General features: G+C 33.9%; 39 protein-coding genes (1 of these 39 running past the window's edge). 24 read left to right on the top strand and 15 right to left on the bottom strand.

The genetic code is table 11. From position 1 onward, the window contains the following. The coding region (locus BMX53_RS11075) for an ISAon1 family transposase N-terminal region protein (protein WP_074746348.1) at positions 1 to 262 on the bottom strand (262 nt) is incomplete at its 3' end. A 218-nt stretch (positions 263 to 480) separates the two neighbouring features. On the opposite strand from BMX53_RS11075, the gene ftsY reads away from it, so the two are divergent. The 8 genes from ftsY to BMX53_RS11035 all read left to right on the top strand — a co-directional run bounded on the left by ftsY (position 481) and on the right by BMX53_RS11035 (position 7,502). After that, the gene (ftsY, locus tag BMX53_RS11070) at positions 481 to 1,434 is read left to right on the top strand and encodes a signal recognition particle-docking protein FtsY (RefSeq protein WP_074746338.1); all 954 of its coding nucleotides are present in this window, start codon (positions 481 to 483) and stop codon (positions 1,432 to 1,434) included. Positions 1,435 to 1,445: 11 nt separating this feature from the next. After that, the gene (locus tag BMX53_RS11065; protein ID WP_074746336.1) at positions 1,446 to 1,874 is read left to right on the top strand and encodes a lipocalin family protein; all 429 of its coding nucleotides are present in this window, start codon (positions 1,446 to 1,448) and stop codon (positions 1,872 to 1,874) included. 9 nt (positions 1,875 to 1,883) lie between these two features. Continuing rightward, positions 1,884 to 2,195 carry a DciA family protein gene (locus BMX53_RS11060; protein ID WP_074746334.1) on the top strand — a complete coding sequence of 104 codons (312 nt, stop codon included), beginning with the start codon at positions 1,884 to 1,886 and terminating at the stop codon, positions 2,193 to 2,195. 136 nt (positions 2,196 to 2,331) lie between these two features. After that, a complete protein-coding gene (locus BMX53_RS11055) occupies positions 2,332 to 2,766 on the top strand; it encodes an RrF2 family transcriptional regulator (protein ID WP_074746332.1) in 435 nt (144 codons plus the stop codon). A 70-nt stretch (positions 2,767 to 2,836) separates the two neighbouring features. Then, positions 2,837 to 5,083 (top strand): nitric-oxide reductase large subunit, encoded by a 2,247-nt coding sequence (locus BMX53_RS11050; protein ID WP_074746330.1) that lies wholly within the window; start codon positions 2,837 to 2,839, stop codon positions 5,081 to 5,083. Continuing rightward, positions 5,073 to 5,786: an iron-sulfur cluster repair di-iron protein gene (ric, locus tag BMX53_RS11045; protein ID WP_038986271.1), complete on the top strand. Its 714-nt coding sequence runs from the start codon at positions 5,073 to 5,075 to the stop codon at positions 5,784 to 5,786. The genes BMX53_RS11050 and ric overlap by 11 nt, the downstream gene beginning before the upstream one ends. A 63-nt stretch (positions 5,787 to 5,849) precedes the next feature. After that, entirely contained in the window at positions 5,850 to 7,043 is a 1,194-nt protein-coding gene (locus BMX53_RS11040; RefSeq protein ID WP_074746328.1) for a hypothetical protein, read from the top strand. 6 nt (positions 7,044 to 7,049) lie between these two features. Next, on the top strand, positions 7,050 to 7,502 hold the full coding sequence (locus BMX53_RS11035) for a CopD family protein (protein WP_074746326.1): 453 nt from the start codon (positions 7,050 to 7,052) through the stop codon (positions 7,500 to 7,502). A 242-nt stretch (positions 7,503 to 7,744) separates the two neighbouring features. On the opposite strand, the gene BMX53_RS11030 is transcribed toward BMX53_RS11035, so the two are convergent. Beyond that, the gene (locus BMX53_RS11030; RefSeq protein WP_074746324.1) at positions 7,745 to 8,122 is read right to left on the bottom strand and encodes a winged helix-turn-helix transcriptional regulator; all 378 of its coding nucleotides are present in this window, start codon (positions 8,120 to 8,122) and stop codon (positions 7,745 to 7,747) included. Between the two features lie 142 nt (positions 8,123 to 8,264). Between BMX53_RS11030 and BMX53_RS11025 the strand changes: the two genes are divergently transcribed. Continuing rightward, positions 8,265 to 9,410, top strand: a complete 1,146-nt coding sequence (locus BMX53_RS11025) for an MFS transporter (RefSeq protein WP_074746322.1) — start codon at positions 8,265 to 8,267, stop codon at positions 9,408 to 9,410. 90 nt (positions 9,411 to 9,500) lie between these two features. On the opposite strand, the gene BMX53_RS11020 is transcribed toward BMX53_RS11025, so the two are convergent. The 7 genes from BMX53_RS11020 to recF form a co-directional block, all read right to left on the bottom strand. Then, entirely contained in the window at positions 9,501 to 10,124 is a 624-nt protein-coding gene (locus BMX53_RS11020; RefSeq protein ID WP_074746320.1) for an SCO family protein, read from the bottom strand. Between the two features lie 14 nt (positions 10,125 to 10,138). After that, entirely contained in the window at positions 10,139 to 10,918 is a 780-nt protein-coding gene (locus BMX53_RS11015; protein WP_074746318.1) for a formylglycine-generating enzyme family protein, read from the bottom strand. A gap of 1 nt (position 10,919) precedes the next feature. Continuing rightward, a complete protein-coding gene (gene nirK, locus BMX53_RS11010; protein ID WP_083394413.1) occupies positions 10,920 to 12,386 on the bottom strand; it encodes a copper-containing nitrite reductase in 1,467 nt (488 codons plus the stop codon). Between the two features lie 336 nt (positions 12,387 to 12,722). Beyond that, on the bottom strand, positions 12,723 to 13,298 hold the full coding sequence (locus BMX53_RS11005) for an RNA polymerase sigma factor (RefSeq protein ID WP_038986258.1): 576 nt from the start codon (positions 13,296 to 13,298) through the stop codon (positions 12,723 to 12,725). Further along, positions 13,295 to 14,401: a glycosyltransferase gene (locus BMX53_RS11000; protein ID WP_074746314.1), complete on the bottom strand. Its 1,107-nt coding sequence runs from the start codon at positions 14,399 to 14,401 to the stop codon at positions 13,295 to 13,297. Before BMX53_RS11000 ends, BMX53_RS11005 begins: the two co-directional genes overlap by 4 nt. A 220-nt stretch (positions 14,402 to 14,621) precedes the next feature. Continuing rightward, the gene (gene murB, locus BMX53_RS10995) at positions 14,622 to 15,635 is read right to left on the bottom strand and encodes a UDP-N-acetylmuramate dehydrogenase (protein WP_074746312.1); all 1,014 of its coding nucleotides are present in this window, start codon (positions 15,633 to 15,635) and stop codon (positions 14,622 to 14,624) included. A gap of 20 nt (positions 15,636 to 15,655) precedes the next feature. Further along, the gene (gene recF / locus BMX53_RS10990) at positions 15,656 to 16,750 is read right to left on the bottom strand and encodes a DNA replication/repair protein RecF (protein WP_074746310.1); all 1,095 of its coding nucleotides are present in this window, start codon (positions 16,748 to 16,750) and stop codon (positions 15,656 to 15,658) included. Between the two features lie 134 nt (positions 16,751 to 16,884). On the opposite strand from recF, the gene BMX53_RS10985 reads away from it, so the two are divergent. The 6 genes from BMX53_RS10985 (at position 16,885) to BMX53_RS10960 (ending at position 24,016) form a co-directional block, all read left to right on the top strand. After that, positions 16,885 to 17,670: a tetratricopeptide repeat protein gene (locus tag BMX53_RS10985; protein ID WP_038986252.1), complete on the top strand. Its 786-nt coding sequence runs from the start codon at positions 16,885 to 16,887 to the stop codon at positions 17,668 to 17,670. A 2-nt stretch (positions 17,671 to 17,672) separates the two neighbouring features. Further along, entirely contained in the window at positions 17,673 to 18,164 is a 492-nt protein-coding gene (gene ribH / locus BMX53_RS10980; RefSeq protein WP_074746308.1) for a 6,7-dimethyl-8-ribityllumazine synthase, read from the top strand. An 817-nt stretch (positions 18,165 to 18,981) separates the two neighbouring features. Further along, the gene (gene mutL / locus BMX53_RS10975) at positions 18,982 to 21,369 is read left to right on the top strand and encodes a DNA mismatch repair endonuclease MutL (protein ID WP_074746306.1); all 2,388 of its coding nucleotides are present in this window, start codon (positions 18,982 to 18,984) and stop codon (positions 21,367 to 21,369) included. Next, positions 21,369 to 22,118: a rhomboid family intramembrane serine protease gene (locus tag BMX53_RS10970; RefSeq protein ID WP_074746304.1), complete on the top strand. Its 750-nt coding sequence runs from the start codon at positions 21,369 to 21,371 to the stop codon at positions 22,116 to 22,118. Before mutL ends, BMX53_RS10970 begins: the two co-directional genes overlap by 1 nt. Next, complete coding sequence (locus BMX53_RS10965) at positions 22,118 to 22,969, top strand: rhomboid family intramembrane serine protease (protein ID WP_074746302.1); 852 nt, start codon at positions 22,118 to 22,120, stop codon at positions 22,967 to 22,969. Before BMX53_RS10970 ends, BMX53_RS10965 begins: the two co-directional genes overlap by 1 nt. 6 nt (positions 22,970 to 22,975) lie before the next feature. Further along, complete coding sequence (locus tag BMX53_RS10960) at positions 22,976 to 24,016, top strand: endonuclease/exonuclease/phosphatase family protein (RefSeq protein ID WP_074746300.1); 1,041 nt, start codon at positions 22,976 to 22,978, stop codon at positions 24,014 to 24,016. Positions 24,017 to 24,082: 66 nt separating this feature from the next. On the opposite strand, the gene BMX53_RS10955 is transcribed toward BMX53_RS10960, so the two are convergent. Together BMX53_RS10955 and gldJ are read right to left on the bottom strand one after the other, a co-directional pair. Continuing rightward, complete coding sequence (locus BMX53_RS10955) at positions 24,083 to 25,384, bottom strand: UDP-N-acetylmuramoyl-tripeptide--D-alanyl-D-alanine ligase (RefSeq protein WP_074746298.1); 1,302 nt, start codon at positions 25,382 to 25,384, stop codon at positions 24,083 to 24,085. Between the two features lie 67 nt (positions 25,385 to 25,451). Further along, the gene (gene gldJ / locus BMX53_RS10950; RefSeq protein ID WP_038986239.1) at positions 25,452 to 26,972 is read right to left on the bottom strand and encodes a gliding motility lipoprotein GldJ; all 1,521 of its coding nucleotides are present in this window, start codon (positions 26,970 to 26,972) and stop codon (positions 25,452 to 25,454) included. 717 nt (positions 26,973 to 27,689) lie between these two features. On the opposite strand from gldJ, the gene porV reads away from it, so the two are divergent. From porV to BMX53_RS10930, 4 genes are all read left to right on the top strand, one after another. Continuing rightward, the gene (gene porV, locus BMX53_RS10945) at positions 27,690 to 28,829 is read left to right on the top strand and encodes a type IX secretion system outer membrane channel protein PorV (protein ID WP_074746296.1); all 1,140 of its coding nucleotides are present in this window, start codon (positions 27,690 to 27,692) and stop codon (positions 28,827 to 28,829) included. An 80-nt stretch (positions 28,830 to 28,909) separates the two neighbouring features. After that, complete coding sequence (locus BMX53_RS10940; RefSeq protein WP_038986235.1) at positions 28,910 to 29,392, top strand: cytidine deaminase; 483 nt, start codon at positions 28,910 to 28,912, stop codon at positions 29,390 to 29,392. Between the two features lie 238 nt (positions 29,393 to 29,630). Further along, entirely contained in the window at positions 29,631 to 31,022 is a 1,392-nt protein-coding gene (locus BMX53_RS10935; RefSeq protein ID WP_074746294.1) for a hemolysin family protein, read from the top strand. A 167-nt stretch (positions 31,023 to 31,189) separates the two neighbouring features. Beyond that, positions 31,190 to 31,609, top strand: a complete 420-nt coding sequence (locus BMX53_RS10930) for a GNAT family N-acetyltransferase (RefSeq protein WP_038986232.1) — start codon at positions 31,190 to 31,192, stop codon at positions 31,607 to 31,609. Positions 31,610 to 31,675: 66 nt separating this feature from the next. Here the strand turns inward: BMX53_RS10930 and BMX53_RS10925 are convergent, their stop codons facing one another. Continuing rightward, positions 31,676 to 32,821 (bottom strand): multidrug effflux MFS transporter, encoded by a 1,146-nt coding sequence (locus BMX53_RS10925; RefSeq protein ID WP_074746292.1) that lies wholly within the window; start codon positions 32,819 to 32,821, stop codon positions 31,676 to 31,678. Positions 32,822 to 32,905: 84 nt separating this feature from the next. On the opposite strand from BMX53_RS10925, the gene BMX53_RS10920 reads away from it, so the two are divergent. Both BMX53_RS10920 and BMX53_RS10915 read left to right on the top strand, forming a co-directional pair. After that, positions 32,906 to 33,688 (top strand): AraC family transcriptional regulator, encoded by a 783-nt coding sequence (locus BMX53_RS10920; protein ID WP_074746290.1) that lies wholly within the window; start codon positions 32,906 to 32,908, stop codon positions 33,686 to 33,688. Positions 33,689 to 33,849: 161 nt separating this feature from the next. Next, a complete protein-coding gene (locus BMX53_RS10915) occupies positions 33,850 to 34,485 on the top strand; it encodes a uracil-DNA glycosylase family protein (RefSeq protein ID WP_074746346.1) in 636 nt (211 codons plus the stop codon). On the opposite strand, the gene BMX53_RS10910 is transcribed toward BMX53_RS10915, so the two are convergent. Continuing rightward, a complete protein-coding gene (locus BMX53_RS10910) occupies positions 34,435 to 35,616 on the bottom strand; it encodes an MFS transporter (RefSeq protein WP_074746288.1) in 1,182 nt (393 codons plus the stop codon). The genes BMX53_RS10915 and BMX53_RS10910 overlap by 51 nt on opposite strands. A gap of 140 nt (positions 35,617 to 35,756) precedes the next feature. Further along, positions 35,757 to 37,259, bottom strand: a complete 1,503-nt coding sequence (gene putP, locus BMX53_RS10905; RefSeq protein ID WP_074746286.1) for a sodium/proline symporter PutP — start codon at positions 37,257 to 37,259, stop codon at positions 35,757 to 35,759. Positions 37,260 to 37,684: 425 nt separating this feature from the next. Between putP and BMX53_RS10900 the strand changes: the two genes are divergently transcribed. After that, positions 37,685 to 38,074: a hypothetical protein gene (locus BMX53_RS10900; RefSeq protein ID WP_038986227.1), complete on the top strand. Its 390-nt coding sequence runs from the start codon at positions 37,685 to 37,687 to the stop codon at positions 38,072 to 38,074. Positions 38,075 to 38,433: 359 nt separating this feature from the next. Here BMX53_RS10900 and BMX53_RS10895 read toward each other — a convergent pair whose 3' ends face one another. Then, complete coding sequence (locus tag BMX53_RS10895) at positions 38,434 to 39,165, bottom strand: CDP-alcohol phosphatidyltransferase family protein (RefSeq protein WP_038986225.1); 732 nt, start codon at positions 39,163 to 39,165, stop codon at positions 38,434 to 38,436. Positions 39,166 to 39,723: 558 nt separating this feature from the next. Here BMX53_RS10895 and BMX53_RS10890 point away from each other — a divergent pair. Both BMX53_RS10890 and BMX53_RS10885 read left to right on the top strand, forming a co-directional pair. Continuing rightward, positions 39,724 to 40,845 carry an Lnb N-terminal periplasmic domain-containing protein gene (locus BMX53_RS10890; protein WP_074746284.1) on the top strand — a complete coding sequence of 374 codons (1,122 nt, stop codon included), beginning with the start codon at positions 39,724 to 39,726 and terminating at the stop codon, positions 40,843 to 40,845. Positions 40,846 to 40,879: 34 nt separating this feature from the next. Next, positions 40,880 to 41,257: the 5' portion of a tyrosine-protein phosphatase gene (locus BMX53_RS10885; RefSeq protein ID WP_074746282.1), read on the top strand. Its footprint extends 360 nt past the window's final position; only the first 378 of its 738 coding nucleotides appear in the window; it begins with the start codon at positions 40,880 to 40,882; its stop codon lies beyond the right edge, outside the window.

Below are 41,257 nucleotides of genomic sequence, written 5' to 3'. Positions count from 1 at the left end.
CTCCTGTTTGTTTATCTGTCCAACGACGACGTTGTACATGTAGTTTAACTGATTTACCTCGTAATGGAAAGTCTTCAATGGTAATCATACTATGAAAGCCTTTGGAAATTAGTTGTCTTTCAGGACATTGATTCCCATAATTATTCTTTTCTTCAAAGTAGATATGTAGTTTGGTTTCTAATTCTTCTATTTTAGTAATATTGAAGTGTTCTACTAAGTAAGCAGGTAAGATTAGTTTTAGTATTTCTGTGCTATCCATCATAAGACAAAGATATTATTTTACTATTTCCTCCCCAACTTTTAACTTTGATCCGTATTAACCCTTATGTATTAGTACCTAATGAGGTACTTTTTTGTTTTATGAGGTTTTTTTAAGTATTGAATTGTAAGATAGAAGATTGTTTATTTACTTATCACTCAATTTGAGGTAAATAGGTTCGCTTTTTATTCTTTATATTTGCACTAGTTAATAAAAGTAATATGAGTTTTTTTAAGAAGTTATTTTCTTCAGAAAAGAAGGAAACTTTAGATAAAGGTTTAGAAAAATCTAAATCATCTTTTTTCTCAAAGCTTACTAAAGCAGTAGCTGGTAAGTCAAAAGTAGATGATGATGTACTTGATAATCTTGAAGAAGTATTAGTGTCATCTGATGTTGGAGTAAATACTACATTAAAGATTATAGAACGTATAGAAGAGCGTGTTTCTAGAGATAAGTATGTGGGAACAGATGAACTTAATCAAATCTTGAGAGATGAGATTGCTAGTCTATTGTCAGAGACTAAATCTGGTGAAGCTACTGAATTTGAAGTACCAAAAGATAAAAAACCATATGTGATTATGGTTGTGGGGGTTAATGGCGCAGGTAAGACTACTACTATTGGTAAATTAGCTTATCAGTTTAAGAAAGTTGGCCTAAATGTAGTTTTAGGAGCGGCAGATACTTTTAGAGCAGCTGCTATTGATCAGTTACAGGTATGGGCAGATAGAGTAGGAGTGCCTATTATTAAACAACAGATGGGAAGTGACCCTGCTTCTGTGGCTTTTGATACATTACAATCTGCGGTGACTCAAAATGCAGATGTTGTTATTATTGATACTGCAGGACGTTTACATAATAAAGTTAACTTAATGAATGAGTTGACTAAAGTTAAACGTGTAATGCAAAAAGTGGTTGCTGATGCTCCACATGATGTTATGCTTGTATTAGATGGTTCTACAGGACAGAATGCTTTCGAACAGGCAAAACAGTTCACTGCGGCTACTGAGGTTAACTGTTTAGCAGTAACTAAATTGGATGGAACAGCTAAAGGTGGAGTAGTGATTGGTATTTCTGATCAATTCCAGATCCCAGTTAAGTATATTGGTGTTGGTGAAGGTATAGAAGATTTACAAGTGTTTAATAAATATGAGTTTGTTGATTCATTCTTTAAATAAAATTATTAGATATGAACAAAATATATAAAGTACTATTTGTTAGTGTTCTATTCTTACTAGTTAGTTGTGGTAAAGAGTTTACTGCAGAGGAGATCAAAACGATTAATGGATACTGGGAAATTGAAAAAGCTCAAATGCCAGATGGTGAGGAGAAAGAATATTCAATTAGTGAATCTATTGATTACTTTGAAATCAACGATAAAGGAGAAGGTTTCCGTCAAAAGGTACTTCCTCAAATTAATGGAGAGTATTTAACTAATGAAGTACAAGAGAAAGTTACAGTAGCAAATGAAGGAGGGAAGACTTGGTTAAAATATAAAACTGAATATTCAGAGTGGAAAGAGGAGGTTGTTGATCTAGATGAAGATGAATTAGTAGTTAAGAATGAAAATGATATTATCTATCATTATAAAAGACCTGTTCCTTTTACCCTTAAATAATATTACGTGTTGAAAAAATATGATGTAAATAAACGTATCCGAGAAGAGAGTAGTATACAAGATCTCTTGAAGATATTTATCAAAGAGAATAATTTAGACAAAGGGATTGACAATCTTGATGTACGTGCTGCATGGAAGAATCTGTTAGGACCTGGAATAGCAAATTATACTCTTGATATACTTCTTAAAAGAGATGTACTGTATGTAGCTTTATCTTCTCCTATTGTTCGTGAAGAATTAACTTACGGTAAGAGTAAGATAATCAGGATGATTAATGAGGAGTTAGGTAAGGAGATAATCACTGATATAGTGTTTAGATAGGTTATTTATCATTGAGTAGATATAGGAGTGATGTTAGTAAAAACACTAACATCACTTTTTTTATAAAACAATAAAGGATAAAAAAGTCTTTTATGTAAATAAATGTTTTATATTTGTATCAGATTAAATCCAAGATATGTTTTCTAAAGCCTGTGAATACGCAATTCGTTCAGTAGTTTTCATTTCAGTATCATCACTGAAAGGGGAGCGTGTGGGTTTTAAAGAAATAGCAAAAGAAATAGATGCACCTGAAGCTTTTACAGCTAAGATTCTTCAAAAGCTTTCTAAGAGTGGAATTATAGAGTCAGTAAAAGGTGTAGGTGGAGGGTTTGAGATCCCTATTTCACATTTAGATAAGGTAAAGCTATGTGAAGTAGTGAATGTGATAGATGGAGATTCTATATATAAAGGATGTGGATTAGGATTAGCAGAATGCTCAGAGACACACCCGTGTCCTGTACATTTTAAGTTTAAAGCAATCCGAGAAGGATTGAGAAAAATGTTAGAAACTACTACTATAGGAGAGTTAGCCAATGGTACCAAGTCTGGTGATACTTTCTTAAAGGTGTAATTATACGTGGGAAGTTACTTCCCTTTTTTTATAAAACAATAAAGGATAAAAAAGTCTTCTATTTAAAAGTATGAAAAATAGACAAAGAAAGTTATGGATAGCATTCACGATAGTAATGCTGTTCTCGTTTGGGGTACTCGGATATTTTGGTATTGAGATTTATCAAGAAGCGCCACCGGTACCTACAGAAGTTAGGACAACTAATGGTAATGTAGCGTTATCTGCAAGTGATATAAAAGATGGTCAAAATGTTTGGCAGAGTATAGGTGGTCAGGAAGTAGGTTCCATATGGGGACATGGAGCCTACGTAGCTCCTGACTGGACAGCTGATTACTTACATAGAGAGGCATTGTATTTATTAGATTACTATGCTAATGAGAAATATGGTAAGAATTATGCTGATACTACTGTAGAAGAACAAGCATATTTAAAAGCTCATTTACAAAGTAATATAAGACCAAATACTTATGATAAAGCAAGTGGAGTTTTGACAATTACAGAAGAAAGAAACCAAGCGCGCTTATATCTACAGGAGTATTATAGCAAACTATTTACTGATGATGCAGAGTTTGCACAATTGCGTAAAGACTATGCAATACCTAATAATTCGATAACTGACCCTACTAGACTAAAGCAAATGAATGCTTTCTTCTTTTGGGCAACTTGGGCAACAGTTACTAATAGACCTGATAGCGATGTCAGCTATACACATAACTGGCCAGCAGAGGATCTAGTGGGTAACGTAGCTACTACACCTTTATTAGCATGGTCAGGAGTCAGTGTTATCTTATTAATTTTTGCAGTAGGTGTATTGGTTTATTATCACGTTGCTTCTAAACAAGATGAAGAAGATATGGTACCTGTAGAAGATCCAGTATCTAATGGAACCGTAACTAAGAGTATGACTATTCTGAAGAAATACTTCTGGGTAGTATGTTTATTGATGTTGTTACAGGTAGGATTAGGAATTCTTACGGCTCACTATGGTGTAGAAGGGCAAGGTCTATATGGTATTCCATTAGATCAAATTCTACCATACTCAGTAACTCGTACTTGGCATACACAACTAGCTATTTTCTGGATTGCAACAGCTTGGTTAGGTACAGGACTTTATATTTCTCCAGCAGTAGGAGGAAAGGATCCTAAGTTCCAGGTATTCGGAGTGAACTTCTTATTCGTAGCCTTGTTGATTATTGTACTAGGATCTATGATTGGACAGTGGTTTGGTATTATGCAAAAGCTAAATCTAGTACAGAACTTCTGGTTTGGACATCAAGGATATGAATATGTTGATTTAGGACGTTTTTGGCAAATCTTTTTATTCGTTGGACTATTTGTATGGTTAGCACTAATGATTAGACCGTTAATACCGGTATTAAAAGAAAAAGGTAGTCACCGCAATCTTATTATCTTATTCTTAATCTCATGTGGTGCTATCGCTTTATTCTATGGAGCAGGACTAATGTGGGGAAGACAAACTAACTTAGCAATAGCAGAATATTGGAGATGGTGGGTAGTGCATTTATGGGTAGAAGGTTTCTTTGAAGTATTTGCTACTGTTGTATTAGCTTTCTTATTTGTGAGAATGGGATTAATCAAAACAAAGACAGCTACTAATGGAGCATTGTTCTCTACAATAGTATTTATGTCAGGAGGAATTATAGGGACATTCCACCACTTATATTTCTCAGGAACACCAACTGCTGTAATGGCATTAGGAGCTACGTTTAGTGCATTAGAAGTAGTGCCATTAACCTTAATAGGATATGAAGCGTATGAGAATTATAAGATATCTACTCACAAAGGATGGTTACAAGATTATAAATGGCCTATCTACTTTATGATAGCCGTTGCTTTCTGGAACTTCTTGGGAGCTGGTGTGTTTGGATTTATTATTAATCCACCAATAGCCCTATACTATGTACAAGGGTTAAATACAACTCCTCTACACGGACATACAGCTTTATTTGGAGTATATGGAATGTTGGGGATAGGATTAATGCTATTTGTACTAAGAAGTATTTATAGACATGTACAGTGGAATGATAAATTATTAAAGATAGGATTCTGGGGATTAAACTTAGGTTTATTACTAATGGCTTTATTGAGCTTATTACCGATAGGTATATGGCAAGCTATCGAAAGTATCCAACATGGAATGTGGTATGCTAGATCTAGTGAACTAATGCAATTACCTGCGATGGTCACTTTAAAGTGGCTTCGTACTATAGGAGACGTAATCTTCACAGTAGGTATAGTTGCCATCGTCTTATTCGTATTCAAATTAACATTTAAAAAAAGCAATCATGAAAAATAGAACAGTAGGCTCATTTGTAGCAGAGGATTTTAGAACAGCAGCGATATTTAATAGATATGGAATAGATTTCTGTTGTAAAGGAGGACGTACCATAGATGAAGTATGTGAGAAAAAATCAGTAAATCAAGAAGAGTTAATAAGCGAATTAGAACGTTTATTGGCTCATCAAGCAGAAAATAATATTGACTTTAGACATTGGCCACTTGATTTACTAGCTGATTATGTAGAGAAGACACATCACAGATATGTAGAAGAAAAAATACCAGTGCTATTACAGTTCTTAAACAAATTAAGTAGAGTACATGGAGAGAGACATCCAGAGTTACATGAGATTAATGAACTTTTTATTGGGTGTGCAGGTGAGTTGAGCCAACATTTAAAAAAAGAAGAATTAGTGCTATTCCCATTTATTCGTCAGATGGTTGCTGCAACTATAAGTGGCCAACCATTAGAAACACCACATTTCGGTACAGTACAAAACCCTGTAGCCATGATGATGCATGAGCACGATGGAGAAGGAGAACGCTTCCGTAAGATAGCTGAGTTATCAAATAATTATACTCCTCCAGCAGATGGTTGTAATACTTATAAAGTGACTTATGCTATGCTAAAAGAATTCGAAGAGGATTTGCACAAACATATCCACTTAGAAAATAATATATTGTTTCCTAGCGCAATAGTACTTGAACAAAAATTCGAGTAATCTTTTTCAAATTTCATAGAAGTGCCTTACCTTTAGTATAAGGCACTTCTTGTATCAATATATATGAAACCAATCTACTATATCATACCACTTATCAATTTCTTTGTAGCAGCTCTATTCGGACTGTTGCTTAGAAGTATGTTTGTGTATCCTTTAGAAGGAGTGACGTTTCTATATATCTTACACACTCACTCACATATAGCTTTATTGGGGTGGTTGTATTTATTGGTTTATGTATTATTTGTACAGAAGTTCGCAGTAGACTCAATTAAAGAAACGAAGTTTTATACACGACTTTTCTGGGTAACACAGTTGTCTGTAATGGGAATGGCATTGACATTTCCATTTATGGGATATGCTGCACCATCCATTGCATTTTCTACATTGCATATTATTTGTTCTTATGTATTTGTAATTCATTTGTGGAAACACAATAATGTAATTGGAACACAACAAGGTATTTTGCTGAAGACATCTTTGTTCTTTATGGCATTCTCTACTTTAGGAGTATGGTGTTTAGGGCCTGCAGTTGGTATGATGGGAAAAGCAAGTGCTTTTTATCAGATCTGCATACAGTTCTTTTTGCACTTTCAGTTTGATGGATGGTTCTTAACAGCTTTCTTGGCATTATTGTTTGCTACTGTATTTAAAGGATATTCATTAGCTAAGTTTACCCCATTTTACTACGCATGGATTATCTCTGTATTATTGACTTATGCACTGCCATTAAGTTGGTATATAGAGTTTCCAATACTTCACTATTTAAATGCATTAGGAGTTTTATTACAATTTTATGCTGTAGGATATCTAATTAAGCCTATTTATAGCGCATTTAAGCAAGAAAGTAACCGTATAGGTAAAAGTGTATATCTTTTAGCAATACTTGCTTTATTCTGCTTTATAATGCGAATAGGAACACAGCTATTAACAATGTCAGAAACTATAACTATTCAGCTCCAAACTTTGCGCTCATGGATTATTGGGTTTATTCATTTGAATATGCTAGGCGTCCTGACGGCTTTTGGTCTGTGGTTAATGATCAGAGAACAGAAGTTAATTGTAAACACCTGGACTAAGTCAGGTATAGGTATCTTAATCTTAGGTTTTGTATTGACAGAAGGAATATTACTTCTACAAGGGCTTCAAGGTTTTATGTCAGTGAATTGGATATCAAATACACCAATGTTATTATTTTGGACATCTGTATTATTACCTATGAGTATTTTATGTTTTTTATTATCGTATTTAAAAAAATAAGAGATTATGAACGAATTACATTTATTACTAATCCTTCATCTATTAGGAGCTACTATATGGGTAGGAGGTCATATCTTACTTAGCGTAGTTATTTTACCACAAGTGTGGAAAGAGAAATCAGTAGATAAATTGTTTAACTTCGAGAGTAGATATGAGTGGTTTGGTATGCCAGCACTTTTGGTGATGTTATTAACAGGTGCTCGTATGGCTTATTTGTACAATGTTAAGATAGATACTTGGTTTGCCTTTGAGACTCCTATTGAACGAGTGATTTCTTTTAAACTAAGTTGTTTAATTGCTATTGCATTATTTGCATTAAGCGCACAGTTTTATGTATTACCTCGTCTCAAAAATAACATTGAGAAACTACCTCTAATGACTTTTCATATTCTATCAGTAACAGTGATTAGTATTGTGATGTTGATACTAGGGAGTTTTGTTAGATATGGAGGAGTTTAGGTAATTAGGAATGAACAATGAGTAATTAAGAATGTTTGTCTTTCAGTATTATATGTTATTCTACTTTTTTATTCTGACAGCAAGAAGGATTATATTATAAGCAGACACAGAATATCGGTTATTTGTTTTGTGTGACACGGATAATAATCCGTCTCTACTTTGATATAAAGTGTGTAGTCTATAGGCAAATTGTAATTTGCCTATACATGGACATACAAAGGGCATTCCTCACTGTTTATTGACTATTCTTCATTTTCTTCGCTAACTAAAGCGCGGTGCTTCTCAGCCCATTGTTCTAGAGCAGGCCATATGGGTAATAGCTCTTTTGTGATATCCGTCAGGGAGTATTCCACTCGAGGAGGTACTTCAGGGAATATCTTTCTTACCACTAGACTATCTGCTTCTAATTCTTTTAGTTGCAGGGTTAGCATTCTATCTGTAATCCCTTGTATATGATCTCTTAGTTCATTAAAACGCAATGTTTCATATGTACTTAATGTATATATGATCTTCATCTTCCATCGACCACTAATCTTACACACTGTGTAGATAGCATCACAGTTAGTTGTTATATATTCTCTATTGATACTGTTGGTAGAGTTTTCTTTTCTTTTGGTCATTACTTACATAATTATTAGTTACTCACAACAGTCGTTTGACTGGTATGGAGGAAGTATGCTATATACTTTTGTTGAAATTAATAAAACGAGCAAGGTGACTTGTCATCTGCTTTAATAAAACAAAAGTATAAAATTTTACATTATGAAGAATTATGCATACGTGGGAGCATTAGGGTTATTGAGCATCATTACCACCGAATTTGGTGTGATAGGAGTATTGCCACAGATTGCGTCTCATTACCAAATATCAATTGATAAAGCCAGTTGGTTACTGAGTGGCTTTGCTTTAGTGATCGCTTTGTTAGGACCTTTTATGACGCTGTTTACAGCTAAGATGGATAAAAAGAAAGTGATGTTATTAGCGATCTTCTTGTTTATTGCCTCTAGTACGATATCTGTGTTTTTACCTCCTTTTTGGTTATTACTTACTTTGAGATTACTGTCTGCGGTATTACAACCTGTCTATATAGCTAATGCTTTATCGATAGCCGTTAGTTTTGCTGATAAAGAAAAGGAAAGCCAAATGATGAGTATTGTCTTTAGTGGAATCACAATAGCTTCTTTTACCACTATTCCATTAGCTACATATCTGACTAACCTTTATGGATTAGAAGCTATATTTATTATTCAAGGCGTTGTTAGTACACTGGCTTTTATAGCTATCTATTTTGTTTTACCTAATGTCGAAGGAGGCGGAAAAGCCTTTGATATAAAAGAATTACATATTTTTAAAGAAGCATCTTTCATTAGAAGTGCTTTAGTGAATCTCTTTGTGATTGCCATGTGGTTTAGTGTATATAGCTATTTTGCAGATTATCTTAATAAAGAGAAAAATATGTCTGGCCTTATGGTTGGTAATATGATTCTATTATTTGGTGTTGTAGGATTGTTAGCGATGTATGTAGGAGGGAAGTTGCTTAGTAGAGGTGTTGTTTTTAGTAATATGGTGTATGTCACAGGTGCTATTGTCTTAGCTATAGCTCTTTATTTTAACGGAAGTGATGTGGTGATTACTACAGGAATAGTGATGATATGGAGTATGCTATATACACCAGTGTATCTAAATGCTGTAGCTTTTTTACAACGCACTACTTCTGTCTCTTTTGCTTTAGGAAGCAGTCTATCTACCTCATTTGGTAATTTAGGAATTGCTTTTGGAACATTAGTAGGAGGCAAGGTAATAGCAGGATATGGAATGCATTATCTGCCAATAGGTATGTTTTGTATTGCGGTGGTGACTCTTGTGTTAATGTTTATTGTCAAACAGAAGAATAAGATACAGGCTTAATTCCAAAGTTATAAACCAACCTTGGATATAAAAAAAATACTGCTCTATGTCAAATTTGACAAAAGAGCAGTATCTACTTTCAATAACTAACTACTTTATAAGGGATAACTGTCGTTCTATTTCTGTGACAGTAGGAGCGTAGTCTATACCTAGCCCTTCCTGTTGATAATCTAATTCACCTTTTGTGTTAAATACACTGATGATATTAGAATGAGAGAAATCTATAGGAGAAATCTTTTTATAGTTCACTGCTAGAGTAGCTGCAAATTCGCGAGTATTCTCTTCTGTAGAACGCAAGAATACCCATTGCTCACCATCCATTTTATTTTCTTTAGCGAACTCTTTTAGACGTTCAGGAGTGTCTACAGTTGGATCTATACTAACTAAGACATATTTAACCTTGTCTAGATTTTTACCTTTTACTCTTTCCTCTATATTACGCATATCGGCTACTAATCGAGGACAAGCTGCTTTACACGAAGTATAAATCATGACCATTACTAATACATTACCTTGCAGATCTTTTAGTTCTATGTCTTTTCCATCTTGTGTAGTCCATGTAGAAGGAAGGTTGTATATAGATAGGTCTGACACCTCTTGTGAAGCTGTAGTTTGTTCAGTTGTTTGAGGTTGTTCCTCTGTTGTTTTAGTTTCTTTACATCCTATAAATAGTAATGAAGCAAAAACGGATAAGGTTATAAGTGTTTTTTTCATAATTGTCGTTGTTTTTATAAGTCTTGTGCACATCTAAAACCTAAGTTTTTCGTTGTGAAGTTAGCTCTAAGACTACCTCTAAAACCATAACGCATAAAAGCTGCATAGTCCATTAGATCAGAAGCATTAATAGAAGCACTACCACAGAATAGGTTTTCATCATTCCCTTTGTCTTTACGGCTTTCACCAGATAAGAAGATAGAGTTATAGTCAGACACCCATTCCCATATTAGTCCATGCATATCATATACACCCCAGTAATTTTTAAATGTACTACCTACAGGGTTGACATAGGTTTTAGGTGTTTCGTACCACGCTAATATATACTTGTTATAAGCTTCTTTTTCTCTTGCATCCATATTCTTAGCGTCAGCCATGGCTACATATTCCCACTCATCCATAGTCGGAAGTCTTTTGCCTTGTACTTCACAGTATTTTTTGGCAGCAAACCAAGATACATTAGTCACAGGAGCATTAGGTTTTAAATCACCATAATCTAAATCGCTCTTCCAATGTGATAAGTAACTCTTATTAGCAAACAATCCTTTTATTTGAGAGCGTTGATAAGTAGGGTTTTTCTTTAAGAACTCAACATATTGCTCATTAGTTGTTGCATATTGATCAATCTTAAAGGAAGCTACTTTTGAGATGCCCTCTTCTGTACTACCATAAAGTGGAACAAAAGTTCCACCTTTGATAGTGACCATCGGTGTTGCTTTCTGAGCATAAGACACTGTGAGTGTAAATACGCTCAGAAGACACGCGATGATATTTGATTTATCAAGAAAAAACATTTTATCTATTTTTTTGAACCATTTGAGGAGTTACCACAGTTTTATTGTTACCCCAACTGTTGTACACATAAGTTAGTACATCCGCTATCTCTTGGTCACTTAAGTTCTGACTAGTCATAATAGAGTTGTATTTTACATTGTTTACAGTAATCTCTCCTTGTAGCCCGTTAATAACTGTTTTGATTGCTCTGTTTACATCTTTATTTAAGTAGTCAGATTTCGCTAGAGGAGGGAATATCTTATCGATACCTTGTCCTTCAGACTGGTGACAAGCAAAACAAGTTCTTGTGAATACACTTTTACCATCAGCTATTTGTTGAGCTACAGTTTTGTTTTCTATCACTTCTTTTTTAGCTGATTCTTTAGGCATATTTTGGATAGTACCTCCTTCAGGTAAGTACACACCTTCTTTTATTTTACCAGCGAATACTTTAGTATTCTCATTTCCTTCTACTTTTAGCATACCTAGAGCCCCTTTGTTAAACGCTCTGAAGATTGAGTGGTCTACGATTACGAATGTACCAGGAGTATTTACTTTAAACTCTAGGATGGCAGCTCCACCAGCAGGGATTAGCGTAGTCTGAACATTCTCGTTGATTAGATCGCCACCTTCTACGTGTACTCTGTCGAATATCTCACCGATAACGTGGAATGAACTCACTAAGTTAGGACCACCATTACCTACGAATAGACGGATAGTTTCTCCTACTTTAGCAGTAATAGCATTCTCGTTTACTAGCCCATTTACATGTCCATTAAATACTACGTAATCAGGTTGTTCTTTTAAAGCTTTATTCATATCAAAAGGTTGTACACCTTTCTCTCCGTAAGCTCCTTTAGTATAGAAATCCCCTTGCATGATGTAGTATTCTTTATCTACTGGAGGTAATCCACCTTCTGGTTCTACTAGTATTAATCCGTACATACCATTAGCGATGTGCATACCTACAGGAGCTGTAGCACAGTGGTACACATATAGACCAGGTTGTAATGTTTTAAATGAGAACGTTACCTCGTGTCCTGGTGCTACTAGTGATGAAGCTGCCCCTCCTCCAGGACCTGTCACAGCGTGCATATCTATATTGTGTGGCAGTTTATTGTCTGGGTGATTCTTAAGAGTAAATTCTACTTCGTCACCTACACGAGTACGGATAAAGCTACCAGGTACTGTACCACCGAATGTCCAATACATATATTTTACACCATCTACCATTTCACCTTCTTGCTCTAAGATTTCTAAGTTTACTTTTAACTTAGCAGCAACTCTGTTTCCTACTGGTTTAGGTACTAGAGGAGGAGAAGTAAGTTCCGCTTCTAAATTACCTGTTGCCACTATTTGTTCTGCCATGTCAGCATTCATCTTCGTTGTCTTATTGTCTTTCTGAGAACAACTACCGATAGTTAATAAACTCAAAGCCAACGCTAAGACTCCAAGTTTGTTTTTTAAAGAGTGTGTTTTTGTATTCATAAGTATGTGCTATGTTAGTTCATTTTTGTATATCAAATATAAAAGACAATTTTGTCTTCTATATTGATATTTATCAGTTTTATTTAATAATTCGAACTTTTTTTAGTGATACTTATAAAATTGTAATATTGTTGATTAATACAAGGATATTGTGGTTAATCTTTTGGTTTTTAGAGTATAAGTTATTTAATTATTTGATTTTAGTAATTGACATTAACAAATAAAAAACAGTAAATAAAGTAAAAAGTACTGATATTAAGTTTTTTAGACTTTAAGAAGACGTCAGATGAGTATAAAATAGTATTGCTATCCGTATCAAATAGGATAGAGGTTAGATTAGATAGAGAAGTTCTGATCAATCTGTTTTAGGATGATTTCTGCCAATAGCTTTTTAGCACGCATAATCTTCACCTTTACATTGTTCAGAGGTTCGTTTAGCGCTTCTGCTATTTCGTTATAAGACATCTCTTGAAAGAATCGCATGTCTATTACCTCCTGATAGTGAGGTTTCAGTAGATTGATATAGCTTTTAAAGATTACTAGATTTTGCTCTTGTATAAGTTCGTCCTCCTTATTCATAGAGTCATCTATAATATTGTGGTATTGTTGGTTTTCTTCATCGTTTATATCTAAGAAAGACATGTTTTTTCGTCTTCTTATCATATCGATATGTACATTTTTAGCAATGCTAATCAACCATGTATTAAAAGCAAAAGTAGAGTCATATTTGCCTATACTAGTAAAAGCTTTAGAAAAAGTTTCAATAGTGATATCCTCAGCGTCTATTTCATTCGCTGTTCTTTTAAGCATAAAGTTATAGACTTCAGCCCAATAGTGATTCAGTAAGAAAGTAAATGCTATTTGGTCGCCTTTCTGAGCAGCGAGGATATTTTCTTGAACTAAAGTTTTCAAATCTTTTTACGTGTGATAAAGTGTATAGATGAGTAATATGTAGTTATAAAAATATGAATAATTTCTAAGAAAGGCAGTGTCCATATTAAATCTTTATCATCAAATACTTTGAATAGTTTATAATTGTAGATATAGATAATTAGGTAGCGGAAAGCAAATAACCCTAATACGATCTCCCAATTAAATAAGAATGACATCAATACAGTAAAAAGTGCAAAGAATAATAGGTGACATAAGTTAAAGAATCTCAACTTCAACTGAGAAAAGAAAGAAGAAGATCTAAACAAAAGATCATAAGTCTTTACATTGTTAAGCCAAGTAGAAGTCTTACTCTCTACCTGTAAATTAACGAAACTATCCTGATCATAAGCCACAGCGACATTATTGCTAGTACCTATCTGATTGATGAACGAGTATTCATCTCCATAAGGAACTCTCATCTGCTCGATAAAACCATTTACTTTAAAGAATAACTCTTTGTTATACCCTTGATTATAAGCATTACCGTGAAATGGTTTACCAAAATTAGCCCACGAGAATAAATCAATAGATTTATACGTGTTTTGAAATCTTATTAATTGATTGATAAACGATCTTTTCTTTTTATTGATACTAGTGTGCCCTAGTACAATCTTTTTAGAAGTAGAGAAGTTTCTAGTAAATGACAATAACCAGTTCTCTGATCTAGGAGTTACCACAGGCTCTATAAATACGAATCGCTCATACTTAGCCACTTTCATCCCTAGTGTTAATGAGTATTTCTTGTTTCCCCAGAAGGTCTCTATGTTTGCTACTTTTACTAATCTAGTATTAGCATGTTTAGCACAGAATGCTTCTAGTATTTCTAGATCATCATCATCAGATTCATTATGGATAAGTACTATCTCGTACTCAGGATAATCTTGATTGATTAGTTGAGTTAAGAAGTTATCTAGTTTATCTTGTTGCTCTTTTATATATACGATTACAGATACAGGTTCGAAGTCTACATACTTTTTAGTAGGTAGGCTAGTAGTCATAGCGATAGGGCCATATATGATAATGTACTGTAATATCTCAATTACTATAACAGCAATAAAAATGTAAAATAAAAGTGTTAGCATAGTGATAATCTATTCCTGTAAGGTCTGCAAATGTACGATTAATCTGTTAAAGCTCTGTAAGAGCGTATTTAAAATTCATTGAATAATTTGATTAGCCTTATTTTTCTTGGTATACGGCTTGTATTGTTTATATATAAGAGGTTATATTCTTAAAATAGAATGCCTTTTTCTATTAAATTTAGTAATCCTCCTAACTAAAATAAACAGGTTATTAACCTGTTTAAAATATATTAACCTCTGCCTGTATAGACACTCCGAATAAGTTATAAACTTCTCTTTGTATTGTCTCAGATAACTTTTTGATTTGACCTCCTTCAGCCTTGCCATAGTTTACTAATACTAAAGCTTGCTTCTCATGTACACCAGCATCTCCTAATCGGTATCCTTTAAAACCGCTAGTCTCTATCAGCCATCCTGCAGGTATCTTTACCTCTTCATCACTTACTGTATAGAAAGGCATCTTAGGATAAGCATTCTGTAATCTTAAGAATGTTGCTTTATCTACTATAGGATTTTTAAAGAAGCTACCACTATTACCTATCTCTTTAGGATTAGGTAATTTACTCTCTCTAATCTCTATTACAGCATCACTGATATCTTTAATACTCGGTTCAGTGATATTCTTTTCTTCTAATTGACCTTTTATCGCACCATAATCTACTTTTAAGACATGGTTCTGCTTCGTTAGTTTAAAAGTGGTAGATATAATAATGTATTTATCCTTCAGTTCATTTTTGAATACACTCTCTCTATACCCGAATTGACATTGAGCATTCGTAAACTCTACTATCTCTAGCGTTTTCATATCTAATGCCTTACAGCTGTGCATCACATCCTTAATCTCTACACCATATGCACCTATATTCTGTATAGGTGTAGTCCCTACATTACCCGGTATTAGAGATAGATTCTCTACACCACCATAGTTGTGCTCTATACACCATAAGACGAACTCGTGCCAGTTCTCACCAGCCTGAGCTTCTACTAATACATAATCATTAGTCTCTTCTAGGACAGAGATGCCCTGTAGATCTAACTTGACTACGATCTTATTGATATCCTTAGTCAGCAGCATATTACTACCCCCACCTAAGATAAATAGCTTATCACTTTTATTCGCTTTTACTATTTCTTTTAAGTCGTTTAGCTGTTTTATTTCGATAAAATATTTAGCATTTACATCTAGACCAAACGTGTTATATGGTTTTAGAGATACGTTCTCGTGGATATTCATTGTCTATTAGCGGTATTAGTTTATTCTTCGTTTTGTTGTATTTTAAATATTTCGTAGTCCTGGTGTATACTGTTTAGAAGACTCTCTGTTCTATCAGCATGGGTATCCGAAATAAATAGTTGACCAAAGGTATCTAGATTTACGAGTTCTAATATTTTTCGCACTCTATTTTCATCTAGTTTGTCAAAGATATCATCAAATAATAAGATAGGAGCTACCCCTCTCTGTGTCTTTAGAAACTCAAATTGAGCTAACTTCAGTGCTATTAAGAATGACTTCTGTTGACCTTGTGATCCAAACTTTTTGATAGGATGTTCTTTTAACTCGAATGCCAAATCATCTTTGTGAATTCCTACAGAAGTATATTGTAGTATACGGTCTTTCTGTAAGTTCTCTTGAAACAACTCTAGCATTGATTTACCTTCTAGTTGTGTTTCGTATTTTAGAGAGACATCGTCTTTATGGTCCGTAATCAGGTTGTGATAATGGGTAAATATAGGAGTAAACTCTTCTAAGAACTGTTTTCTCTTCTCATAGATAGGCTGAGCTAACTCTGCTATCTGCTCATTATATACTGCTAGAGTCTCTCCGTCAAAGTACTGATTCTGTGCAAAACTCTTTAGCAATGCATTTCTCTGACTGATTAGTTTTTGATATTGGATTAGCAATTGTAGGTAATTGCTATCCATCTGAGAGATTACACTATCTATAAATTTTCGACGCGTCTCGCTTCCTTCTGTGATCAGATCACTATCAGAAGGAGAGATGATTACTAGGGGAATAAAACCAAAGTGATCTGAGAATCTATCGTAGTTTTTATTGTTTCTTTTTAGGATCTTTTTTTGTCCTTTTTTTAGACTACATACGATGTGTTCATCCTTGTCTTCTCTCACAAAAGTCCCGTCTATAACGAAGAAATCCTCATCGTGTTTTATGTTCTGAACAGCCACTGGATTAAAGTAACTCTTGCCATAAGCCATATAGTAGATAGCATCTAATATATTAGTCTTTCCCACACCATTTAGACCAATAAAACAGTTTATTTTTTGATTAAAAGTGAAGGTATTATCACTAATATTTTTGAAATTTAATATGTTTAATTTTTTTAAATACACGTTGTTACAAGTTATTTTAACGTTTTAGAGAGTGCTTTGTGAAATTTTGGTGCAAATTATCAAAAATATAGATAGAAAGCACTTTTATATTACAATAAAAATCCTATTTTTGCGACTCATTAAACTTTGTATAAATGGCAACTTATAATAAAAGAGGTTATAAAGCCCCTAAACCTGAACAAGAAAAAGAAGATAATGAGTTCGATCAATATACTAATATTGATTCATCAAATAGTAAAACAGCAGAAGTATTTGATTCATTAGACCAAGGTGCTAATAGAATGGAAAGCTGGGTAGTACGTAATCAAAAAGTTATTTTTGGTTTAGTAGGTGCTGTGGCAATAGCAACTTTAGGATATGTTGGTTATGACAAACTTATTGTTGAGCCAAAGAACGATGATGCTGCTAACGAAATGTTCCAAGCACAGAGTTACTATAACAATGCTTTAATGAATACTACTGCTAAAGATTCTCTTTTTAATCTTGCTCTTAATGGAGGTGAAGGTAAATTAGGATTTTTAGGAATTATCGAGAACTACGGTGGTACTCAATCTTCTGACTTAGCTCATTACTATGCAGGTACTGCATACTTACATATGAACAAATATGAAGAGGCTATCAAACATTTAGAGAAATTTAAAAGTAATGATATTGTTATGGCATCACAAGCTTTAGGTGCTATCGGAGATGCATTCTCTGAATTAAAGCAATATGATCAAGCTTTAGAATACTATAAACAAGCAGCTTCTAAACACCAAAACGATTTTACTACTCCTAGATTTTTAAATAAAGCTGGTTTAGTAGCATTAGAATTAGGTAAAAAAGAAGAAGCGCTTAAGAACTTCAACGAAATTAAAAATAACTATCAAGGTTCTGTAGAATACAGAGGTGTTGACGCATTGATAGGATTAGCACAATAATTATGGCAACAGCAAATAAAAACTTATCTGAATACGATAAATCTACGCTTCCTGATGGGAAAGACTTCAGAGTAGGTATTGTAGTATCGGAGTGGAATGACCAAATTACTAATGGGTTGTATTCTGGAGCAGAAGCAGCATTATTAGACTGTGGTTTATTAGCTGAAAACATAGTTCGCTGGAATGTACCAGGTAGTTTCGAATTAATCTTCGGAGCGAAGAAAATAATAGAAGTAGATGAAGCTTTAGACGCAGTTATCGTAGTAGGATGTGTGATTAAAGGGGAGACTATGCACTTTGACTTCGTATGTGAAGGTGTTACACATGGTATCAAAGATCTTAACTTAATATCTGATATCCCTGTTATCTTCTGTCTATTGACAGATAACCATATCGAGCAATCTATTGCACGTAGTGGTGGAGAACATGGAAATAAAGGTACAGAAGCAGCTATAGCAGCTTTAAAAATGATAGAATTAAATAGAAAAGCATAATAGCAATCTGTTTATCAAACATATAGAAGAGGGTTCCTGGTTATAGGAATCCTCTTTTTTTGTATTTTATATTTAGCTGATAGCTCTTGTCAAAATATTTTCTTGATTAATGAAAAACAAGTTTCTTTATTCCCCTTCTTGTTTCTAAAAACTTGCCTTGTTTTTTTGTAAATACCCCCTTAGATCATCGTTTTAAACTAGTTTTTAAGCAGCATTACTCCCATTTTTTTGTAAAACTTCTTGATTTAGGGCTTTATTCAGCTGCTTTCTAAAAAAAAATGTATTACTTTTTTTATCAGTATTTTTTATTTAAAGTATTGATTATTAGTTGTTTGTTTATTATTCGATATATTCCATGTTAACTATTGACATACTCTAAAGCCTTATAGATACTGAATTGGTAGTATTTGGTTCGACATTTCGAGGACAATACCTCGAGTTTAGTTGAGTAGAGAGCTGTTTTGTCGAACAATACTCCTTTTATACTTCACTCATTGTCCTCTGATAAGCATATTGTACGGTTTTAGGAATTGATGAGAATCCTGTGGGGGTTAGTAGGGCGAAGTAATAGGTGCTTTTGATTACTGGCTTATTGTTCTAATTGTCCATTAGGTATTCTTCTTTTTTGCTTCTTATTGCTCACGTGATTGCGGATATAGCTTATGTATTATTGAGGTCTCCACTGATTTATATAATGGTTTCTATATTTTAGAATAAATTACAATTTTGGAATAGTAAAGGAGTTTATATTTCTTTAAATTTGTAGCTTAAGTGAAATTTATCTAAATAATTAGATTAAAAATATAGGAGCAAATAGATGTCAGATATTATTCGTTTACTACCAGATCACGTAGCGAATCAGATAGCAGCTGGAGAAGTAGTTCAGCGGCCAGCATCTGTAGTTAAAGAATTGATAGAGAACTCTGTCGATGCTGGAGCTACAGAGATTAAGCTGATTCTAAAAGAGGCTGGTAAAACTTTAATACAAGTAATAGATAATGGAAAAGGGATGAGTGATGTCGATGCACGTATGTCATTTGAACGTCATGCTACATCCAAGATTTCCAAAGCGGAGGATTTATTTGCATTAAGTACTAAGGGGTTTAGAGGAGAAGCACTTGCTTCTATAGCTGCTATTGCCCATGTAGAACTAAAGACACGTCAGCACGATGTAGAATTAGGAACGCATATCGTGATAGAGGGAACTAAACTCGTTAGCCAAGAGGTAGCAGTGACACCTGCTGGAACTTCTTTTTCAGTAAAGAACTTGTTTTTTAATATACCTGCGCGACGCAATTTCTTAAAGTCAGATAATGTTGAGTTAAGAAACATCATTGATGAATTTGAGCGTATTGTATTAGTGCATCACAATATCCACTTCTCTTTAATACACAATGGGAGTGAAGTGTTTAATTTATTACCTACTAATGCGCGTCAGCGTATTGTCAATGTATTTGGGACTCGTACTAACGAAAAGTTAGTGCCGATTAAAGAGAATACTGAGATAGTTGAGGTAACTGGATTTGTTGGAAAACCTGAGTTTGCCAAAAAGAGTAGAGGGGAACAATTCTTCTTTGTGAATGACCGTTTTGTGAAGAGTGGTTATTTACATCACGCTATTATGGCTGCTTATGAAGGACTTCTAAAAGAGGGAACACACCCTAGCTATTTCATTTACTTTAACGTACCACCTGATAGTATAGATATCAATATTCATCCTACTAAGACCGAGGTAAAGTTCGATGATGAGCAGGCGTTATACAGTATTTTGCGCTCTATCATTAAGCATAGTCTAGGACAGTTTAATGTGGCTCCTGTATTAGACTTTCAGAGGGATGCTAGCTTAGATACTCCTTACGACTTTGAGGGCAAAGAGGCTTCTACACCTACGATAGAGGTGGACAGAAACTTTAACCCGTTTCACAGAGAGATAAGTGTCAATACAGATAAGTTTGAGTACAATCCGTTTGACAATAATGCGGCTATGTTTATTGGGAGTTCTGATAGTAGTATTGAGAACACTCGTTTCATAGACGAATTAGAAAATAACGAGACGTATGTGTCTATGAATCCTTTTGGAGATAAGATTATCAATAAAGGCAATGATATAGAGAACAATCGTTTTATAGATGTACTAGAGAGTAAGAGTAATGTGTCTGGAGATGTTTCTTTAGGAGAAACTCTAGAAAGCAAGAGTAATGATGTGGACACTTTCTCTTTAGGAGAAACGTTAGAGAGTAAGAGTAATGATGTAGATGCTTTCTCTTTAGGAGAAACGTTAGAGAGTAAGAGTAATACAGCGAGTGAAGAAGACTATACTAGTAGCTTTTATAGTGATAGTGATGTCTTAGAAAGCAAAGGAAATAAGAGTAGCAGAGAGGACTTTAGTGAAGGGATGACTTTCGGATCTAAGGTGAACAAGAAGTCTGATGTTATTGAGTCTAAGGCTAATAAATCTACATATAGTAAAGGATCGTATTCGTCTAAAGGAACGTTATCTTCTAAGAGTAATATAGAAGGATGGGAAAACTTATACGAGGGATTGCGTTCATCTAGTGAGGATTTAGATGTGTCTGGCATAAAATTAGAGAGTGATTTTGTGACAGGTAACTTATTCGAAAATAAACAAGAAGAAGCTACAGGAATTAAGCGTTTTCAGATTAATAGAAAGTATATCGTTAGCCCGATTAAGTCAGGGATGGTTATTATCGATCAAGGGAGAGCACATCAGCGTATCTTGTATGAGAAGTTTATGGAGAGTATTCAGAATCATACAGCATCCTCGCAACAGTTATTATTCCCGTTGACATTATATTATTCTCCTTACGAGGTAGAGATATTGAGAGAATTATATCCGATGTTACAGCAGACAGGATTTGGGTTTGAACACATGACACAAGAGTATGTGGTTATCTCAGGACTGCCAGTTAATATATCAGAGAGTGAAGCTTCTATCGTATTAGAAGATTTGATTAGTGACTTCCAAGATGGAGTTCCTAAGACAGCAATGGGACAGAGTGACCGTATTGCAAAATCATTGGCACACAGTTTATCAGTAAAAACGGGTACTGTGCTAAATGAAGAAGAACAAGAGAGTATCGTGAATTCTTTATTCGCGTGTAAAGAACCTAGTGTATCACCATTTATGAAACCTACTTTTATTACAATGAAAGTAGAGGATATAGAGAAAAAATTCGCATTATAATGAGAATAACAGACACCGTAAAACATTTAATTATAGTAAACATCATCTTCTTTGCAGCAAGCTTTTTTGTGCCTGCAATACAGCAATTATTTGCGATGTATTACTTTGATAATCCTAATTTCTATGCTTGGCAACCATTAACGCATATGTTTATGCATGGTGGGCTAATGCATATATTCTTTAATATGTTTGCCTTGTTTTCTTTTGGAACAACGTTAGAGTCTATATGGGGAGGTAAGAAGTTTTTTACCTTTTACCTTTTATGTGGATTAGGAGCAGCTTTATTGCATACGGGAGTAAATTATTATAATATTCATTCTGCAGTGTCTACTCTAGGAGAGAACGGATATAATGCAAGTGAAGTAATGGATCTTTTGGCTCAAGGAAGATATGATATGAGATGGGGAGGAGTATTAGGTAATGATCAATTAATGAACTTCTTATCTGCATACAATACACCTGTGGTAGGTGCTTCAGGGGCTATCTACGGATTGTTGGTTGCTTTTGCATTTATGTTTCCTAACGCAGAGTTGATGATGATGTTTATTCCTGTGCCGGTTAAAGCTAAGTATTTTGTACCTGGAATCTTATTACTGGATTTATATGGAGGAGTAGCAGGTAGCTTTAGTCTATTCGGTGGTGGTGGAGGTATCGCCCACTTCGCTCATATTGGTGGAGCATTGATGGGATACTTGATCATGGTTTATTATAAAAAAACACAGTTTAACCGTAACCGTTGGGATAGATAATGAGTAAGTTCATAGATGATTTGCGCTTTCAGTATCGTACTGGAGGTGTTGCTCAGAAGCTTATTTTTTGGAATGTAGGGGTATCAGTACTAATCTTTATCCTACAGGCATTCTTTTCTGCCCTAGGTAGTGTAGTAGTGGGGTGGATAGCTCTTAGTAGTGATTTAGTGTCTCTATTATATAAGCCATGGACACTGTTTACATACGCTTTTGCTCACGCAGGGCCTATACATTTAATCTTAAATATGTTAGTCTTGTTCTTTGTGAACAGGTTGTTTAGTACCTTCTTCAGCGATAAACAGTTTTTGACTTTATACATTTTGGGCGCTTTATTAGGAGGTGTCTTTTTCTTAGTAGGGTCTCAATTCTTAAGTACAGGAGGAGTGCTAGTAGGAGCATCGGCTGCGACTATAGCTCCATTAATTGCTGTAGCAGTACATGCACCTATGATGCAAGTAAAACTTGCTTTGATAGGAAATGTAAAGATGTGGCATATAGCAGCATTTATTATTTTATTAGATGTGATACAGCTTACAACTAGTAATGTAGGTGGACATTTAGCTCATTTAGGAGGTGCAGTGATGGGATATGTATATGTCAAGTTATTAGAGAATGGTTCTGATTTAAGTAGTATATTTGATAAATTATCTAATCTTTTTAAAAGAAGTCAAGGCACTAAATTCAAGAAGGTTTACGTTAATAATAAAGTTGTTAAGGAAGAGAATGTCGATGCAGATAATGCAACTCAAAGACAACAGAAAATAGATAGCATATTAGATAAAATCAGTAAATCTGGATATGAGAGTCTAACTAAAGAAGAGAAAGACTTTCTGTTTAGAGCTGGCAAATAATAAGAGATGAAGAACCTATCGTGGTTTAATAAATTGGTATACGGAGCAAATGTACTAGTGGCTATCATGTCCTTAGTAGGTTATTTTTTGCCGTTTTTGGCACCTAAGTTGTTTCCTCTTATGTCTGTGTTTACACTGATATTACCTTTCTTTTTGATTATAAACCTAGTCTTTTTATTCTATTGGCTGATACAATTAAAGAGACAGATATGGTTGTCGATAATGATATTGTTGTTGGGAATTACCTTTATCAATAAGTTTTATAAATTCACTGGTAGAAGTGAGGAAGTAGGGGAGAATGAGTTTACATTAATGAGCTATAATGTTCGTTTGTTTAACTTGTTTAATTGGATACCAGATGAGGATATTCCACAAAAAATAAAAGAGTTTGTAGACTTACACGATCCTGATGTAGTTTGTTTCCAAGAGTATTCTAAGAATAATAATATCAAGTTTAGCCAATATCCTTATAAGTATGTTACTTCTCATGGAAACAAGATTAAGACAGGACAGGCTATATATTCTAAGTATAGAATTATAGATAAGGGAGAGATTAACTTACCGAGTTCGAATAATAATGTAATCTTCGCTGATATCTTAAAAGGACAGGATACGATACGTGTATATAGTATACACTTACAGTCTATAAGTATTAGCCCTGATATACATGAGAATATAGATGAAGCAAAGTCTAAGATGATTGTTAATCGCATTGCTAAAGCGTTTAAAGAACAGCAGGGGCAATCTGAGTTAATACAGTCTCATATGAACGATGTATCGACTCCTAAGATTATCTGTGGGGATATGAATAATAGTGCATTCTCTTATGTATATCGCAATATTAGAGGTAACCTGAATGATGCGTTCGTAGAAGGTGGAACAGGATTTGGAAAGACGTATGACTTCTCATATTATCCGATGCGAATTGACTATGTATTCGTAGATCCACGTATTCATGTGAAGTCGTTTAATACTTATTCTGACTTTAGAAATTCAGATCACTTTCCATTGATAACACGTTTAGAGTTGACTAAACCGAATGAATAAGAAAATAAAAAGAGCTTAATGACAATCATTAAGCTCTTTTTGTTTGGTCTACCAAAATATGGGAGTTTATATTAGTTCAAGAGATCTTTCTAGTGCTATACCTCTAGATCCTTTTATAAGTATCAATTTGTTTTTGAAGATTTCATTTGATGTTTCTTCGATATGTTTTTTGAATATGTCAAAAGTTTCGAAGAAATAGATATCTTTAAAATTAGTGTTTATAGAAGCTTTAGAGAACTCTTTGCCGATAAAGTATACTGTTTTATTAGCTACTTTGTCAAGTCGTTCTACAATGTTCTTGTGCTCTTTTAGACCTTCTTGCCCTAACTCTAACATATCCCCTAATATGAATATCTTATTGCGATCATCTTTTAGTTGATCAAAGTTAGTTAAGACAGCATCCATGCTACTAGGATTAGCATTGTATGCATCTAGAAGTATCATAGATTGGTCTTTAGTAATCCACTGAGATCTATTGTTAGTAGGGATATACTGTGTTATAGCATCCTTGATATCACTGAAGTCAACATTAAAGAATTTACCAATAGTCAATGCCGCTGCTATATTAGTAGCATTGTAGATACCAGTAAGGTTAGAGTTGATGATATCGTTGTTGTAATAAACAGTAGCATTTGGTTGTGCTTCGAATTTGTCAATTACAACATCTGCAGATGAGTCACTACCAAAGGTGAAACGGCTAAATGTGATCGTCTTAGCATCCTGTCTAGGGTCATCTATATTAACAAAAGCTGTTTTATGATTGTCTTCTAAGTAGTCGTATAATTCGCTTTTAGCTTTTATAACTCCTTCAAAACCGCCAAATCCTTCTAGATGGGCTTTACCAAAGTTAGTTATATAACCAAAGTCAGGATCAGCCAATTCACATAACATTGCTATTTCTTGTTTGTGATTAGCTCCCATCTCAATAATACCTAAATCAGTCTCATCAGTGATAGAAAGTAAAGTTAATGGAACTCCTATATGATTATTAAGGTTTCCTTTAGTAGCTGTTACTTTATATTTTTTGCTTAATACTGTAGCGATAAGTTCTTTCGAAGTCGTCTTACCATTACTACCTGTAAGAGCTATGATAGGCAATCCTAATTGTTGTCTATGGTATTTAGCTAATTGTTGTAGCGCACCTAATGTATCAGATACAAATAACATTTTCGTTGGATCAGTTACCAACTTTTTATTATCCATAACTACATAAGCAGCTCCTTTATTTAAAGCTTCTTGTGCAAATTCATTAGCATCAAAGTTATCTCCTTTTAAAGCGAAAAAAAGAGAGTTAGGATGTATGTTTCTAGTATCGGTAGACACACCATCACACTGTAAAAAACATTGGTAAAGTTCTGTAATATCCATAGCTCAAAAGTATAAAAAAAAGCCCTAATGCAATTAGGGCTTTTGAAAAAGAATATTTTAAAATATGTTAATTCTTTGTTTTGCGTTTATCTGACTTAGGACCTACTTTAGTCATTACTAATCTGAATCCTATATAGTCTGTAGCTTGATCTTCTGGGTAGAATCTTCTAGTAGCTGGATCTAACCAGTACGCTCTGTCTTTCCAAGAACCACCTTTAATAACTCTTGATTTTTCATCATATAGAGTAGCTTTTCTTAAAGGTGTAGGAGCTTCTCCTTTAATTCTTCCTCCTAGACCACTTTGTACATTGTCATCTAATAGAGAAGGATCAAATACTTCTTGAGATACTTGTCCAGGTAAGTTGCGTATTCTTAGTTTTCCTGTACTTAAAGTATCAAATTTCACAGTTTCATTTGTAGTCACTACAATTTTACCATCTGCTCCAATTTTGTTTTTGTAGTAAACGTTTCCTTTGTAGAAGTTAAAGTCTGTTTCGTTTTGATCAATAGAAGGATCATAAACGTCAGCAACCCACTCAGCAACGTTACCTGACATGTCATATAGACCAAAGTCATTAGGAGGGTATGATTTTACTGCGTTAGTAATATCTCCATTGTCAGTAGACCATCCAGCTATACCACCGTAGTCTCCACGACCTTGTTTGTAGTTAGCATATTTAGTATTCTGAACGATTGGTTTTCCTTTTTTACGTTTGCTACTTTTATCCCAAGGATATTTCTTACGCCCTTTATAGTTATTGTATTCGCGGTTACCGATAAGACCGATAGCAGCATATTCCCATTCTGCTTCAGTAGGAAGTCTGAACTGAGAGGTAAATAACCCAGAGTTTTGAGTAGCGTATAGGTTGCGGTCTCCTTCTTTAGCTTTGTTTCCTTTTCCTTTATAAGCGATATCGCTATTTCCTCCATAAACAGATTCAGGAGAAACAAGGTAAGTATCTGTACTAAAATGAGAGTCAGATGCAGCATCTAATATCTTAGAGTCTTTCTTAAGATATCCTGCTTTTTCAAGAGCTAATTCGTTAACACGGTCAGTTCTCCACTTCGCGAAATCATTTGCTTGTAACCATGTCACACCAACTACTGGATAGTTAGCATAAGCAGGGTGTCTTAGATAACTACTAATCAGAGATTCGTTGAATCCAGAAGGACCTCTCCATACAGTAGTATCAGGAATAGCACTCTTATAAATTTCTTGGTATAATTCATTGTTTTGAGGGTACACTGTGCGCAACCAATATAAGTATTCGTTATACATTATATTAGTAGTCTCAGTTTCGTCCATATAAAACGATTGTACGTACATTTCTTTTGGATTGTTATTCCAGTCAGCTAGGATGTCGTCTTGTACACGTCCCATTGTAAATGTACCACCTTCTACAGGAACCATTCCGTTAGGAGTACGTTGCTCGTATTTAGTGTTGTACTGGAACCCTCCCTTACTATCATTGATTTTCCAACCTGTAGCTGTTGAAACGTTGCTGTTTGATTTTCCACAACTTGTAATACTAGCAGCAACTAAAATACCTGCAAGTAATCGAAAGTTTAAAAGCTCTTTAATCTTCATCTCGTTATAAATGGATATAAAATTGTACGCAATTTAATAATTAACGTTTAATTAGCAATGTGAATACTTTCATTTAATCGAAAAAGTATCAATATTTTTTATTTTTTAATACGCAATTACTTCTATAACGTTTAAAAGTATTTAGTATTGTTTACTTTAAAAATAATTGTATTCTGTCTCGCTTTTTATTTGATACAAATGTAATCTCTTTAAGTAAAATTAAGGAGTTTGTTTGAATAAAAAAGCATAAAATGCGTTAGTATATTAATTTCTTAGGAGACTCACCTAATAAGGAGATTATATATTCATATTATTAGATATATAATGTAAACCTCTAATTGTAATATAGAATTAAAGGTTTATGTGTTTATTATGATAAAATGAGTTAAATGTTGTGCTGTTTTTATTGAGTATGATTTTAATAAAAGGGTTAAATGATAAGTTTTTGTTATCAAATGTTTATATTTTGTAAGAACAATATTGTTTTGTTTGAATTGTGCTATGAAAAGTAAATTGATGGTAAGAAATAAATATTAAGTTTACCATATCTAAAATAAACAACGATATAGTCACTTATTATTGAATGTTGTATCTACGGATTTTAGTGAGTTTTAAACAAGGTTATACAAGCAGTGTTATTTTGATGCAGTATTGTTAGAAGGCTTTGTTTATAGAAATGTTAAAAAGCTTATATTTGTTGATCTTAAAGAATTAAAGATGAGAAAAGTTACGGCCTTATTCCTAACTGTGTTAGCGGGACAATTTATAAATGCTCAAGAGGTGGTTAGACCTATAACTACTGGAGTACCATTCTTATTAATAGCTGGAGATGCTAGATCTTCTGGTATGGGGGATATGGGAGTAGGTACTTCGAGTGATGTGTTTTCACAACAGCACAATGCTGCTAAATACGCGTTTGCTACACAGGCACAAGGTTTTTCGTTAAACTATAGTCCTTATATGTCTAAAGTAACTAGTGATATGTCATTAGGACAGTTAACGTATTATAACAAATTTAATGAACGAAGTGCTATAGGTGCTAGTTTGCGTTATTTTGGTATGGGGGATATGGAGTTTAGAGATAGTTATCAATCTTCATCAGTTACTAAAAAGCCAAATGAGTTTGCTATAGATGTATCATATTCGCTTAAGTTAAGTGATCGTTTTGGTATGGCGGTTACAGGTAGATTTATCAATTCAAATTTACGTATGCCTGAAGTAGATAATTCTAGTTCTATGGCAAGTCAAATTGCAGTTGATATCGCCGGATTCTACGAGTCAGATATGTTGAGTTTTAACGGATTTGACGGTAGATGGAGAGCTGGTTTTAATATTCAAAACTTAGGTCCTAAGATAAAGTATGACGATGAACAGTATGGAGCATTCTTGCCAGCTAATTTAAAACTAGGAGGTAGTTTTGACTTTATTATAGACAGAGAAAATACTTTGACTGTGGGAGCAGAGATTAATAAACTATTAGTGCCAACACCTCCTGCAGATAGAACAGATGCTGAAGAGACAATGAAGTATAACGATATGAGTTGGTTTAAGGGAGTGTTTAAATCATTCGGAGATGCACCTGGAGGGTTTAGTGAAGAGATGAAAGAGATTGCTTGGTCAATGGGGGCAGAATATTGGTATGATAACAAATTCGCTTTTAGAACAGGATACTTTCATGAGAGTAAAGAAAAAGGTGCTAGACAGTATGCTACATTAGGAGCAGGGTTTAAATATAGTATGATGACTATAGACCTATCATATTTGTTCTCAACATCTAAAATCAATAACCCGATGGAAAATACATTGAGATTTTCACTAACATTTGATTTAGGTAGAAAAACTTACAATAGAGGATAAAAAAATTAGTATATTTGTATAACAATCCAAACCATCCCCACAGATGCGTTTGGATTTTTTATCTCTAATAGTCAAGGATTATGAAAAAAATCGAAATTGTTACAACTTTTTTGGAGTACGATTCGCTAGCAGAATTAGCAACAGCAGATCAAGAATTAATGAATAGAGCAGTAGAGGTTCGTAAACAAGCTTACGCACCATACTCTAAATTTAGAGTAGGAGCTGCTATTTTATTAGAGGATGGAACAATAGTAGTGGGGTCAAACCAAGAGAATGCTGCTTTTCCTTCTGGATTATGTGCTGAACGTACAGCTATATTTTATGTAGGAGCAAACTATCCAGATAAAAAGATCCTTAAAATAGCAATATCTGCTTCGTCAGATTTAAAAGTAACAAATACTCCAATTCCACCATGTGGAGCTTGTAGACAGAGTATTTTAGAATACGAGACAAAACAAGAATCAGCAATCGAAATGTTCTTTATGGGAGCAGAAGGTAAAGTATGTTATTCTCCATCATTGGTTAATATACTACCATTCCACTTTGATAAAGACTCAATGTAGTATTTCGTAGAAAAAGCTTTATTGCAGATAAATTGTTAACTGTACTTCATTTTAGTATTAAAAAAAGTGAGGTAGGATGACTATTTTTATGTGCTTTGTCATATTTTTAAAAAATTAGTAAATATTGATACTTATTGTGTTGATTTAATTATTAATTTTGATACGTGGTTTTTAAACTCAATAGTTTAGACCATAAGCCATTAAAAAGATTTAACATTGGCTTTTCTTAATTCATAAAATGGATACATACGCCCAGATCATTACAATGTTAGCTAGTTCTAGCATTGTACACGAAGAGATTTCAGTAGGTAAGTTATTGCTTACCTTATTTTTAGTATTGTTGAATGGATTTTTCGTTGCAGCTGAGTTTGCAATTGTAAAGGTTCGTACTTCACAGATAGAAGTTCATCAAGAGCTAAATTCAAAAGTAGCAGGTGTTGCTAAAGGTATCGTTGGAAACTTAGATGCTTACTTAGCTGCTACGCAATTGGGAATTACGTTAGCATCACTTGGTTTAGGTTGGGTTGGAGAGAGCTCATTAACACCAGTGATTATGTATCTGTTTGAATTTTTTGGCTTCACAGGACCTGAATGGTATGGTGTAGCTAAAAGCATTTCTTTTCCAGTAGCATTCGCTATTATTACTATTTTACACATTGTTTTTGGAGAGTTAGCACCTAAGTCATTAGCTATTCACTTCCCTACTAAGACAACGTTTACAGTAGCATTACCACTTCGTATTTTTTACTTTGTATTCAGACCAATCATTTGGTTAATGAACGGTTTAGCAAATGGTATTTTGCGTATGATGGGGATTAGCCCTATTCACGGAGCAGATATACATACAGAAGAGGAATTAAAGATGATTATCACAGAGAGTCAAGAAGGAGGAGCGATAGAAGAGACAGAGAGAGTTCTTATTCAGAATGTATTTGACTTTGATGACAGACGTGTAAATAATATTCAGAGCTTGCGTAAGAATGTTTCTGCTATTGAGATAGAAACTAGTGTTAGAGAAGCTATAGATTATGCGATTAGTGAAGGGTATTCTCGTTTCCCTGTATATGAAGACAACCTTGATAATATTAAAGGAGTTATCTATACTAAAGACTTGATGAAAGCAATGATTCAAGATAAAGAAACAGATATTGCATCTTTATTACGTGAACCAATCTATATCTCAGAGAATGCTTTGATTAAGAATGTTCTGAAACAGTTTCAAGCAAAACACTTACAGATGGCTATAGCTACTAATGAAGTAGGTGAATTCACAGGTATTGTTACGATGGAAGATATTCTAGAAGAATTAGTAGGTGAAATCCAAGATGAATATGATAATGAAGAGCCTGTAGTAATGAGTATTGGAGAAGGAAAGTATGTAGTTAGTGCACACTATAACTTATCGGATATTAATAGATTGCTACCTGTGAAGTTTGAAGAAAGTGAGCATTACGATACACTTGCTGGATTGATTAGTGAAGAGTGCCCTAATGAAGAGTTTAAAGTAGGTGATATTATCAAGCTTTGTAACTATGAAGGTAAGGTACTTAAGATGTATCGAAACTCTGTAGAACAAGTAGAGTTATCTCTGCTTAGAGAGGATGAAGAAGATAATTCGGATAATAATTAATATAGAAAAGACAGTTTTAACGAACTGTCTTTTTTATGTCTGCTAGTGAACAGTGTATATGTGAGAGTCGTCAAAGCATTGCTACAATTTATCACATAATGATATATCCATTTGGCGGTCGGGAGAAGCTATAATATATTTGTTCTTATAAATAAGCAATAAGAATTATGAGATATATAGTTTCGTATGATTTAATAGAACCAGATGATTATATAAATATGCGTGTGACATGTGGGTTGTCTTCTAAGACTACCATGGCTGCTGTTATAGGTATTGCTAATTCACTGTGCTGCGTGTCTATTTATGATACTGAGAATGATAATAAGTTTATCGGTATGGGTAGGTTAGTAGGAGATGGAGGATGCCACTGTCAAGTAGTGGATATTTGTGTGCTACCAGAATATCAGGGACAAGGATTAGGTAAACTAGTAATGACTAAACTAACTGAGTTTATTAATGACAATCTTCCTGAGTCTTGCTACGTAAATCTAATAGCTGATGGAGAGGCACATAAGTTATATGCACAGTATGGTTTTAATGATGTGTGGCCTGCATCGAGAGGTATGGGGTATACTAAGAAGGGTTAGTCCTATACTTTTAATTAATAGGCGATAATAGAATAAGAATTAAGGTAAAAAGCTCTTTATAGTTATCTATAAAGAGCTTTTTGTATTTTTAATCAATAAGGATACAATCATAGCTATAACAGAGAAAGTAATCATCACTACTGTGATATTAGGCATAATACTACTGATGTATAGTCCTGTACCAATTAATATGTAATACAGTAATCCAAATAAAGCACTTGCTGTACCAATAGATGATTTATATTGTAACAGAGCCTGGCTTAGAATATTCGGTATTGCAATTCCAAAAGCAGTTACTATAAATACCATTGGAATTAGGAAGTATAAGGTGTTCCCTACAAGTATTAAGACTAAAGTATTGACTATGGCTATAGTTGCTGCTATCTTCATCAAAGTAATAGGTTGATACCCTTTTTCTAATAATCTTTTGTTTAAGGTACTTCCTATGAATGATCCTAAAGCTAAGATTACTCCACTGTATCCATATACTGTTGGGCTTAAACCTTGTTGTTCAAATATGAAAGGAGCAAATGAGTAGTAACTAAACAACAGAACATTGTATCCCATTACCAATAGTGCATACTTCCATAGTAGAGAATCAGTGTACATCTTCTTTGCTAATTCTACAATCTTACTGAACGTTATTTTGTCTGTGGTTTGTTTGGTTTCGTTTAAGGAAAAGAACGAAGTTCCAAATAGTAATATTGATAGTGTAGCTAGAACTGTAAATACTCCCCAATAACCATAGTGATTAGATAATACACCACCAGTTAATAATCCAATCACAGGGCTTACAGAAAGGGCAATTCCCATAATAGAAAATACTTTAGCTAATTCTACTCCAGTATAACTATCTCGCATCATTGTCTGAGTGATAACAGATCCTACTGCTATTCCAAAGGCTGCAATAAAACGTGCAATCAGTATTGTTTCAAAGTTAGTAGCTAATAAAGCTAAGACTGATGCTAGTGTGTACGTAATCAGTCCGCTTAACATAGCCTTTCTTCTTCCAATATAATCACTTAGTATCCCCCAGAATATAACACCTAGTGCAAAAGCTATAAAGTATATACTAATGGTTAGCAGTGTTGTTTCTTTAGGTACATCAAAAGCTTTTGCTAGATGCGTAAGTGCTGGACTATAGATGGTCTCCACGAATTGAGGGAACATCATTAACACAATCATTAGACCTAAGCTGTTTTTTGTTTTCATTGTTTTTAATTTTTGACAAAGGTCTCTAGAATAAGTACTATCTTTATAATACTATAAACTCATTAAATACCAATATACGGACAGATGGCTTATCTACATTCAGAACAGTCTTTTCATCCAGAAGAACTCAATCTACCTGTGATCGGGTTAGCTTCTGATCTAGTACAGCACGATTCTGGTTTTCATCAGCACGATGAACATCAACAGCTACTTTATGCTCCTAGTGGATGTATGACTTTATTGACAGAAGATACACAGGTTATATTACCTCCTACGCGTATGCTTATCATACCAGCAGGATTATCTCATCGCGTATTCTTTAGAAATGTAGTAGCCTATCGTTCTATTTATTTTACTGCAGATGAGAAGATATGGAATGCAGATAGTATCAAAGTATTAGAAGTAAACCCCTTGTTAGAGCAGTTAATAGAGCGGATATGTTTTTGGGAATGGAAAGCTTATACTAAAGAACAATTAGCTTTAGTCAAAGTATTTAGCAATGAGTTGAAAGCTGCGAATGTAGAAGATTATCATTTAAAGATACCTAAGGATAATCGACTTATAAATACAATCAATCAGTTTATCATAGATAAGCGAGTACCTCCATTTTTAAAAGAATTAACTCAAGAAGTTGGAGCAAGTGAAAAGACTATTTCTAGAGTATTTAAAAAGGAGACAGGGATGGTCTATCAAGATTGGCGATTGCAGTGGAAGTACTATCGCTCTTTAGAACTATTAGCAGAGAGTATGCCTATTGCTCTAGTTGCTGATGAATTAGAGTTTTCTTCAGATAGTGCCTTTATAGAGTTCTTTAAGAAGCACTCAGGTAAGACTCCTCATAAGTATTTAACCCATATTCCGCATTAGCCCAAAACTATGAGTAAATTCTACTTTATATCTCTATCACTTCTTCTAAAACCATACTATAGTATGCTTTTTTCATAAGTTCAGAGCTATTTTGTATAATTTACTCTCGTTAATCGGTCTAAGGCTGAATCTGGGTTAAAATGAATAATTATAATAGTAGTATGAATAACTTTGATCAATTACTTATAGATATACGCAATTGTAAGCTATGTGATAAAGAGTTGCCTTTAGGGGCAAGACCTGTTGTATTGTCTAGTGTTGAATCTAAGATTGTTATAATAGGTCAAGCACCAGGTTTAAAGGTACATCAGTCAGGTATTCCGTTTCATGATAAAAGTGGAGAACAGCTTCGTCGATGGTTAGGAGTGACAGAAGAGGAGTTTTATGACACAGCTAATTTCTCTATAATTCCGATGGGGTTTTGTTACCCAGGTAAAGGAGTTAGTGGAGATTTGCCACCTAAGAAGATTTGTGCTCCTACCTGGCATCCCCAGTTATTAGAACAATTGACATCAGTTAAGCTTATCTTGTTGATAGGAAAGTATGCACAAGATTATTACCTTAAGACGAATACTTCACTAACAGATAATGTACAAGCGTTTCACGAGTATTTACCTACTTATTTTCCATTGCCACATCCTTCTCCTCGTAATAATATCTGGAAGGCAAAGAACAAATGGTTTGAACAGGAAGTAATCCCTGTCTTACAGCATCAAGTAAAGGTGATTTTAAATAAAGAATCAGTGTTAAACTCTTTTAGCGAAAGAGAGTTTGTTTCTAAAAAACATGTAGATTAAACTCAGTACGATTACTATAGCACTTGCATACATGATAGTAGGTATATGTGTTATATTATCTTTATAATACCATCCTGCTAAGAATGCACCTCCTCCTACACCAGCTTCTAGAGCGATGTACATAGTAGATACAGCACGTCCTCTCTGATCTGGCTGACTGAAATCGATAGTCCAAGCGTTTAATGCTGGAGATAAGATTCCTAGTGATATACCATAGACGAATGCACCTAAGTACAATCCGTTAGTGGATTCATAGAACCCAATGATGGCTAGAGAGATAATTAGTAATACTAGTCCTATATTAATAATCAGTACACGGCCATATTTATCTGATACTTTACCTGCTATGAACCTTACTAATAGAGAAGAGATCGTAAATATCATAAAGAATATTCCTTTATTCTCTAGTCCCAAGTGGCCTGTCCAATCTGGTATAAGAGTTAGTATTACTCCATAAGCGATGTACGACATAAAAGTCACAAAGGCCGCTGGAAATACTCCTAGGTCAAAGATGTCTTTACCTGATATTTTAAGTAGTTTGAATGAGAACTTCTCTTTGATCTGTAATGTCTCTTTCATATTCATTAAGATCACGATAGATAATAAGGCAAAAGCAGATGATGTATAAAATAGAAAGTCTATAGACGTGTACATCTTTATAGTACTACCGATAGCGGGGCCTATAGCCATACCTGTACTAAAGCATATACCATGTAGGCCTAATGCTTCTCCCCAGCGTTCTCTAGGGACAATATCTGCGACATAAGCAGCAGTAGCAGTAGGCTTAAATCCAGTAGAGAACCCGTGTAATAATCTCAAGAATAAGAAACCTGATACAGATGTAAGGATAGGGTAGAGTAGACTACATACAAAACATACTATGGAACCTATAGCCATAATAGGCACACGTCCTATCTTATCAGTTAGCTTACCACTAAAGGGTCTAGATATACCAGCTGTGATTGTAAATAGACCTATGATTAATCCTTTATATTCAGCTCCTCCTAAGCTAGATAGGTAATCTGGTAACTCAGGGATAAGCATATTAAAACTAGCAGAGAATAATAAAGAGCTAAGGCATACTAGTATAAACTGAGTATTATATATAGGATGTGAGTTAAATCTAGACACGTATTGTATTTTTATAAGTGCACAAAGTTATTGGTTTACATTGTGATGTACAATATTTATTGCTTTTGTCAATTGCACCAAATAAAAAACTCTCCATATTTTACTAAATATGGAGAGTTAGATATAAATGTTATACTATATTATTTCTCTTTGTGATAGATAGCGTCTGCTGTTTCGAACTTTTCTATCATTTCAGCAGATGGTTGTTTACCGTATTTAGATACTAAGTAGATCGCTATTGAACTGAATGCAAAACCTGGAATGATTTCGTATAAAGCATTTCCAAATAAGATAGGCCATAAGATTACAGTTGCAGCTCCTATTAGTACCCCAGCGAAAGCACCCATTCCTGTTGTTTTCTTCCAGAATAGTGTGAATAGAATAGCTGGACCAAATGCAGCACCAAAACCTGCCCAAGCGTGTGCTACTAGAGCTAAGATTTTACTATCAGGATCATAAGCAATAAAGATTGCAATCAACGCAATTAATAGTACAGCGAATCTACCTGTCCATACTAATTCTTTCTGACTAGCTCCTCTTCTGAAGTAAGCTTTGTAGAAATCTTGTGTTAATGTACTAGACGACATTAATAATTGTGCACTTAATGTACTCATTACCGCAGCTAATATCGCTGATAGTAATATACCTACTACCCAAGGATTAAATAATTGTTTGATCAGTTCTATAAAGATCATCTCATTGTCTTTTGTCACTACACCAGCTACTTCAGGATGTTTAAAGTAGTAGCTGATTCCTAAATAACCAATAGTAACTGCACCACCTAGACATAAGATCATCCAAGACATTCCTATACGTCTAGCGCTTTTCATTGTTTTTACACTGTCAGCAGCCATAAAGCGTGCTAATATATGAGGTTGGCCGAAATAACCTAATCCCCATGCCGCTGCACTTATCACTGCTACGAAACTTACTTTATGTGTAAGACTAGAGTATGATATATCATTAGCAATAGCAGCTTCATTAGTATAAGCAGTGATAGCATCCCATCCACCCATATATAAGATAATCATCACAGGTGTTAAGATTAAAGCGAATAGCATTAACGATGCTTGTATTGTATCACTCCAGCTTACTGCTAAGAATCCTCCAATGAACGTATATGCGATAGTAGCTAATGCTCCTAAGTATAATGCATTGATGTATTCCATGTGGAATAGCGTTTCGAATAATCTAGCTCCAGCTACCATACCAGAGGCACAGTATATCGTGAAGAAGATTAAGATTGTCACAGCAGATACTGTTTTTACTAATTGTCCATCTTTACCAAATCTGTTGTGGAAAAAGTCTGGTAGGGTTAAGGCATTGTTATTGATTTCAGTGTGTACACGTAATCTTCCTGCTACTAATTTCCAGTTATAGTACGCACCTACTGTTAACCCGATTGCAATCCAGCTTTGAGATAAACCTTTAGCAAAGATAGCACCAGGCAATCCCATTAATAACCATCCTGACATATCTGATGCTCCTGCTGATAACGCAGTCACCAATGGGCCAAAACTACGACCTCCTAAGATATAATCAGAAAAGTCTTTTGTGCGTAAATACGCAATTACTCCTATTCCTAACACTACCACTAGATATATGGTAAATGTTATAATAGTTGGATCTAAATTCTCGAACATTATGTTGTTATTTTTTTATTAAAAATATGTAAATAAATTAAATATCCCAATAATCAAACAAAATAATGGATTTAAATGAGGTTTTTTCAATGGCAAGGTGGTTTGTAAATTGGGTGTTTTTTGCCAGAACTATTAGTGATGTGATATAAAATAGGTGGATATATAAGTGGTAGAAGTTATGAAATGTTAATTTTTTTAAGAAATTAAAAATAACATTTGCCCCCTTTAGAATAGAGTACATATTAACTCAATATCCTAAGTTAGTTCCTGTTTATTGTAAGATCACTTGTTTTAAAAAACTACTAGAGTATGATGTTATTCTGTTTTTATAGATTGAATGTATAATCTAAGGTTTGATAACATTTGTTATCGTCTCTGTATTTTGATGACTATAGCTTTGTACTCATTAATAAATAGATAGTATTATGACAAACAAAGACCTAGTTAAAAACTGTTTTTTAGCCTTATTTGAACAATCTAATTATGACAGTGCTGTCATAGAGAAGTACTTTTCGGCAGAATATATTCAATGTGTCGATGGAGTAATATTTGATTACTTTAAATTCATGACACATATTAAGAAGTTGAAGGAGTTAACGAGAAGCCTTACACTAAAGTTTAACTATATAATAGGTGAGGGAGATATCGTCTTTACTAATCATACTGTGACAGTGGTCAAAAATGATGGTAGTGTGAGTAAGGTGAAAGTCATTGCTACATTTATCATTAAAGATAATAAGATAGTGTATTGTGACGAGTTAACTAGACACTTAGAAGGAAATGAAGATGATGCTAACTTCGGTTCGGTTGTTTAAATAAAGGACAAAATAAAAGCCCTATACGGGGGGGTAAGGTGTATAGGGCAAAAAAAAGTAGTATGAAAAAAAAGTTTATAATAATGTTTTCAATAAGTGTGCCAATGACCGTTTTATTTTGAGTAAAGTACTTGTTTTATAACGAATTACTCAAATAGCGAATAATATATTGAAGTATAAACTTATTTTGAGAAATACTATATTCAGTGTTCTAAGAGATAATAAAGTAGTCAGATAAAAATGGGTTAGAGATGTAATTGTTCTGATTTGTAATAGAATGTCTTAATGGAGTAAAAATAAAAAGGCGAAGTATCTTAAATACTTCGCCTTTAATTTTATAAAAGGTAATCTTTATTCGATTATTGTTTACTTGTCATATTCTTAATAATAGACAATAAAATATAAACTAGAATAATAATAGGAATAGCTAGATACTGTAATGTGATCAGCAATACTAATGATAGAATTACGAAACCTATCTGTAATTTATATGCTCCTAGATTATTCGGTTTTACTTTTAATGAGAACAGAGGTAACTCAGCATTCATAATAATAGCACTCAGAATACTGATCACTACTAATAAATATGGATTACTAAGGATATCTATGATTGCTTGATTTGAAGTAGTAGAGATAATCATCGGGATACTCAAGATAAATAAAGCATTACCAGGAGTAGGAAGACCTATAAATGAGTCAGTCTGTCTCGTATCAATATTAAACTTCGCTAATCTATACGCAGCCCCTAATGTGATGATAAAACCTAAGTATGGTACTACACCCATATAGTATGTCTCAGGAGTAAGATTATATATCTCTTGGTTCTCTTGTATATTCGCTAACATTTTATAAACTACTAATCCAGGTACCACACCACTAGTGACCATATCAGCTAGTGAGTCTAGTTGTAATCCCATTTCGCTTTTTACGTTTAGGATACGCGCTACGAACCCGTCCCAATAGTCAAAGAAGATTCCAATACATACCCATAAGAAAGCCATATGTATATTATCGTCAAATGCATACACTAACGCAATTAACCCTGATAATAAGTTTAATAAAGTGATAGCATTAGGAATGTGTTTTTTCATAACTGAAATTTGTTTGTTTATATAAACCTTATAACGGTTTATTTGTCTTTATTGGTACAAATGTATCATAAAGTTACTAAAATTTATAGTGTTTAAGGGGATTACTTTAGAGAATGTAATTACAGAATGTGTTTAGCGTGACTAAATGAGTGTACTATAGTCATAAGTAGATCAGTTATCTATCTGTATAGTAAATAATAGGATTATTAACTATAGTTGTACAGTTATAGTAGGGCGTGACAGATTAATAATGATTTTAGTTGGTGTGAGTTCATAGTGAGTCCATGATGAGTCCATAGTGAGTCTATTAAAACATGGGATTTTAATAGACTCATTATGGTTGTATTATTCTATCAATATTGATTTACCCCATAGCAATATGTCTCGATATTAAAAGTAAATAGGTATTAAGTGACTGAAAAACTATATATAAGAGTAGATAACGAGACAATAAAAAGGAATGTATGGTATGCCCATCTTTTTATTGTAAATCAAAGATTAGTAAAGTATTTTTGTAAGTATAAAATTAAGCATTACGCTATAAACTGACTAAAGTAAATGACAAAAAAAATAATATATCTGTTTTTCTGTTTATTCATAGGGCAGATGGCTTTTTCGAATGAACGACCACTCTCTGATAGAGCAGAGATTAGTGTGATCACCTGTGGAGTGGGGGATCAGTTGTATTCACTATTTGGCCATACCGCTATCCGAGTGAATGATCCGTTTGAAGGGATTGACAGAGTGTATAACTATGGAATGTTTGACTTTAGAACTCCTAATTTCTATGGGAAGTTTGTAAAAGGGGATTTACTGTATTTTGCAGATTACACGACATATCGAAATTTTATAGCTAGCTATGTCTATGATAATCGTGCTGTGTATGAGCAACCTCTTGACTTGACACAGGCTCAGAAGGAAGCAATTTGGAATAAGTTAAACAAGTCTTTAGAAGAAGATAATAAGTATTATGTCTATAAGTTTATTGATCAGAACTGTACGACTAAAGTAGTTGATATTGTTAATGGTAGTATATCTAGTCCTGTGAAGGTAGATGTAACAGGTAATACGAGTACATACAGATCTATACTAAATTCATATCTGAGCAGTAGATATTTTGAGATGTTGGGGATTAACTTAATCTTCGGATCTAAAGTTGATGCAGATAATACGCTGTTGTTTTTACCAGACAAGTTTATGCAAGGGCTTGCTGAAACTCAGATTAATGGCAAACCTTTAGTGACAGATACTATTACAGTATTTGAACCAGAAGGGACAATAGATGTTCCTAGTATGAGTTTTAACTCTCTGTGGTTCTTCTGTGTCGTAGTGCTAGTATTATCAATATTGATGGCTAGGAGAAGTGTAAGAAGTGTGTATTTTGTTTTATTAGGACTCTTGGGAGTATTCTTTTTTGGAGTAGGGTTTTACTCTTTACACGGAGAGTTATTGAGTAATAATACAGTATTGTTATGCTGTCCTATTTTCTTAGTATTGCCATTTATAAGAAAGAAAGTAAAATTAGCAAGAGGATTACAAGTTCTAACCTTAATCAGTGTGATCCTTTATATTCTATTAAATATTACTAGTCAGAAGTTATTAATTACCTTACCTTTAGTGCTGTTAACGATTATTAGTTTAGCTATTGAGATGAGGTTAATTAAGGGTCGTAACAGTTAAGAAGAATAAGAATTCAAAAAAACACTATAAATATATGTTCGGATTATTCAAATCTAAACCTGAGTTAAAGAAACTGATTCCTAATAATTATGTGGATATACATTCACACTTAATGTTTGGTATCGATGATGGAGCACAGACTAAAGATGATACGAAGATTATCATCGAGTCTATGAAGTCATTAGGCTTTGAGCAGGCTATAGCTACTCCACACACTACACCTCTAGTATGGGATAATACTAAAGAAGGTATCTTAGCTAAGTATGATGAGGTACTTAATGTATTGCCTACAGAGGCTGAGTCACTACAGTTAAGAGTAGCATCAGAGTATATGATGGATGAGAGTTTCTTACAGCGTTTACAATCAGAGAAGCTATTGACATTAAAAGATAATTATGTATTAGTAGAGATG

Source organism: Myroides marinus, assembly GCF_900109075.1.
In the GTDB taxonomy this organism is placed as follows: Bacteria; Bacteroidota; Bacteroidia; order Flavobacteriales; family Flavobacteriaceae; genus Flavobacterium; species Flavobacterium marinum_A.
The sequence above is the reverse complement of the archived record's forward strand: the minus strand, read 5'-3'. Positions and strand labels throughout refer to the sequence as shown.

Coding starts and splice junctions, on each gene's coding strand:
- BMX53_RS11020 (WP_074746320.1), bottom strand. CDS start 10,124: ATGAAAAAAACACTTATAACCTTATCCGTTTTTGCTTCATTACTATTT.
- BMX53_RS11055 (WP_074746332.1), top strand. CDS start 2,332: ATGTTTTCTAAAGCCTGTGAATACGCAATTCGTTCAGTAGTTTTCATT.
- BMX53_RS11035 (WP_074746326.1), top strand. CDS start 7,050: ATGAACGAATTACATTTATTACTAATCCTTCATCTATTAGGAGCTACT.
- BMX53_RS11030 (WP_074746324.1), bottom strand. CDS start 8,122: ATGACCAAAAGAAAAGAAAACTCTACCAACAGTATCAATAGAGAATAT.
- BMX53_RS10955 (WP_074746298.1), bottom strand. CDS start 25,384: ATGGATATTACAGAACTTTACCAATGTTTTTTACAGTGTGATGGTGTG.
- BMX53_RS10940 (WP_038986235.1), top strand. CDS start 28,910: ATGAAAAAAATCGAAATTGTTACAACTTTTTTGGAGTACGATTCGCTA.
- BMX53_RS10920 (WP_074746290.1), top strand. CDS start 32,906: ATGGCTTATCTACATTCAGAACAGTCTTTTCATCCAGAAGAACTCAAT.
- BMX53_RS10960 (WP_074746300.1), top strand. CDS start 22,976: ATGAAGAACCTATCGTGGTTTAATAAATTGGTATACGGAGCAAATGTA.
- BMX53_RS11065 (WP_074746336.1), top strand. CDS start 1,446: ATGAACAAAATATATAAAGTACTATTTGTTAGTGTTCTATTCTTACTA.
- BMX53_RS10900 (WP_038986227.1), top strand. CDS start 37,685: ATGACAAACAAAGACCTAGTTAAAAACTGTTTTTTAGCCTTATTTGAA.
- BMX53_RS10985 (WP_038986252.1), top strand. CDS start 16,885: ATGGCAACTTATAATAAAAGAGGTTATAAAGCCCCTAAACCTGAACAA.
- ric (WP_038986271.1), top strand. CDS start 5,073: ATGAAAAATAGAACAGTAGGCTCATTTGTAGCAGAGGATTTTAGAACA.
- BMX53_RS10915 (WP_074746346.1), top strand. CDS start 33,850: ATGAATAACTTTGATCAATTACTTATAGATATACGCAATTGTAAGCTA.
- BMX53_RS11000 (WP_074746314.1), bottom strand. CDS start 14,401: ATGCTAACACTTTTATTTTACATTTTTATTGCTGTTATAGTAATTGAG.
- BMX53_RS11015 (WP_074746318.1), bottom strand. CDS start 10,918: ATGTTTTTTCTTGATAAATCAAATATCATCGCGTGTCTTCTGAGCGTA.
- ftsY (WP_074746338.1), top strand. CDS start 481: ATGAGTTTTTTTAAGAAGTTATTTTCTTCAGAAAAGAAGGAAACTTTA.
- BMX53_RS11050 (WP_074746330.1), top strand. CDS start 2,837: ATGAAAAATAGACAAAGAAAGTTATGGATAGCATTCACGATAGTAATG.
- gldJ (WP_038986239.1), bottom strand. CDS start 26,972: ATGAAGATTAAAGAGCTTTTAAACTTTCGATTACTTGCAGGTATTTTA.
- mutL (WP_074746306.1), top strand. CDS start 18,982: ATGTCAGATATTATTCGTTTACTACCAGATCACGTAGCGAATCAGATA.
- ribH (WP_074746308.1), top strand. CDS start 17,673: ATGGCAACAGCAAATAAAAACTTATCTGAATACGATAAATCTACGCTT.
- BMX53_RS11040 (WP_074746328.1), top strand. CDS start 5,850: ATGAAACCAATCTACTATATCATACCACTTATCAATTTCTTTGTAGCA.
- putP (WP_074746286.1), bottom strand. CDS start 37,259: ATGTTCGAGAATTTAGATCCAACTATTATAACATTTACCATATATCTA.
- BMX53_RS10930 (WP_038986232.1), top strand. CDS start 31,190: ATGAGATATATAGTTTCGTATGATTTAATAGAACCAGATGATTATATA.
- BMX53_RS10925 (WP_074746292.1), bottom strand. CDS start 32,821: ATGAAAACAAAAAACAGCTTAGGTCTAATGATTGTGTTAATGATGTTC.
- murB (WP_074746312.1), bottom strand. CDS start 15,635: ATGAATATCCACGAGAACGTATCTCTAAAACCATATAACACGTTTGGT.
- BMX53_RS10890 (WP_074746284.1), top strand. CDS start 39,724: ATGACAAAAAAAATAATATATCTGTTTTTCTGTTTATTCATAGGGCAG.
- BMX53_RS11025 (WP_074746322.1), top strand. CDS start 8,265: ATGAAGAATTATGCATACGTGGGAGCATTAGGGTTATTGAGCATCATT.
- BMX53_RS10935 (WP_074746294.1), top strand. CDS start 29,631: ATGGATACATACGCCCAGATCATTACAATGTTAGCTAGTTCTAGCATT.
- nirK (WP_083394413.1), bottom strand. CDS start 12,386: ATGAATACAAAAACACACTCTTTAAAAAACAAACTTGGAGTCTTAGCG.
- porV (WP_074746296.1), top strand. CDS start 27,690: ATGAGAAAAGTTACGGCCTTATTCCTAACTGTGTTAGCGGGACAATTT.
- BMX53_RS10970 (WP_074746304.1), top strand. CDS start 21,369: ATGAGAATAACAGACACCGTAAAACATTTAATTATAGTAAACATCATC.
- BMX53_RS10965 (WP_074746302.1), top strand. CDS start 22,118: ATGAGTAAGTTCATAGATGATTTGCGCTTTCAGTATCGTACTGGAGGT.
- BMX53_RS10895 (WP_038986225.1), bottom strand. CDS start 39,165: ATGAAAAAACACATTCCTAATGCTATCACTTTATTAAACTTATTATCA.